At 54.2% G+C, this 45007-nt stretch carries 42 protein-coding genes, 1 tRNA gene and 1 pseudogene; 14 read left to right on the top strand and 30 right to left on the bottom strand.

Annotation, left to right across the window (positions count from 1 at the left end):
- The 4 genes and pseudogenes from GS12_RS12250 to cmoB all read left to right on the top strand — a co-directional run.
- Positions 1 to 203 (top strand): annotated as a pseudogene (locus GS12_RS12250) (DUF72 domain-containing protein); the annotation flags it as partial.
- A gap of 103 nt (positions 204 to 306) precedes the next feature.
- Positions 307 to 702, top strand: a complete 396-nt coding sequence (locus GS12_RS12245; RefSeq protein ID WP_034915440.1) for an MAPEG family protein — start codon at positions 307 to 309, stop codon at positions 700 to 702.
- An 83-nt stretch (positions 703 to 785) separates the two neighbouring features.
- Positions 786 to 1526, top strand: coding sequence for a carboxy-S-adenosyl-L-methionine synthase CmoA (cmoA, locus tag GS12_RS12240; RefSeq protein ID WP_034947339.1), 741 nt, complete (start codon positions 786 to 788; stop codon positions 1524 to 1526).
- Complete coding sequence (gene cmoB / locus GS12_RS12235; protein WP_200884520.1) at positions 1526 to 2491, top strand: tRNA 5-methoxyuridine(34)/uridine 5-oxyacetic acid(34) synthase CmoB; 966 nt, start codon at positions 1526 to 1528, stop codon at positions 2489 to 2491. The genes cmoA and cmoB overlap by 1 nt, the downstream gene beginning before the upstream one ends.
- 44 nt (positions 2492 to 2535) lie before the next feature.
- On the opposite strand, the gene GS12_RS12230 is transcribed toward cmoB, so the two are convergent.
- A complete protein-coding gene (locus GS12_RS12230; RefSeq protein WP_034947334.1) occupies positions 2536 to 3390 on the bottom strand; it encodes a hypothetical protein in 855 nt (284 codons plus the stop codon).
- 168 nt (positions 3391 to 3558) lie between these two features.
- On the opposite strand from GS12_RS12230, the gene GS12_RS24770 reads away from it, so the two are divergent.
- Positions 3559 to 3729: a hypothetical protein gene (locus tag GS12_RS24770; protein WP_034915449.1), complete on the top strand. Its 171-nt coding sequence runs from the start codon at positions 3559 to 3561 to the stop codon at positions 3727 to 3729.
- Between the two features lie 125 nt (positions 3730 to 3854).
- On the opposite strand, the gene cutC is transcribed toward GS12_RS24770, so the two are convergent.
- Positions 3855 to 4607 (bottom strand): copper homeostasis protein CutC, encoded by a 753-nt coding sequence (gene cutC, locus GS12_RS12220; protein ID WP_034947331.1) that lies wholly within the window; start codon positions 4605 to 4607, stop codon positions 3855 to 3857.
- 100 nt (positions 4608 to 4707) lie between these two features.
- On the opposite strand from cutC, the gene GS12_RS12215 reads away from it, so the two are divergent.
- Entirely contained in the window at positions 4708 to 5859 is a 1152-nt protein-coding gene (locus GS12_RS12215) for a MalY/PatB family protein (protein WP_034947328.1), read from the top strand.
- Here the strand turns inward: GS12_RS12215 and GS12_RS12210 are convergent.
- Positions 5856 to 6419 (bottom strand): VOC family protein, encoded by a 564-nt coding sequence (locus tag GS12_RS12210; protein WP_034947325.1) that lies wholly within the window; start codon positions 6417 to 6419, stop codon positions 5856 to 5858. The two genes, GS12_RS12215 and GS12_RS12210, sit on opposite strands and share 4 nt — an antisense overlap.
- 308 nt (positions 6420 to 6727) lie before the next feature.
- On the opposite strand from GS12_RS12210, the gene GS12_RS25145 reads away from it, so the two are divergent.
- The 3 genes from GS12_RS25145 (at position 6728) to GS12_RS12200 (ending at position 9285) form a co-directional block, all read left to right on the top strand.
- On the top strand, positions 6728 to 6853 hold the full coding sequence (locus tag GS12_RS25145) for a hypothetical protein (RefSeq protein ID WP_255350082.1): 126 nt from the start codon (positions 6728 to 6730) through the stop codon (positions 6851 to 6853).
- Between the two features lie 199 nt (positions 6854 to 7052).
- Positions 7053 to 8783 (top strand): arginine--tRNA ligase, encoded by a 1731-nt coding sequence (argS, locus tag GS12_RS12205; RefSeq protein WP_034947321.1) that lies wholly within the window; start codon positions 7053 to 7055, stop codon positions 8781 to 8783.
- A gap of 103 nt (positions 8784 to 8886) precedes the next feature.
- Positions 8887 to 9285, top strand: coding sequence for an ester cyclase (locus GS12_RS12200; RefSeq protein WP_034947318.1), 399 nt, complete (start codon positions 8887 to 8889; stop codon positions 9283 to 9285).
- A 30-nt stretch (positions 9286 to 9315) separates the two neighbouring features.
- On the opposite strand, the gene flhE is transcribed toward GS12_RS12200, so the two are convergent.
- The 20 genes from flhE to GS12_RS12100 all read right to left on the bottom strand — a co-directional run bounded on the left by flhE (position 9316) and on the right by GS12_RS12100 (position 31489).
- Positions 9316 to 9702, bottom strand: coding sequence for a flagellar protein FlhE (gene flhE / locus GS12_RS12195; protein ID WP_034915461.1), 387 nt, complete (start codon positions 9700 to 9702; stop codon positions 9316 to 9318).
- Positions 9702 to 11780, bottom strand: a complete 2079-nt coding sequence (gene flhA, locus GS12_RS12190; RefSeq protein WP_034947315.1) for a flagellar biosynthesis protein FlhA — start codon at positions 11778 to 11780, stop codon at positions 9702 to 9704. The genes flhE and flhA overlap by 1 nt, the downstream gene beginning before the upstream one ends.
- On the bottom strand, positions 11780 to 12925 hold the full coding sequence (gene flhB / locus GS12_RS12185) for a flagellar biosynthesis protein FlhB (protein ID WP_034947313.1): 1146 nt from the start codon (positions 12923 to 12925) through the stop codon (positions 11780 to 11782). Before flhB ends, flhA begins: the two co-directional genes overlap by 1 nt.
- 187 nt (positions 12926 to 13112) lie before the next feature.
- Positions 13113 to 13760 (bottom strand): protein phosphatase CheZ, encoded by a 648-nt coding sequence (gene cheZ / locus GS12_RS12180; protein WP_034915467.1) that lies wholly within the window; start codon positions 13758 to 13760, stop codon positions 13113 to 13115.
- A 9-nt stretch (positions 13761 to 13769) separates the two neighbouring features.
- Complete coding sequence (cheY, locus tag GS12_RS12175; RefSeq protein ID WP_034947310.1) at positions 13770 to 14159, bottom strand: chemotaxis response regulator CheY; 390 nt, start codon at positions 14157 to 14159, stop codon at positions 13770 to 13772.
- A gap of 41 nt (positions 14160 to 14200) precedes the next feature.
- Complete coding sequence (locus GS12_RS12170) at positions 14201 to 15250, bottom strand: protein-glutamate methylesterase/protein-glutamine glutaminase (protein ID WP_034947307.1); 1050 nt, start codon at positions 15248 to 15250, stop codon at positions 14201 to 14203.
- Positions 15250 to 16122 (bottom strand): protein-glutamate O-methyltransferase CheR, encoded by an 873-nt coding sequence (gene cheR, locus GS12_RS12165; protein WP_034915472.1) that lies wholly within the window; start codon positions 16120 to 16122, stop codon positions 15250 to 15252. The genes GS12_RS12170 and cheR overlap by 1 nt, the downstream gene beginning before the upstream one ends.
- 25 nt (positions 16123 to 16147) lie before the next feature.
- On the bottom strand, positions 16148 to 17749 hold the full coding sequence (locus tag GS12_RS12160; protein WP_034947304.1) for a methyl-accepting chemotaxis protein: 1602 nt from the start codon (positions 17747 to 17749) through the stop codon (positions 16148 to 16150).
- A gap of 45 nt (positions 17750 to 17794) precedes the next feature.
- A complete protein-coding gene (locus tag GS12_RS12155; protein WP_034947301.1) occupies positions 17795 to 19462 on the bottom strand; it encodes a methyl-accepting chemotaxis protein in 1668 nt (555 codons plus the stop codon).
- 104 nt (positions 19463 to 19566) lie between these two features.
- The gene (locus GS12_RS12150) at positions 19567 to 21228 is read right to left on the bottom strand and encodes a methyl-accepting chemotaxis protein (RefSeq protein ID WP_034947298.1); all 1662 of its coding nucleotides are present in this window, start codon (positions 21226 to 21228) and stop codon (positions 19567 to 19569) included.
- Positions 21229 to 21411: 183 nt separating this feature from the next.
- Positions 21412 to 21909: a chemotaxis protein CheW gene (gene cheW / locus GS12_RS12145; RefSeq protein WP_034915483.1), complete on the bottom strand. Its 498-nt coding sequence runs from the start codon at positions 21907 to 21909 to the stop codon at positions 21412 to 21414.
- A gap of 24 nt (positions 21910 to 21933) precedes the next feature.
- Positions 21934 to 23913: a chemotaxis protein CheA gene (cheA, locus tag GS12_RS12140; protein WP_200884521.1), complete on the bottom strand. Its 1980-nt coding sequence runs from the start codon at positions 23911 to 23913 to the stop codon at positions 21934 to 21936.
- Positions 23914 to 23923: 10 nt separating this feature from the next.
- Positions 23924 to 24964, bottom strand: a complete 1041-nt coding sequence (gene motB / locus GS12_RS12135) for a flagellar motor protein MotB (RefSeq protein WP_034915487.1) — start codon at positions 24962 to 24964, stop codon at positions 23924 to 23926.
- Complete coding sequence (gene motA / locus GS12_RS12130; RefSeq protein ID WP_034915488.1) at positions 24961 to 25848, bottom strand: flagellar motor stator protein MotA; 888 nt, start codon at positions 25846 to 25848, stop codon at positions 24961 to 24963. Before motA ends, motB begins: the two co-directional genes overlap by 4 nt.
- A 131-nt stretch (positions 25849 to 25979) precedes the next feature.
- Positions 25980 to 26558: a flagellar transcriptional regulator FlhC gene (flhC, locus tag GS12_RS12125; protein ID WP_034915491.1), complete on the bottom strand. Its 579-nt coding sequence runs from the start codon at positions 26556 to 26558 to the stop codon at positions 25980 to 25982.
- Positions 26558 to 26911 carry a flagellar transcriptional regulator FlhD gene (gene flhD / locus GS12_RS12120; RefSeq protein WP_034915493.1) on the bottom strand — a complete coding sequence of 118 codons (354 nt, stop codon included), beginning with the start codon at positions 26909 to 26911 and terminating at the stop codon, positions 26558 to 26560. Before flhD ends, flhC begins: the two co-directional genes overlap by 1 nt.
- A 937-nt stretch (positions 26912 to 27848) precedes the next feature.
- Entirely contained in the window at positions 27849 to 29261 is a 1413-nt protein-coding gene (gene otsA / locus GS12_RS12115; protein WP_034947292.1) for an alpha,alpha-trehalose-phosphate synthase, read from the bottom strand.
- The gene (gene otsB, locus GS12_RS12110; RefSeq protein ID WP_034947344.1) at positions 29236 to 30039 is read right to left on the bottom strand and encodes a trehalose-phosphatase; all 804 of its coding nucleotides are present in this window, start codon (positions 30037 to 30039) and stop codon (positions 29236 to 29238) included. Before otsB ends, otsA begins: the two co-directional genes overlap by 26 nt.
- 436 nt (positions 30040 to 30475) lie before the next feature.
- Entirely contained in the window at positions 30476 to 30778 is a 303-nt protein-coding gene (locus GS12_RS12105) for a hypothetical protein (RefSeq protein ID WP_034947289.1), read from the bottom strand.
- A 318-nt stretch (positions 30779 to 31096) separates the two neighbouring features.
- Entirely contained in the window at positions 31097 to 31489 is a 393-nt protein-coding gene (locus tag GS12_RS12100) for a hypothetical protein (RefSeq protein ID WP_034947287.1), read from the bottom strand.
- Positions 31490 to 32544: 1055 nt separating this feature from the next.
- Here GS12_RS12100 and umuD point away from each other — a divergent pair.
- Both umuD and umuC read left to right on the top strand, forming a co-directional pair.
- Positions 32545 to 32964, top strand: coding sequence for a translesion error-prone DNA polymerase V autoproteolytic subunit (gene umuD / locus GS12_RS12095; protein WP_034947284.1), 420 nt, complete (start codon positions 32545 to 32547; stop codon positions 32962 to 32964).
- Between the two features lie 2 nt (positions 32965 to 32966).
- On the top strand, positions 32967 to 34232 hold the full coding sequence (gene umuC / locus GS12_RS12090) for a translesion error-prone DNA polymerase V subunit UmuC (protein ID WP_034947281.1): 1266 nt from the start codon (positions 32967 to 32969) through the stop codon (positions 34230 to 34232).
- A 15-nt stretch (positions 34233 to 34247) separates the two neighbouring features.
- On the opposite strand, the gene hemB is transcribed toward umuC, so the two are convergent.
- On the bottom strand, positions 34248 to 35225 hold the full coding sequence (hemB, locus tag GS12_RS12085; RefSeq protein WP_034947278.1) for a porphobilinogen synthase: 978 nt from the start codon (positions 35223 to 35225) through the stop codon (positions 34248 to 34250).
- A 200-nt stretch (positions 35226 to 35425) separates the two neighbouring features.
- On the opposite strand from hemB, the gene GS12_RS12080 reads away from it, so the two are divergent.
- A complete protein-coding gene (locus GS12_RS12080; RefSeq protein WP_034947275.1) occupies positions 35426 to 36775 on the top strand; it encodes a cation:proton antiporter in 1350 nt (449 codons plus the stop codon).
- Positions 36776 to 36796: 21 nt separating this feature from the next.
- Here GS12_RS12080 and GS12_RS12075 read toward each other — a convergent pair whose 3' ends face one another.
- Entirely contained in the window at positions 36797 to 38086 is a 1290-nt protein-coding gene (locus GS12_RS12075; protein ID WP_034915544.1) for a flippase, read from the bottom strand.
- Entirely contained in the window at positions 38086 to 39078 is a 993-nt protein-coding gene (locus GS12_RS12070) for a glycosyltransferase (RefSeq protein WP_034947272.1), read from the bottom strand. The genes GS12_RS12075 and GS12_RS12070 overlap by 1 nt, the downstream gene beginning before the upstream one ends.
- 823 nt (positions 39079 to 39901) lie before the next feature.
- On the opposite strand from GS12_RS12070, the gene GS12_RS12065 reads away from it, so the two are divergent.
- Entirely contained in the window at positions 39902 to 40789 is an 888-nt protein-coding gene (locus GS12_RS12065) for a DMT family transporter (RefSeq protein WP_034915549.1), read from the top strand.
- 16 nt (positions 40790 to 40805) lie between these two features.
- On the opposite strand, the gene GS12_RS12060 is transcribed toward GS12_RS12065, so the two are convergent.
- The 3 genes from GS12_RS12060 to ghrA are packed head-to-tail and all read right to left on the bottom strand — an operon-like array spanning position 40806 to position 43113.
- Entirely contained in the window at positions 40806 to 41357 is a 552-nt protein-coding gene (locus GS12_RS12060; RefSeq protein WP_034915551.1) for a TorD/DmsD family molecular chaperone, read from the bottom strand.
- 33 nt (positions 41358 to 41390) lie between these two features.
- Positions 41391 to 42128 carry a phosphatase gene (locus GS12_RS12055; protein WP_034915553.1) on the bottom strand — a complete coding sequence of 246 codons (738 nt, stop codon included), beginning with the start codon at positions 42126 to 42128 and terminating at the stop codon, positions 41391 to 41393.
- A 43-nt stretch (positions 42129 to 42171) separates the two neighbouring features.
- On the bottom strand, positions 42172 to 43113 hold the full coding sequence (ghrA, locus tag GS12_RS12050) for a glyoxylate/hydroxypyruvate reductase GhrA (RefSeq protein WP_034947269.1): 942 nt from the start codon (positions 43111 to 43113) through the stop codon (positions 42172 to 42174).
- A 197-nt stretch (positions 43114 to 43310) separates the two neighbouring features.
- On the opposite strand from ghrA, the gene GS12_RS12045 reads away from it, so the two are divergent.
- A tRNA-Ser gene (locus GS12_RS12045) sits at positions 43311 to 43398 on the top strand.
- A 601-nt stretch (positions 43399 to 43999) separates the two neighbouring features.
- Here GS12_RS12045 and phoA read toward each other — a convergent pair.
- A partial coding sequence (gene phoA, locus GS12_RS12040; RefSeq protein WP_034947266.1) for an alkaline phosphatase occupies positions 44000 to 45007 on the bottom strand: 1008 nt, incomplete at its 5' end.

Raw genomic sequence — 45007 nt, 5'->3', positions numbered from 1 at the left:
TCGCAGCCAACCTCGCGTGGTTTCAGGCATGGCTGCAAAAGCTGCCGCAGTGGACAACAGCGGGCCAGCCGTGGCTGTTTATCCATACGCCTGACGTCGCGTTCGCGCCCGACCTGGTACAGTATCTCTGGCCTTCCCTTCAGCAGATTTTACCTGAGCTGGGCGACGCGCCGCGCTGGCCGCAGCAGGATCGCCTCTTTTAACCACAATTGTTAACGATTATCGTTAATTGCCCGACGCGGCACTGACAGGCTCCCCGTTCATCGCTATGATGGCCTTTAAAATTTCAGAAAGGATAAAAGTGGGATGGTCAGCGCCCTCTATGTTGTCGTTGGAGCTCTTTTCCTGATTAAACTGTCGCTGGACGTGGTGCGTTTGCGACGTCAATATCGTGTTGCCTATGGCGACGGCGGTTTTTTTGAATTGCAGACGGCGATCCGCACGCACGGCAACGCGGCGGAATACATTCCGCTTGCCCTGCTGCTGCTGGTTATTATGGAGATGAACGGCGCAGACATCTGGATGCTGCACCTGTGCGGCCTGCTGCTGTTTCTGGGCCGTGCGCTACACGCTTATGGCCTGCGCAGCAGCACACTGCTCTGGCGTAAAAACGGCATGATGCTGACGCTGCTCTCTCTGCTGATCATGGTCATCCTCAATCTGGTCTACCTTCCCTGGGATCTGGTGCTGACGCTGCACTGATTGTTCATGCCCGCGCGCGCAGAAAGGATGCAGCCCGCGCCGCTTTCTGACAAAATACGGGTTTTTCTCCCGGACTTACCACTATGTCTAACCGCGATATGCTGTTCTCCGCGCCAATTTCTCAACTGGGCGACTGGACGTTTGACGAGCGCGTGGCTGAAGTTTTCCCCGATATGATCCAGCGCTCGGTGCCTGGCTACTCCAATATTATCTCCATGATCGGCATGCTCGCCGGGCGCTTCGTGCAGCCGCATACGCAGGTTTACGATCTCGGCTGCTCGCTGGGTGCGGCAACCCTTTCTGTTCGCCGCAACATTCAGGCTGAAGGCTGTAAGATCGTCGCCGTTGATAATTCACCGGCGATGATTGAACGCTGTCGCCGACACATTGACGCCTTTCGCGCCGAAACGCCGGTTGAGGTGATCGAAGCGGATATTCGCGATGTCGTCATCGAAAACGCATCGATGGTGGTGCTGAATTTTACGCTGCAATTCCTGGCGCCGGATGAGCGCCAGCAGTTGCTGAAAAAAGTGTGCGAAGGGATGCGTCCCGGCGGCGCGCTGGTGCTTTCCGAGAAGTTCAGCTTTGCCGATAAAGACGTTGGCGAACTGTTGTTTAATATGCATCACGACTTCAAGCGGGCGAACGGTTACAGCGAGCTTGAGATCAGCCAGAAACGCAGCATGCTGGAAAACGTGATGCTGACCGACAGCGTGGAAACCCATAAGGCGCGGCTGAATAATGCGGGCTTTGCGCATGCTGAACTGTGGTTTCAGTGTTTTAACTTCGGATCGCTGGTGGCGTTGAAAGCAGGTAATGCCTGATGGATTTCGGTAATTTTTATCAGCTTATTGCAAAAAGCCCGCTTTCTCACTGGCTGGAAACGCTGCCCGCGCATATTGCCGCCTGGCAGCGCGAACAGTTACACGGTCACTTCAAAAACTGGGATCGCTCGGTTGAGCATCTGCCCATCATCGAGCCCGACACGCTGGATCTGCTGCACAGCGTCAGCGCCGACAGCAGCCATCTCAGCGACCGTCAGCGCTCAGGACTGGAAAACCTGCTGCGTAACCTGATGCCGTGGCGCAAAGGGCCCTACTCGCTTTATGGCGTGAATATCGATACGGAATGGCGCTCGGACTGGAAATGGACGCGCGTGGCGCCGCATATTTCACCGCTGGCGGGCCGGCTGGTGCTGGATGTGGGCTGCGGTAGCGGCTATCACATGTGGCGAATGATCGGCGCGGGCGCCAGCCTGGTGGTTGGCATTGATCCGATGCAGCTTTTTTTATGTCAGTTTGAGGCGGTCCGTAAGCTGTTGGGTAACGATCAGCGCGCGCATCTGCTGCCGCTGGGGATTGAACAACTGCCGGAACTGAAAGCTTTCGACACGGTCTTTTCCATGGGCGTGCTCTACCATCGCCGTTCGCCGCTCGATCACCTGTTCCAGCTTAAAAACCAGTTAGTCAGCGGTGGCGAACTGGTTCTGGAAACGCTGGTGGTTGAAGGGGGCGAGCATGAAGTACTGGTGCCGGGCGAGCGTTATGCGCAGATGCGCAACGTCTTTTTCATTCCCTCCACCGGTGCCCTGAAGAGCTGGCTGGAAAAGTGCGGTTTTGTGGACGTGCGCGTCGTTGACTACTCACGCACCAGCACGGACGAGCAGCGCCGCACCGACTGGATGACCAGCGAATCACTGGCCGAGTTTCTCGATCCCGACGATGCCAGCCTGACGGTGGAAGGCTATCCCGCCCCGCTGCGTGCGGTGCTGGTCGCGCGCAAACCCTGACAGCCTGTGCCGCCGGCAGAGATCCGGCGGCAGGAAAACCGCTCTTATTCGTCTGCATCCTGCGGCGCTTTGCCGTTTTTATCCCAATATTCAAACCGGTAGGCAGCGCTGATATTGCGGCGGATTTCGCCCTGCGGCAGCACTTCCGTTTCGCGCGAATAGCTCAACGTACAGTTGCCGTAGCTGTCCCAGAGCTGGCAGTCGTCAATCGTGGTCAGCTCACTGGTGGGCGAATGCGTCAGTGTCAGTAAACGCTGTTCGCGCGCGTCACTGTCGTAGCTCCAGGTCGATTTGCTGTTTTCTGACGATGAGTTAATCAGCTGATTTTTAGCATTCCAGCGGTAGCGACTTTCTCCATTGACTCGTACGTCTGTTCCACGCGCGACGCTTTTCGTCAGGCGCCGGCGGCCATCAAAACTGTTCGTCGTTTCCGTAAAACCTTTTTGACCATCAAGCAGAAAAGCATCGCTTGCACTGATAATCGTGCCCTTGCTCCCGACGCGATAACTGATGTTTCCCTGCTTGTTGCTGACCTGCTGCGGCTGTCCGTCCTTAACGGCAAAAACCGCAATCTCATAGACCGCCTGCCAGCCCGACGCCACACGGGTGATGCTTTGTACGATCTTCAGCGCCATATTCCCTTCATTTTTATCCACGCTGATATCAGCACGGAGCAGCGCGCCGCACTCATCAAACTGTCCAAGAATTCGCTTCTGTTGGTTAACGTCTTTACCAAACTCGCCGACGACAACCTGTTTAATCGGCCCTTTTGCCGTGCCGCCAAGCAGGAGAATGCTGTTGCTGTCATTTATCTGCTGACTGTGAGGCGGGCAATCTGGCGCAGCGTATATTACGCCCGGCACGAAAAGGCAGACGGCGCTCAGCATGATGATTTTCATCAGAAATCTCGTCGGTAATAATGGAAAGTTAAGTGTAAGAGGAAATTTGTCGTCGTGCTGCACAGCGGATGAAAAAACCCATCGACTTTTCTGGCATCATTCAGCCACCAGGCTAAGGTTGTTATTCATCGTTTGATGATAATTCACCATTAACTCAGGGAAATAGCCATGAAAAAATCATTAATTGGCGCGGTATTTATGTTCGCATTAGCAACGTTGGCAGGTTGCCAGCACGACAGCAGCGCCGTCGGCAGCGATGGTCGTCCACATGCACCAAGTGGTCAGCAGGCGCCAGGCGGTACCCTGGGAAGCGGCCCGGACGGCGGCCCGCAGTCCTGATGACGTTTGCAGCGGTCGGCGTTTTTACCTGCCGCTGAAAGAAAAAAAGCCCCATCAAAACGATGGGGCCTGGTACTTGCAAAACATCACGTCGCTATACTGGCGTGCTGTGCGGCAAAATCGGGTCATGCGACTCTGACCGGTGAACTGAGCATGACGGCCTTCATAGCCTCAACCATATCAGTATCAACACACGGGCGGCTGAATTCGTCGGTTTCAGCGACGGAATTCATCGAAACCCCCGCTTTGCGGTAACGCATGAGGGAAGGAATTCGCTGGCTGGCCGAACTGTGCACTTCAGGCAGTCCGGCATCAATAAACTTTTGCAGGTTGCTCAGACGCACGCCCGCGCCAGCCATAATGATTGGACCACGGGTGTGGCGATTAAGTTCCCTTAATAAGGGTAATCCGCTTTCCGCGCTCTGCTGTTGGCCGGAAGTCAGTATGCGCGCCACCCCCAAATCCGTTAGCTGAGACAGCGCCGTCAGCGGACTGTGACAGAGATCAAACGCGCGATGAAACGTTACCGCCATCCCTTCGCACAGCGCCATAATCTGCTTCATGCGCGGCATATCGATATGACCATCAATGTCCAGTACGCCGACCACAAGGCCAGGGAAACCCAGCTCGCGAATAAACGCGATATCCGATTTTATCTCGTTAAACTCGCCATCGGTAAAGCAAAAATCACCGCAGCGCGGCCTGACAATAGGATGAATCGGGATACTGAGCCGCTCTAGCGCCTGAATAAGGCTTCCTGCCGAAGGGGTCAACCCACCTTCTGCGGGCGCAGCGCAAAGTTCAATGCGATCGGCCCCGGCATTTTCCGCTGCCAGAGCACAATCAACGCCGTAGCAGCATACTTCCAGTTTTAGCATTTCATCCTCCTGTTAATGACTGCTGTGTGGGAGTTGTTTTTTTTCCGGATGTCTGCTTTGCTTCCAGACATTAAGAATAATATTAACGGGAACGGGCAACATGGCACCCAATTTTAATGAACGGATAGATCGCCGTCACAGCGATAGTTTAAAATGGAAAAAATATGGCGATCGCGACGTTCTTCCATTATGGGTGGCGGACAGCGATTTTCGTTCGCCAGATTGCATTATTGACGCGCTTAAACGTCGCGTTGAGCATGGCGTGTTCGGCTATGGCGATACGCCTGCCGAGCTGATCGACATTGTTATCCAACGTATGGCCGATCGCTACCAGTGGCATATTGAGCCAGACTGGCTGGTTTTTCTGCCGGGGGTGGTCAGCGGTCTTAACCTGAGCGTCCGCGCTTTTACCGATGCACATCAGGGGACTATTGCGCCCACGCCGATTTACCCGCCGTTCCGCTCTGCCGCAAAACTGGCAGACCGCACGCAGCTTAATGCGCAGCTCCGGCTTGAAAATCAGCGCTGGGTGATGGATCTCGCCGCGCTGGAAATGCAGATGAGCGGTAACGAGAAACTCTTGATGCTGTGCAATCCGCAGAATCCCGGCGGTACGGTGTACCGACGCGAGGAGCTGGAAGCCCAACTGCATTTCGCCCGGCGACATGACCTGATCGTCTGTTCTGATGAGATCCACAGCGATTTGATCCTGGAGCCCGGCCTGACGCATATTCCGTTTGCCAGCCTGAGTGAAGACGCTTCGCAGCGTTCCATTACCCTTATTTCGCCTTCGAAAACCTTTAATATCGCCGGACTTGGCGCCTCGCTGGCGATCATTCCCAATAAATCACTGCGCGAGCGCTTTAAAAAGCAGCGTCAGGGCATCGTGCCCGGCGTTGATATTCTTGCTTATGTGGCCGCCACGGCCGCCTGGCGCGACGGGCAGGCGTGGCTGGATGAGCAACTGGACTATCTGCGCGGAACCCGCGACTTTCTCACACAGCGTATTAATGCAATCAATGGCCTGTCAATGGTCGCGCCAGAAGCCACTTACCTGGGCTGGATCGATGCCAGCCGGCTTGACGTCGCCAGCCCGGCGCTGTTCTTTGAACGTCACGGCCTGGGATTTTCTCCCGGCCGCGATTTTGGCGATGATGGTTTTGTCCGCTTTAATTTTGCCTGCCCGCGCGATTTAATCGAGGAGGCATTACGCCGCATGACGATAGCTGTCCGCAGCGGCCATATACGTTAGTTTTTTTCGCTGGCGACGATCTCCTGTAAACGCCACGGATGGAATTTTATCGTGACGCTGCCGTCGGTAACCGCCAGCGTCGGGTTTGGCAGTCGCTCGCCTGCCCCCTGCGGCGCGCTGCTTTTTACCGAAATCCCGGGCTGACAAAGCCCGTCATCCGCCAGCAGGGCCAACGCACGCGCGGCAAGTTCTGAGGGGTCGCCCCGCAGCACAATTTCGATATGTTCCCAGCCTTCATGGCGGTAGAGACGTTGACCGGGCCAGGGGAGTTCGACCACGTCGATGCGGCATGGGCCAACCGTCAGCGGCTCATGTAATTCAAACAGCGCCACGGGACGACCGTTTATCTCTTTTTCTGAAAAGAGCGTTCCCAGCTGCAATAATCCCTGCTTCCATCGCTCTGCGGTGGTATTTTGATGGCAGCGTAGCGCAATGTGATCAATCTCCAGTTCTTCAAGGGAAAGTTTGAGCCGGGCTGCAAAATTGAGCAGAGCCTGCTCGAAACGCGGTAAATCATTAGCTAAATCACTTAATTCTCTTGAATTCCCCAGTAAAAACATGTTTATTACCTTTGATAATGAAATTTTACTAATCATTTAGTTTGATGCTGGTGTTTTTTCAGGGCCACACGATCGCTTTTTTTTCTAACGACCATTAATAATTATTATAATAAACCGTCGCTTTGCCGCAAAATCACTACTTTACGCTGGTTCAGTACCAGAATATTATTTAGATAGACTAACTTAACCTTTTGTTTTAATTTACTTAAATTAAAACAATGCGAGTTTTCTTAAATCCTCTGCGGGGTGTTGTAGAGTATTCTTAATCTTTAACAGTTCCACTTGACCCAAATACAAGGAAAAGCCAAATGCTTATGTTACTACTTGTCGCCGTTCTTATCGCGATGACGGGGTTTGCGCTGGTACGCCACTGGAAGGTACGTAATACGAAAACCACCATGGAGAGCCCGCACAGACCATCGCGTCGTCGTTAACGTCTCTCACTCAGATGCGGCGGGCAGCTTCCCGCCGCTTTCTTCAGTCTCTCGCCCGCAGGTTCCTGGATTACTTCCCGCAAAATACAGTATACTTTTCCCCTTCATTTTTTAGCGATATCCTTCGTCATCCGGCGATGGAGCGCATACGGACAGACGGCCTGCGCGCAGGCTTTATCAGCACAATTAAGGTAACCCGGTGAATATTCAGGCTCTTCTTTCAGAAAAAGTCAGTCAGGCGATGATCGCAGCAGGCGCTCCGGCGGATTGCGAACCGCAGGTGCGTCAGTCAGCAAAACCGCAGTTCGGCGATTATCAGGCTAATGGCATTATGGCCGTCGCTAAAAAACTGGGCAAAGCGCCCCGACAACTGGCCGAAGAAGTGCTGCAACACCTCGATCTGCGCGGCATTGCCGCTAAAGTCGAGATCGCCGGGCCGGGCTTTATCAATCTTTTTCTCGCGCCGGAATGGCTCGCCGCGCAGGTTGACAGCGTGATTGATGCGCCGCGACTGGGCATTGCGCCCGTTGAACCTCAGACAATCGTGGTGGACTACTCCGCGCCCAACGTGGCAAAAGAGATGCATGTCGGTCACGTCCGTTCAACCATCATCGGCGACGCAGCGGTACGTACCCTTTCCTACCTCGGGCACAATGTCATCCGCGCCAATCACGTTGGCGACTGGGGCACGCAGTTCGGCATGCTGATTGCCTTTCTGGAGAAGCAGCAGAGCGAACACCATGAAGAGATCGCGCTGGCCGACCTGGAAGGTTTTTACCGGGAAGCAAAGCGTACCTATGATGAAGATCCGGCCTTTGCCGAGCGCGCGCGCGGCTATGTGGTGAAGCTTCAGGGCGGCGATGAATACTGTCGTAAAATGTGGAAGAAGCTGGTCGACATCACCATGGCGCAAAATCAGCAGATTTACGACCGCATGAAGGTGACACTGAGCCGAAATGACGTGATGGGGGAAAGCCTCTATAACGATATGCTGCCGGGTATCGTTGCCGACCTGAAGGCAAAAGGCCTGGCGGTGGAGAGCGAAGGCGCGACCGTGGTTTTCCTCGATGAATACCAGAACAAAGATGGCGACCCGATGGGCGTCATTATTCAGAAAAAGGATGGCGGCTACCTCTATACCACCACCGATATTGCCTGTGCGAAATACCGCTATGAAACGCTTAAGGCCGATCGCGTGCTTTACTACATTGATTCACGTCAGCACCAGCATCTGATGCAGGCGTGGACAATCGTTCGCAAGGCGGGCTATGTGCCGGCATCCGTCCCGCTGGAACATCACGCGTTTGGCATGATGCTCGGCAAAGACGGCAAGCCGTTTAAAACGCGCGCGGGCGGCACCATTAAGCTTTCCGGCCTGCTGGATGAGGCGGTTGAGCGCGCGACAAAGCTGGTCAGTGAAAAGAACCCGGAGATGCCGCAGGACGAACTGAACGCGCTGGCGACCAGCGTGGGTATCGGCGCGGTGAAATACGCCGACCTGTCAAAGAGCCGTACGACCGATTACGTTTTTGACTGGGACAACATGCTGGCCTTTGAAGGCAATACGGCACCTTACATGCAGTACGCCTACACGCGCGTCCTGTCGGTGTTCCGCAAGGCAGGCATTGATGAGTCCGCCATTACTGGCACAACGGTCATCAGTGAGGATCGCGAGGCGGCGCTGGCGGTTCGCCTGTTGCAGTTTGAAGAGACGATTATGCAGGTAGCGCGCGACGGTACGCCGCATGTGATGTGTGCTTATCTGTACGATCTGGCCGGTCTGTTCTCCGGTTTTTATGAACACTGTCCGATCCTCAACGCAGCGGACGATACCACCCGCCAGAGCCGCCTGAAGCTGGCGCTGCTGACGGCCAAAACCCTGAAGCAGGGTCTGGATACGCTCGGCATCGACACTGTCGAAAAAATGTAGTACCCCGGAGGTAAAACGGGCAGCCCGTTTTACCTCAGCACGCTATCTCTGTTTATAATTCAGCTCTGTTGCCCAGCCACGTAAATCTTCCCGGGAGTAACATTTGTCAGATAATCCTGTTGCAGCCCTCTACCGTCACTACGTCAGCTGTCTCAATCGTCGCGAGTGGGAAAACCTGGCCACTTACGTCGCCGATGATGTTAAACATAACGGACGTCCGCTGGGCCTGTCGGGCTATCGTGCAATGCTGGAAAAAGACTGCCATGACATCCCCGACCTGGCGTTCACGGTCGACATGCTGGTGGTGGAACCGCCTCATCTCGCCTGTCGCCTGGCCTTCGACTGCACGCCCTCAGGTCGGTTTCTTGATATTCCCGTCAATGGACGACGCGTACAATTTTATGAAAACGCCTTTTATCGTTTTGATAAGAACAGGATTGTTGAAGTCTGGTCAATCGTTGATAAAGCCGTTATTGAAAAGCAGCTGGCAGATCGTCCGTAAGCTCCCCCTCATGACCGCTACGACGGAGCATTAACGGTAGTTCACCATCACTTCATTACTTAACACCCGCAGCGTTTTATTCAGCCTGCCGGTTCCCATCACGCCGTAAATAAAATGCAGGCTTTCTGACGCGCTGATGTTAGTCAGGCCTTTTGTGGTGCCGCTCGCGCCTTCAAGCTCTACGCAGCGGCTGGTGGCACACAGCCAGACGCGCAGATCGGCGGGCGGCGGTCCGTTCAGCGTATAGCGCCAGGCGATCTGCGTCATGGTGCCGCTGACCGCCTCCGGCGAAACCAGCACAGGCGAGGCCGCCTGCATACCACGGTTAACAATACCCGGCCCGGTGGCGCTGGCCTGCCAGCCGCCGTCGGCCATCGCCATGCACGGAAGAAGCAGCAGCGGCAGCAGGCGTTTCATCAATGGCCTCCGATGGAGGAAGTCATGCGGATCTGACGGTTGTCGGTCAACTCCAGATTTGAAATCACCATCAGCTGCGGCAGGTTGCGGCGCAGGAAACGGGCCAGCAGCGCACGCAGCGGATGATTCACCAGCAGAACCGGCGGCGCGCCAACGGATTCCTGATGAGCCATCGCCTCCTGCGCCTGCGCCAGTAAACGATCGGCCAGACCCGGCTCCAGGCCACCACCGCCCTGAAGCGCCTGAAGCAGCAGGCGCTCCAGCGTGCTGTCCAGCCCGATAACCTGCACTTCGCCGTTACCCGGGAACCACTGCTGGGTGATGGCGCGCCCCAGCGCGACGCGAACCACGGAGGTCAGTTCGTGCGGGTCGGTCTGTACCGGAGCGTGCTCCGCCAGCGTTTCAATAATGGTGCGCATGTCGCGAATGGACACGCGCTCTGCCAGCAGATTCTGCAACACTTTATGCAGCGTGGTCAGGGAGATAACCCCAGGGATCAGATCTTCAGTGAGCTTCGGCATATCCTGCGTTACGCGATCCAGCAGCTGCTGCGCTTCCTGACGACCAAACAACTCGCTGGCATACTGGCCGATGAGGTGATTAAGATGCGTCGCCACGACGGTACTGGCTTCCACCACCGTAAAGCCCTGAATTTGCGCCTGCTCTTTCAATGCGCTGTCAATCCACACCGCCGCCAGACCAAAGGCCGGATCGATGGTCGCTTCACCCGGCAGCGTGCCCGCAGCGGTGCCCGGATTTATCGCCATCCAGCGGCCCGGATAGGCATCGCCGCTGCCAATTTCCACGCCCTTCATCAGAATACGGTAGCGCGCGGGCGGCAGATCCATGTTGTCACGAATGTGCACCACCGGCGGCAGAAAGCCCATCTCCTGCGCGAATTTCTTACGAATACTGCGAATACGGCCCAGCAGCTCGCCATCCTGCGTGTGATCGACCATCGGGATCAGCCGGTAACCCACTTCCATTCCCAGGCTGTCCTCAAGCTGCACATCGGTCCACGAGGCTTCAACGGTCGACGCCGTTTCAACAGGACGCGTCAGGGTCTGCGGTGCCATCTTCGGCTGTGATTCTTTGCCGCGCAGATACCAGGCGAGGCCCAGCAGCGCAGCAGTAAACAGCAGGAAAACGAGGTTTGGCATGCCGGGCACCAGGCCCAGCAGGCCCAGTACGCCGGCGCTCAGCATCATCACTCGGGGGTTTTTGAACAGCTGGCTCACCATCTGCTCGCCAACATCCTGATCGGTGCTGACGCGCGTAACGATAACGCCCGCGGCGGTAGAGATAACCAGCGCCGGGATCTGCGCGACCAGACCGTCACCGATAGTCAGCAGCGTATAGGTTTCCGCGGCGTGTCCCACGTCGAGACCGTGCTGCATCACCCCAACCAGCAGTCCGCCGATAACGTTAATCACCATGATCATGATGCCCGCGACGGCGTCACCGCGAACGAATTTACTTGCACCGTCCATCGAACCGTAGAAGTCCGCTTCCTGCGTCACCTCGGAGCGACGTTTTTTCGCTTCGTCTTCACCGATCAATCCGGCATTGAGATCGGCGTCAATCGCCATCTGCTTGCCTGGCATGCCGTCCAGCACGAAACGGGCGCCCACTTCCGCAATACGTCCCGCGCCCTTGGTGATAACCATAAAGTTGATGATCACCAGAATGATAAATACCACGATACCGATAGCGAAGTTGCCGCCCACGAGGAAGTGGCCGAACGCTTCCACCACGCGTCCCGCTGCCGCCCCGCCGGTATGGCCTTCCATCAGGATGATACGGGTGGACGCCACGTTGAGCGCCAGGCGCAGCAGCGTTGAGAAGAGCAGGATGGTCGGGAAAGCAGCGAACTCCAGCGTGCGCTGGGTGAACATCGCCACCAGCAGCACCATAATCGACAGCGCAATGTTAAAGGTAAACAGCAGATCGAGGATGAAAGGCGGCAGCGGCAGCACCATCATCGACAGGATCATCAGAATCAATACCGGCCCGGCCATCACCTGCCATTGGGTATCTTTCATATTGGGTAACCGTAATAACGCGGTCAGATTTGCCATCAGTCTTCTTCTCTTGAGCCAAAGTCCAGCGCTGCCGGCACCGGGAGATTATCAGGTTTTTTCGGGGCCAGGCCGCCTTCAAGCTTCCAGCGACGGAGCTGCCAGACCCAGGCGAGTACTTCTGCCACGGCCGCATATAACGTTCCCGGTATATGCTGACCAATTTCACTGTGCCGGTAGAGCGCACGCGCCAGCGGCGGTGCTTCCAGTACGGGAATACGGTGTTCTTTACCCAGTTCGCGGATGCGAAGCGCGATCTCGCCTGCACCTTTCGCCACGACCTTTGGCGCGCTCATTTTGAGCTCGTCATACTGCAACGCCACCGAGTAGTGCGTTGGGTTGGTGACAATGACATCCGCTTTGGGCACGTCGGCCATCATTCGCCGCCGCGCGGCGGCGCGCATCTGCTGCCGGATGCGTCCTTTCACGTGCGGATCGCCCTCCTGCTGCTTGTATTCGTCGCGGATGTCCTGGCGGGTCATGCGCAGCCCTTTAAAATAACTGTAGAGCTGCCAGAAAACGTCAAAACCGACCATCGGCGTCAGGCCAAGCACCACCAGCAGGCTGCACATCGCAATCATATTCAGCGCGCTGGCCAGCGCAATAAAAGGCGATTCGCTGATTAAACGCAGCATATCCGGCCAGTGGCTGCGCAGGTAAAGCCAGGTCACGCACCCAACCAGCACGGCCTTCAGAATGGCTTTCACCAGCTCCGCCGCCGTCTGGCCGGAAATCAGCTTTGCCAGCCCTTTAATCGGGTTCATTTTGCCGAGGTCAAACTTAATGGCTTTGCCGCTGAGCAAAACGCCGCCTAACAGCATCGGCGCGGCAATCGCTACCAGCACTAAACCGGCCATCATCGGCAACAGCGCAAACACCGCCTGGGTAATTAAATTCGCGATCTGGTGTAGCATCTGGCTGGTGTCGCTCACCACCGAGTGATTGAAGTTAAGGCCGTCAGCCAGCACCGCGCCCAGCTTGCGCGCCATGCTTTCGCCGCCAATCCACAGAATGCTCAGACCCGCGACCAGCATCAACACGGAGGTGAGTTCACGCGAACGCGGGATCTGCCCCTCTTCGCGCGCCTTTTCAAGTCGGTGCGCGGTGGGGGATTCGGTCTTCTCTTCTTCGCTGTCTCCAGCCACGGCAGCTCACCCCTGACAGAAATTTCAGGGTTCATCATGCCAGAGCGGCGCAGGGATAATGGCGCGAGTAAACGCGTAAAAAGGAGGTTATTTCGCGGATGGTCGGCGGGTGTGGAAGAAAAGCAGGCGTCGCTCGCCGTGTCGATAACGGGCATCAACACGGTGAGCGAATCGCTTCAGGACGAACTCAGAAGCCGAGGCTGTCCAGCAGATCGTCAACCTGATCCTGGTTAGCCACTACGCCAGGCGCCGCGCCGTTGATCTGCGGGCCGTTCAGCAGGCTGTCCGCATCTTTCTTCGCACGCGCAGAAGACGGTTCTGGCATGTTTTCCAGCAGCACCATCAGCAGTTGACGCTCAATTTCCTGAATCACGTCCATCATGCGCTTGATCACCTGCCCGGTGAGATCCTGGAAATCCTGCGCCATCATGATTTCCATTAACTGGGCGTTAGTGAACGAGGTATGTCCCGGCACCGCGTCGAGGAAGCCGCGGGTGTCGGTTACCAGCGAACGGGCATCCGCCAGCTCGACAGGATGCTCAAACCATTCGTCCCAGCGCCCTTTCAGCGATTTCGCTTCATTCTCCATCTGCGTCTGACGCGGCTGTGACGCCTCAACGCAGTTCAGGGCACGCTCGGCCGCCTGCGCGGTCATTTGCACCACATAATCCAGACGATCGCGCGCGTCGGGAATGGCCTCAGCCGCTTCGGCGATGGCCTGGTCCAGCCCAAGTTCCCGCAGGCTGTCGCGCAGCATACGCGTCAGCGAGCCAATACGGGTTACGATGTCCTGCGCAGAGGCCGCATCCGTGCTCGGTTTGATAAGTTCGCTCATGTCGGCTCCTTACATACCCAGCTTTTCGAAGATCTTACCTAACTTCTCTTCAAGGGTAGCTGCCGTAAAAGGTTTAACGACGTAGCCGCTGGCACCAGCCTGAGCAGCCGCAATGATGTTCTCTTTCTTCGCTTCCGCCGTGACCATCAGCACGGGCAGTTTGCCGAGCGTGGCGTCTGCGCGAATGGTTTGCAACAGTTGCAGGCCATCCATATTGGGCATATTCCAGTCGGAGACCACAAAGTCAAATCCGCCAGCGCGCAGTTTGGTCAGGGCGTCAACGCCATCTTCTGCTTCGTCAACGTTATTGAAGCCCAGCTCTTTTAACAGGTTACGGACGATACGACGCATGGTATTGAAATCGTCGACCACCAGAAACCGCATATTTTTATCAACCATACTTACTCCTGTTTTGCGTAGCCCCGCGGGACGGGCGCTGCTTATATACGTAATGCCTGTCCGGCGCTAATTTTTGCCAACATGTGCTGGCTGATTTGGTGCAGATCCACCACCTCGCTTGCTCCCCCCATGGCTATTGCTTCACGGGGCATACCAAAGACAACGCAGCTTGCTTCGTTCTGCGCGATGGTCCAGGCGCCGGCTTTATTCATCGCCAGCAGACCCGCCGCACCGTCATTGCCCATGCCGGTCAGGATCACGCCAACGGCATTTCTTCCGGCATACTGCGCCACAGAATTAAACAGCACGTCCACTGACGGCTTGTGTCGATTTACCGGCGGCCCTTCATTCAGCTTCACCTGATAGTTAGCGCCGCTGCGCGACAGCTCCAGGTGCATAGCGCCAGGAGCGATATAGGCGTGACCGGGCAAAATACGCTCGCCATCCTCCGCCTCTTTCACCGTTATCTGGCAAAGTTTGTTCAGTCGCTCCGCAAATGAGCGGGTAAAACCGGCGGGCATATGCTGAGTGATCAGCAGCGCCGGACTGGTGGCCGGAAGCGGCTGAAGCACGTGCCTGATGGCTTCCGTACCGCCGGTCGAGGCGCCGATAGCGATCAGCTTTTCACTGCTCAGCAGCGGCCCGGCCTTCAGTACCTGCGGCGCCGTTTGCGGGCCGCGCATCTGCAATCTGGCACGCGATGCGGCTCGCACTTTATCGGCGATCATCTGGCTGTAGGCCAGCATTCCTTCGCGAATGCCCAGCGACGGTTTGGTGACAAAATCCACCGCCCCCAGTTCCAGCGCGCGGAGCGTGATTTCCGACCCTTTGCCGGTCAACGACGAAACCATGACCACCGGCATCGGCCGCAGCCGCATCAGTTTTTCCAGAAAATCCAGCCCATCCATGCGCGGCATTTCCACATCCAGCGTCAGCACGTCCGGGTTAAATTGTTTGATCAAATCCCGTGCAACCAGTGGGTCCGGCGCAGAAGCCACCATCTCCATATCCGAATGACTGTTAATGATTTCCGTCATCAACTGCCGCATCAGGGCTGAGTCGTCGACGCATAATACTTTGATTTTTCCCATCATCTTTCCTTAGTCAGTCCGTAGACCGTCTGGCCGCGCAGATAAAATTCTTTACTGATCTGGCTGAAGTTCTCTGAGTGGCCGGCAAACAAGATACCGCCCGGCTTCAGCATGGTGACAAAACGCCGCAGAATTTTCTCCTGGGTTTCCTTATCAAAGTAAATCATCACGTTACGACAAAAAATCGCGTCAAACGGGCCGGGAACCGCCCACTCGTTAGCCAGCAAATTAAGTTGGGCAAAACTAATCATATTCGCCAGTTCCGGACGAACTCTCACCATCCCTGCGTGCGGTCCGGTACCGCGAAAAAAGAATTTTTGTAGCTGCTGGGACGAAAGCGTACGCAGCTCTTCCTGGCGATACACGCCCGCCAACGCCTTTTCCAGCACCTGCGTATCGATATCCGTTGCGTGCACCTGGAACTTGCCCGGCCCGCTGCCGAGCGTTTCCGCCAGCGTCAGCGCGATTGAGTAAGGCTCCTCGCCCGTGGACGCCGCCGCGCACCAGACGTTAAAGCTACCGCTGCGCTTTTTAGCGTGTTCAGCCAGAATCGGAAAATGGTGCGCTTCACGAAAAAAGGCCGTCAGGTTTGTGGTCAGCGCATTAATAAATGCCTGCCACTCCGGGCTATTGGAATCGTTCTCCAGCAGCGCAAGGTAGCGTCCAAAGTCGTCAAGGCCCAGCGTTCTCAGCCTGCGCACAAGGCGGTTGTAAACCATTTCCCGCTTGTGATCGGCAAGAACAATACCGGCTCGCTGATAAATCAGCTGGCTTATCCGCTTAAAGTGCGTATCGGATAACGGCAGACGCTGAACCATCTGTGCCAACAGCGTTGTGGTATCCGCCGGTGCTAACGTTGTCGATTTTTTCATAAAATGCCACCCTGCAAATTGCAGATTAAGGGGTCAAAACAGTGCTATTTTCCCTGTAAGCCTGCATGGCAACCTGATCCGTATCACTGAGTGAGAATCTGCTCACCGCGCCCGTCAGATGTTCTGCCTGTGCTTCAAGAGCTTCAGTGGCTGCTGCCGCTTCCTCAACCAGCGCGGCGTTCTGTTGTGTCACCTGATCCATCTGGCTGACCGCCAGTGCGACCTGTTCAATACCGCGACGCTGCTCGTCAGACGCCGAGGCGATTTCGCCCATGATGTCGTTAACGCGCGTGACGCTCTGTACAATCTCATCCATGGTTTCGCCCGCCGACGCCACCAGTACCGAGCCCTGATCGACGCGGCTCACCGACTCTTCAATCAGACTTTTAATCTCTTTCGCCGCCTGCGCGCTGCGCTGCGCCAGACTGCGCACTTCGCCGGCGACCACCGCGAACCCCCGGCCCTGCTCGCCTGCCCGCGCCGCTTCTACCGCCGCGTTGAGCGCCAGAATATTGGTCTGGAAAGCGATGCCGTCGATCACGCTGGTGATATCGCCAATCTTCTTCGAGCTGCGGGCTATTTCGCTCATGGTGGTTACCACGTTGCCGGTCAGCGCGCCGCCTTTATGGGCGGTAGTCGATGCTTCTTTTGCCAACTGCGAGGCCTGACGCGCATTTTCTGCGTTGCCGGTCACCGTCGCGGTAAGTTGTTCCATACTCGCTGCCGTTTCCGCCAGCGAAGAAGCCTGCTGCTCGGTACGGGCGGAGAGATCGTTATTGCCTGCGGCGATTTCGCGGATGCCGGTCTGCATCGACTGGCTGCCGTCGCGCACGCGACTCACCGTTGCCGCCAGTTCGTCCTGCATCGCTCTCAGGCTGGTAAAAAGCTGTGTTAACTCGTTGCGCCCTGCAATCACGATGGTGCCGCCCAGGTTGCCGGAGGCGATGCGTTCAAAATGGCCGCGCATCAGCGCCAGCGGCGCAATCACTGCTTTTCTTACCCAGATGAAGCCAATAAACGTAACCAACAGCGAGAGCACCACCGCAGCGCAAAATATCACCATCGACTGCGAGTAGAATCCTTTACTCTCCTCGCTGGCATGCTGGCGCAGCAGGTCGATATGCGTTATCCAGCGGTTATACTGCACCTTAAATTTGTCCTGTACGCCCTGCGTCGGCGAATCCAGGAAATCCTGTAGCTGATAGTTCTGTAAGTAGACGATCAGCTGGCCCAGCTCATGCGAATAGTCGTTATAGACCACGCCCATCGCTTTTTTCAGTTCGCTGCCTTCCGGCGTCAGCACCGGTATCGCGTCGAACCGCTTATATGCTTTATCGGCAGCATCCAGCTCTTCCTGAGCCTTTGTCATTAAACTTGTGACCTGATCGCGCGGCGCGCTCAGCGCAGCACGCGTTCCGGCGCGGCTGAGCGTGACGCGAGCGCTTAACAGCGCCGCCCAGGTTTCGCTCAGCGTCTCGCGCTGAGTGCCGCTAACTTCCACCTGATGCATATTCCTGGCATCCTGACGAAAGGAGTTAAACGACAGACCGTTACTGGCGATCTGCATGAGGCAGAACACCCCCAGCAGAAAGATTATCGACGTTGAAATACGAAGCTGATTAAACATCAGTGACTCCTGGTGTAGTTGCCCAACATGGGCCTTTAAACGGGATTAAAACGTTTCCCAATTATCTTTTATCGCCAGTGCAACAGGCGCGGCAAGAGCGACAGCGGGCGGGTTATTTTGTGCCCTGCTTACATTAACGGCCTGGATAACATTTTCTTTACGTATTTGAAATACCGCCACTGCCTGCGTCAGCTGGCTGGCCTGCACTTCCAGCGCGGCGGCGGCCGAAGCGGACTCTTCCACCAGCGAGGCGTTCTGCTGCGTTACGCGATCCATCTCGTTAACGGCGACGCCCACCTGGTCGATTCCCCGGCTCTGCTCGTCGGAGGCGGAAGAAATTTCGCCCATAATGTCGGTGACGCGGGTGACGGCGCTGACGATGTCCGCCATGGTTTCGCCTGCGCTTTCCACCAGCACCGAACCGGTATCAACACGCGCAACCGAGTCTTCGATAAGTCCTTTGATCTCTTTCGCCGCCTGCGCGCTGCGCTGCGCCAGATTGCGTACTTCACCGGCCACCACGGCAAAACCGCGCCCCTGCTCTCCCGCGCGCGCCGCTTCTACCGCCGCGTTCAGGGCCAGGATGTTGGTCTGGAAGGCAATACCGTCAATTACACCGGTAATATCGGCAATTTTCTTTGAACTTCCGGCAATGTCGCTCATGGTTTTCACCACGCCGTCAATCACTTTGCCGCCCTGCTGCGCGGTGCCGGAGGCGCTCAGCGCCAGTTGTGAAGCCTGTCGCGCATTTTCGGCATTCTGTTTCACCGTGGCGGTGAGTTGCTCCATGCTGGCGGCGGTTTCCTGTAGCGATGCCGCCTGCTGTTCTGTGCGGCTGGAGAGGTCGTTATTGCCCGTGGCGATTTCGCTGGCGCCGGTGAAAATGGCCTCTGCGCCGTCACGCACGTTGCTGACGGTGCGGATCAGCGCCTGCTGCATCTCATGCAGGCTGTCCGCCAGCTGCGACATTTCGTTGCGGCCGGTCGCGTCAATAGGCTGAGTAAGATCGCCGCGCGCAATGTGTTTAATATGTTCAATATTGCTTTTCAGCGGACGCAGCAGAATATTCACGATGCCGCTCCACGCCAGCACGCACGCGGCCAGCATGACCAGCAGTCCTGTCGCCAGCGTCCACACCGTTTGTTGATAAGCACTCTGGTTAAGCTCAGTGGCGGTAGCGGAAAGCTGGTTGTTGGTTTCCAGCCAGGCGTCGTACTTTGCCTGGAAGGCATCCTGATAGCTCTGCGTCGGCTGGGCGATAAAGTCGCCGAGTCGGCCCGTTTGCATCATGGTAATCAGATCGTTCAGCGCGTCGTGGAGCTGTTGATAGCTGGCCTGCAACGCCTTAACGTTTTCAGCCGTTTTACCCTGCTCAGACAGGTTGGCGTTGAACACCGCCAGTCCGCGATCGGCCGCCTCCAGTTCCTGACGCGCCAGCGTCATCAGTTCGCCAACGGTGGCGCCCGATCCGGTCTGGCTGGCATCCTGAAGCGTACGAATAGCGGCCCGGTTCAGCGTGTTGCGGGTTTTAACCAGCGAAACCCATGAGGTGCCCATCGCCTGCTGAAGCACGCGCAGGCGCTGGTTAAAAGCAAAGTTTTCTTTATCGTTGGTAATATTGTTGAAAAAAATCCCACCGGTGCCCAACTGAAGAACGGCGAACACTATCAGCACGCTAATCAGACCGGTAACCACTTTGACACGCTTGAACATAACCACCTCTGAACAGGGAGAAGAGGCTCTGTTATCGGCAGAAATAATGAGATCTTTATCACGAAATAACGTCGCGGAGGCGCCTGCCTCCGCGAATGAAGAGATCAGAACGTTTCCCAGTTGCCTTCGGCGACCGCCGGTGCGGCGACTCTGCCAGGGCTGAGCAACGCTTTCGCCGGGACCGGTCGCGCGGCGCTCAGGCTCTGCGCTTTACGCAGGCGGAATACCGCAACCGCCTGGGTCAGACGGCTGGCCTGATCCTCCAGCGCCGCCGCCGCCGTGGCGGACTCTTCCACCAGCGAGGCGTTCTGCTGCGTCACGCGATCCATCTCGGTTACGGCCGTGCCAACCTGGTCGATACCGCGGCTCTGCTCATCGGAGGCAGAGGCAATTTCACCCATAATATCGGTCACGCGGGTCACGGCGTTGACGATATCATGCATGGTGTCGCCTGCCGTCCCGACCAATACGGTGCCGCTGTCAACGCGATTAACCGAGTCTTCAATCAGGCTCTTAATCTCTTTCGCCGCCTGCGCGCTGCGCTGGGCAAGATTACGTACTTCGCCGGCAACCACGGCAAAGCCGCGTCCCTGTTCACCGGCACGTGCGGCTTCCACCGCCGCATTGAGCGCCAGAATATTTGTCTGAAAGGCAATGCCGTCAATAACGCTGATAATGTCGGCGATTTTCTTCGAACTACCGGCAATATCGCTCATGGTTTTCACCACGTTGTCGACCACTTTACCCCCTTTGACGGCGGTTTCCGATGCGCTCAGCGCCAGTTGAGAAGCCTGACGGGCGTTTTCGGCGTTCTGTTTCACGGTCGCGGTAAGCTGCTCCATGCTGGCAGCCGTTTCCTCCAGCGAGGCGGCCTGCTCTTCAGTGCGTGCGGAAAGATCGTTGTTGCCCGCGGCAATTTCGCTCGCGCCGGTATAGATGGCGTCGGAACCATCGCGCACGTCGCTGACGGTGCGGATCAGCGCCTGCTGCATCTCTTTCAGGCTTGAGGCCAGGCTCGCCATTTCGTTACGCCCGACAACCTGAATCGTGTGGGTTAAATCCCCCGCCGCAATCTGGCTGATGTGCGCAATGTTCTGCTGGAGGGGCTTAATCAGTATTGAGCGCAGACCTGTCCAGCACAGGCCGATCAGCGCAATGACCAGCACCATTACCGCTGAAATCACCCACAGCATTTTGGTATAGGCGCGCTGGTTATCGGAGACGCCCTGCACGGTCAGCACATTTTGCGCGTTGCGCCAGTTGGTGTAGGCCGTCTGCATCTCACTCTGTTTCTGATCGATGTTCAGCTTAAACATCTCATCAAGCTGATTATTGTCCATCAGGGTCAGCATGGTGCCGAGCGCTTTGGCATAGACAGCGTAACTCTGTTCCAGACTGTCGACGGTGACGCCAGACAGCCCCGGCGTATCGGGCAGCTTTTGGTAAATGTCATACGATTTTTGCGCGCTGGCCAGCAGGTCACGGGTTTGCTGGCTGATGACGGTGAGCGAAGCGCTGCTGCCGTTATTCAACGCCGTATTCTGCATACGCAGCATGCCGCGGTTCAGCGCGATACGCGCCTGGTTAAGCGCGATCCAACTGTCGGTAAGGGAAGAGATGTTTTCATTGGAGGTCTGCGCAACGGAAAAGCTGTTTTTATCGTTGTTCAGCGCATGGATGAACAGACCGCCGGCGATGAGCTGTAGCGCACCGAAGACCAGCAGAACCAGCAGCAGGCTGGTGACGACTTTTATATTTTTAAACATAGAACACCCTGGAGTTTAACGTTAAAGTAACATCAGGATTATCGGCGCAGTAAAACCAAACTTTATGCTGCCACACTGGCAATAAATGGTGCAAAAAGTTTCTTAATTAAATAAATTGCGGGGTTTTATTTCAAGCTGTAACAGGCCGACCTTTATCGGCCTGTTACTGTGTTGCGGGGTAAATCAGGCGCTGCGCAGGGTGTCCATCAGGGCCATCTCTTCGCTGCTCAGCAGCTTCTCAATATCCACCAGGATCAACATCCGCTCGCCGAGCGCGCCGAGGCCGGTCAGGTATTCGGTGGACATGGTTACCGCAAATTCAGGCGAAGGACGGATCTGATCCTGCGTCAGCGACAGCACGTCAGACACGCCGTCCACTACGATGCCCACCACGCGGTGCTCAAGATTCAGCACGATCACCACGGTGTTTTCGTTGTAGTCCACATCCGGCTGCGCGAACTTGAGGCGCAGATCGATAATCGGCACGATCACGCCGCGCAGGTTAGTCACCCCTTTAATAAAATGCGGCGTGTTGGCGATACGCGTGACCTGATCGTAACCGCGGATCTCCTGTACTTTCAGAATATCAATACCGTACTCTTCGTCACCCAGCGTAAATACCAGGAACTCCTGACCGACGGTTTCGCCAGCGAGTTTAGTGACAGTTGCCATTCCAGTCATAGTTTTATCCTTAATCGGTTAAGGTCAGGCTGCGGCTCCCGCCACACGCTTTTCACGGTTGAGGGATTGCAGGGCCGATACATCAACAATCAGCGCCACGCTGCCATCGCCAAGGATGGTGGCCGCAGAAATGCCCGGCACTTTGCGATAATTACTTTCAAGGTTTTTGACCACCACCTGGTGCTGGCCGATCAGCTGGTCTACCAGCAAGGCGTAGCGCTTGCCTGCGCTTTGCAGGATCACCACGATGCCCTGCGTCGCTTCTGTTTTCGCATCCTGTACATCGAAGATGTTCCACAGTTCAACCAGCGGCAGATATTCGCCACGCACTTCCAGCACGCGTTCGCCCCCCGCCAGCGGATGCAAATCGTTCGCCAGCGGCTGCAATGATTCCATCACCGCGTTGAGCGGCAGAATAAAGACTTCGTCTGCCACGCGTACAGACATGCCGTCGAGGATCGCCAGCGTCAGCGGCAGCAGGATGCGGATTGTGGTGCCCCGGCCCTGTTTCGACGCGATTTCAACGTGGCCGCCCATCTCCTGGATGTTACGTTTCACCACGTCCATGCCCACGCCGCGCCCGGAGACATCGGTCACCTGCTCGGCGGTGGAGAAGCCCGGCGCGAAAATCAGCATGCCGACCTCTTCGTCGCTCATTGATTCGCTGACCGGCAGCCCGGAAGAGAGCGCCTTAGCCAGAATGCGTTCACGATTCAGGCCTGCGCCGTCGTCGCGGACTTCAATACAGATGCTGCCGCCCTGATGTTCCGCCGAAAGCGTCAGGTTGCCGACAGGATTTTTACCCACTTCAGCGCGCTTATCCGGCGTTTCAATACCATGGTCGAGGCTGTTGCGCACCAGGTGCGTTAACGGATCGATAATACGTTCAATCAGGCTCTTATCGAGTTCTGTTGAGCTGCCTTCCAGCGTCAGTTCCACTTCCTTGCCGAGCTTGCTGGCCAGATCGCGCACCAGGCGCGGGAAGCGGCTGAAGACATACTCCATCGGCATCATGCGGATGGACATCACCGATTCCTGAAGATCGCGCGCGTTTCGCTCAAGTATGCCCATACTGTTCAGCAGGTCGCCGTGCGCGACAGGGTCGAGTTCGCCCGAACGCTGCGCCAGCATCGACTGCGTGATCACCAACTCGCCCACCAGGTTGATCAGCTGATCGACCTTCTCTACCGCAACACGAATACTGGTAGATTCGCTGACTTTTGGCGCCGCAGGCTTCTTCGCGCTTTCACGCTTCGCTGCCGGCGTGATATCGGTCACCGTCGCCAGCGCAGGCGCTTCCTCTGTGACTTCCGCCACCTCAGCGACCTCTTCTGGCGCTGCCGGTGCGGCGGCGCTGATGAATTTAATCTGTGACTCTTCGATGACAAAACAGAGTACGGCGACAATATCATCCTGCCCGACCGAAGAGTCGAGCGTGACCTCCACGCTGCTTTCGCCTTTGACCACGTCGGAAAGCGTGCCAAGGTTGCCCAACTCTTCCAGCATCAGCGGAATTTCGCCGGGTTTTAAATCAACCAGTGCAAGACGCAGTCCGCTTGCAGCGGGGGCCGCCGTCGGTGCGGTTTCAGCGACGTTTGGCGCGTTGACCACTTCGCCTTTGGCCTCCAGCGCCAGCTGACGCAGTGCCTGGCAGATGTAAGCGAACGTCTCGGCGTTCGGTTCCGTGGCGGTTTTATACGCATCCAGCTGTTCTTGCATAATATCTTTGGTTTCCAAAAACAGGTTGATGATATCGGTGCTGAGCTGCATTTCGCCGCGCCGTGCACCATCGAGTATGTTTTCCAGAATGTGCGTGGTTTCCTGCAATACGGTAAACCCGAAGGTTCCCGCCCCCCCTTTGATCGAGTGGGCCGCACGGAAAATGGCATTAAGCTGCTCCGAATCCGGATCCTGTGGGTCTAACCCCAACAGGTGTTGTTCCATATCGGCCAACAGCTCATCAGCCTCATCGAAAAACGTCTGGTAAAAATCGCTGATATCCATGCTCACGGTATCACCTCTGCTGTGAGTCGCGATCGGTCTGGGCCGCTGGCGCCGGCGCTGCCGGGGCCGAAGCCGCCGGAGTTGCGCCGTTTGCCGCAGGCTCAGCCTGTGGGGGTTGAGGGTTTGGATTGGCCGCTGACGGCATCGCCGGCGCAGCTATCTGTTTTAAATTCATGGTGCTGCTGTCACTAATTTGTACGGCATCGCTTTCAGAGTTCTCCTTCTCAATCTGCATTTCCGTATCATGGTTCAGTACCAGCAGACTGATTCTGCGGTTTACGGCATCATCCGCACCGCGGTTTTTTAATCTCATGGTGTCGGCCATGCCCACCACGCGCAGCATTTTGCCTGCGGCCAGGCCGCCGGCGATCAGCTCGCGGCGCGAGGCGTTAGCCCTGTCTGCTGACAGTTCCCAGTTGCTGTAGCCGCGATCGCCCGACGCGTACTGAAAATCATCGGTATGGCCCGCAAGGCTCATTTTATTGGGAATATCGTTAAGGATCGGCGCAATAGCCCGCAAAATATCGCGCATATAAGGTTCTACCTCCGCACTGCCGGTTTTAAACATCGGCCGGTTTTCGCTGTCGATAATCTGAATACGCAGCCCCTCTTCCACCATATTGATAATCAGGTGGGGACGTAGCGCCTTCAGTCGCGGGTCCGCTTCAATCAGTTGATCAAGCTTTTCGCGCAGGCGGTTGAGGCGAATCTCCTCCAGCTTGCGCTTCTGTGCATCCAGATCGATATCAGGTTGCTTCATTACTTCCCCCGTCTTTTTCGTCGGGTCATCGCCGCCGCCAGGGATAGGGCTGTCGCTGTCGCTGCTGCGGGCGCCGCCGGTCAGCGCGACCTTGAGCGGTGTTTTAAAGTAATCGGCAATTTGTACCAATTGCTGAGGGTTCGAGATCGAAATGAGCCACATCACCATAAAAAAGGCCATCATGGCGGTCATAAAGTCAGCGTAAGCAATCTTCCATGAGCCGTGTCCGCCCTCATGTCTTTTATGCTTTTTGCGCTTAACCAGCACAATGGGGTGATTGTTATGCTTCATGCGTCCTGGTCCGATGTCTGTTTCGCTGGTGATTTCGCGTTACGTACGTGCTCCTCCAGCTCGGTGAACGACGGCCTGTCGGTGGAATAGAGCGTCTTGCGACCAAACTCCACCGCGATCTGCGGCGCGTAGCCATTCAGGCTGGAAAGCAGCGTCACTTTGATGCACTGCATCATTTTGGTGGACTCTGCGCATTTCTGTCGCAGCACGCCTGCCAGCGGTGAAACAAAACCGTAGGCCAGCAGGATGCCTAAAAATGTTCCGACCATCGCATGAGCGATCAGCGCACCCAGCTCGGCTGCCGGCCTGTCTGCCGACGCCAGCGTGTGCACCACGCCCATTACCGCAGCAACAATACCGAATGCGGGCAGCGAATCGCCGACGGTTTGAAACGCCGTGGCAGGCACTTCGCATTCGTGCTCATAGGTTTCAATTTCTTCGTCCATCAGCGCTTCTATTTCAAAAGCGTTCATATTGCCGCTGACCATCAGACGCAAATAGTCGGTAATGAAGTCCACTAATCTTTTATCGGCAAGGATGCGTGGGTAATTAGAAAAAATTTCGCTCTCCTGCGGATTATCAATATCTCTTTCCAGCGACAGCATGCCCTGCTGGCGCGACTTTGCCATCAGGCGATAAAGCAGCGCCATCAAATCCATATAGACGGCTTTATTATATTTTGAGCCGCGCATTAAAAGCGGTAGCGCTTTCATTGTGGCTTTAATCGCTTTCCCGTTATTTCCTACAATAAATGCGCCAATACCGGCCCCGCCGATAATTAATAATTCAGACGGTTGATAAAGTGCGCCAAGGTGGCCGCCTACCATCGCAAAGCCGCCTAACACTGACCCAAGTACCAGGATGTAGCCCAAAATAATTAACACAATCAATCCTTACGTCTGGTGACGTGTGGGTGAAAGATAAACCTGCGTTTTACATTTTCTTTATTCGCTACGGGCAAAAAAAAAGCAGCGGTATTAACCGCTGCTGGATTCATTCCACGTGGCGAACTTGATTAAACGGCTTGTTTAATAGGTTCATCCAGCAGTTGTGAAATGTTATCGGCAGATTCCACCGAAAGTTTACGTCTTTTTACCGCTCTTGATGGCGGCTGGCACAAGCTACACGCAAAGCTGCCAACCGGCTGATGTGCATGGTTGATAAAGCTTCCGCCGCAGCATTTGCAGTCGGACAGCTCCAGCATTCCGCTCTCAACGAACCGGACCAGGGTCCAGGCGCGGGTCAGCGCCAACAGCGGGCCCTCGTCCTGTTGCGGACACTGTTCCAGATAAAGACGATAGGCCTTAATGACAGCATCCACGCCTTTACTCAGGCCGCTTTTCAGCAAAAACTGCCAGGCGTTACAGAACATAGAGGCATGAATGTTCTGTTCCCATGTCATGAACCAGTCGGTTGAAAAAGGCAGCATACCTTTTGGCGGCGGGCTGCCGCGCAGTTCTTTATAAAGCTTAATTAAGCGCCCGCGGCTCAGTTGAGTTTCGCTTTCTAACATTTGCAGACGCGCGCCAAGCGTAATTAATTCCATCGCCAGCTGAATATCGCGCGCTTCCTGGACAATACTTTTTTCGCTCATCAGCTCGCTCTCTTTTTAGCTATTTCGTCAACCTTGCCGGATGCATTACGTAATAAGCGGCTTGATAACAGAATGCCGGTGTGGATTTGTTGTAAATCCTCAACGCGAGATTCCTGTGTTAAGCGAGTAATGGTTTTATGATCGTTAAAACGGAACTGGCAAACCAGCTGATTTGTTTCCGCCAGCTTAACCATTTCAGGCAGCGTCAACTGCGATAAGGCGTCAGCCATGGGCTCATCTATGCCAAGGCGAAACATTGCTGATGCTTTTTCCTGGTTAATAAGACGCTGAGCAAGCAGTAAATATGACAGGTTAATATCATAAATGTGTTTGAGTAATTCTGATGTACCCATTTTTTATCCATCCCGACTAACACGACTTAAACGTTTGCGGATTGCGCCGCTACCTTGGTTGCTGCTCTGTAAATCTGAAGATGGCAAAAAATTTAGTGGCTAACGCCAAACGTTCACGAAGCTATCAACACCCCAGAGGTGCATCCAGAAAGTAGTCATTACTCATTTTGCCAGGTGCTGCTCCTGAAAACCGTGTTTCTTCCGTGACGTTTTCCGAATCGCTTTAAGAAAGTTTTAGGACAATTCCGAAAACAAGGCAACTCTAATCGCTCTTATTTCGACATACAACGAGAGCCAAGCGCAATTTTAGATAAAGTGTGATCTACATCACACTTTTTTGGCATTTTCTTTAAAAAAACCCTTCAGACACGCTGTTGGTTAGTTCACTAACTAATCAATCAGGCCCTTTTTTTGTTAAAATTTTACATTCATGACGCTTTACCCTCTAAAAAAGGTCTCTTATCGGGCGATTGATAGATAAAAAAACAAAAAAAAGATAAAAATTAGCATATTTACCTGAAAATATATCAAAAATTCAGCATAAACTATCATTGAATACCCTGAAGGCAAGATGTTATGAACGTTACCATCTGTAATGGTATTGCAAGGTAACGATGATAAAAATGTGACATAACGCAGATTTTTTTCATGAAGTGAAAAGCTTTTGTAAGGACAGGCGGGGGAGTGTTTCGTTAAGAACAAAATTGCAACATGTATCCACATTAAAGATGTGAATGTTTTTATTGGTTTTTTGAATTTGACCGGTAATTATCGGCCTGGCCGCGATTTTCTTCAGTCAAAAATGGTTTTTTGTGGTTTTTTTATTTTTTTTGGCCCTTTTTGATGGATTTATCCTCATAAAGAGCCAATGAAATGATAAAAAAAAGGGCGATCCACGATCGCCCTTTGTCAAAGTTGGCCTGAATTTTGCTAAAAGTTATCGTGTCGCCATCTCACCGTTTTTCGGTTCAGCCCGCGGCGTGACGGCCAGCAGATCTTTCAGATAGCTCTCCCGCCAGTGCGTGATGTCGTTTTTACGCAGCACCGCCATTAAATCGTTGTAGCGAGACACGCGTTCGCTGTGCGGCATGGTCAGCGCTTTATCCAGCGCAGCAGCCACATCATCGCGATCGTAAGGATTAACGATAAGCGCCGCAGTCATTTCGTTAGCGGCCCCGGCGAAGCGGGACAGGATCAGCACGCCGGGATCGTCAGGATTTTGCGCCGCGATATACTCTTTCGCTACCAGATTCATGCCATCCCGCAGTGGCGTTACCAGCCCGATATCAGTCAGGCGGAAAATTTTCATCAGCAGCCGCCGGTCGAAATGCTGGTTAAGGTAGTAGAGCGGCGTCCAGCCAAGCGTGCCGTATTTGCCATTGATGCGCCCTGCTTCCGTCTCAAGCTGGTGACGAATGTCCTGGTAAGCCTGCACGTCACCGCGTGAGGTCGGCGCAATCTGTGAGTAACGGATTTTCCCGCGATGCTGCGGATAGTTTTCCAGTAGCGCTTCATAGGCAAGAAAGCGTTCCGGCAGCCCTTTGGAATAGTCCAGTCGTTCGCAGGCGATAATGTTCTTCGCATCGCCCAGATCTTTCTTCATGGCCGCCATTTTGGGCGGTAGCGGGCCTTCAGCCATCTCTTTGATGCTGTCTGGCTCAATCCCGATGGGATAGACTTCAGTGGTGAAATGATGACCAAACGCGTAGTGTTTTTTGTCGTCGCTTTCCACTTCCGTTAACAATGACAGACACTCAATAAAGGCGACGCGATCGCTTTCGGTCTGAAAGCCCAACAGATCGTAGTCGCACAGCATCTCCAGCAGCTCATTATGCGGCGGCAGCGCATTGAATATTTCCGGCGTGGGGAAAGGAATATGCAGGAAGAAACCGATGCGGTTCTGTACACCCAACTTGCGTAGCGCTGCGGCAAACGGCAGCAGGTGATAGTCGTGGATCCACAGAACGTCGTCAGGCTTCAGCAGCGGTACAAGACGCTTTGCCAGTAGGGTGTTGACGTGGCAATAACCGTCCCAGGCTTCCCGCTGGAAGTTAACCAAATCCAGTCGGTAGTGAAACGCTGGCCAGATAACGGCATTAGAGAATTGCAGATAATAGAGATCATAATCATTCTGGTTCAGGCCAAAAGAGGCGTAGGTCACGTTGTCCTGTTCGAACAGGTTCATTTCCTCGTCATCTTCGCCTATTTCGTTGATTTCGCCGTTCCAGCCAAACCATAGCCCTCCCGTGGTCTTCAGCGCGTCCATAATGCCGACGGTGAGCCCGCCCGCGCTGGTTTTTGAACCATCCGGGACAGCGATGCGGTTAGATACGACTACTAAACGACTCATAACCTTGACTCCTTACCGACGATGTTTTGTCTTTATTTAGTTGTAATAGTATTTGTTCAAGCCAGTGATACACGGCGTTGACATCTGCCAGGCGCAGGCCCGCCAGCGTTTCGCCCTCACCCACTTTTACTGAGATACCCTCCATGGCATTGACCGCTTTAAATCCTGCTTCATCGGTCAAATCATCACCAATAAATACCGGAGTGCGTCCGGCAAACGGCGGCAGTTGCATAAATGCCGCAATCGCCGCACCTTTATTAACGCCCTTTGGTTTCAGCTCCACCACGCATTTACCGGGTTGGAGCGTCAGTACAGGGAAGCGTTTTACCATCTCTTCGGCCAGCGCCAGCACCGCCTGCTGGTAGTGTTCAGCCTGACGGTAATGCAGCGCAAATGCCATACCTTTGCTCTCAAGGTGGGTACCCGGCATTGCGGCAACCCCTTGTTCTAACAATACAATAAGTTCACGGGTAACCGTTTCGGGCAGGGCGATTTTTTCTGTTTTACCTGCCGGATCGCGGCGCTCGGCACCATGCACGCCCGCCAGCGGAACACGAAGCGGCGCGGCCAGCGCATCCAGCTCGTCCATCGGGCGCCCGGAAACCAGCGCCAGCGCGCCCTCGCTGATTGCAGCAAGGCGTTGCAGATTTGTCACCACGTCCTCAGGGATAAACACCTCTTCCGGTCGTGGCTGGATGGCGGCAAGGGTGCCGTCAACGTCAAAAAAGAAAGCGTAACGGCCATCCTGCGCAAGCGGGAATGCGGCATTTTTTTGCATATTCACACTGTTCCTCCTGAATGTCGGGGCCGTGAAGACGCGTTAAACGCGGCGGCAACGTGAAGATGAGCGACGTTCATCGCGTGCAGGGGATGATTCAGGCTACCGCAACGGGATCGCGTAGAAGTGTTACCGCAGTTAAAGAGAAAGGATGATATGGGAAGAAAGCGCGTATCAGATTTCATTGTCTTGCGGATCGTTTCCTTCTCTCGTTTGGGCCTACGGTTTGTTTACGCTTCAGGCCCGTGCTGTTGCCACCCGCGTCAACGCATCAGCTCCAAGTATAGTCTGAAAACCCCTTTTTGCCAGGCGAGGCGGCATTCCCGCGCCTGCCGTGAGGGAGGACAAGCATTGCCCGCACCTGGTGATAAAAACATAAGAAAAGGATGAAACAGGCGGAATTCATTCAGAAAAATCTGTAACAATGAGCCTCTGATTACTTATTCGCCGGTTCAAACAGAGGGCGCTTTGCCGGTGTTATCCTGGCTTTCTGACGTTCAGCGAGTTTCTTTTCCTTTTCATCAAGGTAAGCATTAAGGCGGGTAAGCGGCGCGCGCTGCGAACAGGCTACACGCGCGGCAGATGATGGCAGCGTGCCTGCCGGTCTGGCAATAACCGCCGGAGCTGTCGGGTGCCGGACAGGCGCAGTCCTGCCCGGACAGTCCGTATGATGAGTGGCGCTGGCTGAGAATGCCAGGCAAACAGAGGCGGCGACAAGTAGCACAATTCCTTTATGCATTTTTTTCCCTGAAGTAAACAGTGCGGATAACATCTTTACCGTAGCGGGGTTCTGTGACCCGTCACGCCGGATTAAATATTAATATCCATATTTTTGCTACGAGGTTTTTTTGGGTCAGGATTAAACAGGTAATAACGCTCAAAAAAAGTAAAAAGTTATACATTTGTCTCCCCTGTTTCCAGTGAATAGTGATGATAAATGACGCTAAATCTTTCTTTTCATATTCACAGCCATTTTTTCGGCAGCGCGTAAAAACCGATAAAAGAGGCAGAAAAAAAACAGGCTCTGATTTGGTTGCACTCTACCTGATTGTGCGATCTAACTGTTTTTGTTTACGGTGAAATAGTACGGTCTGATCATGTCCGGTTTCAAAATATGCCCTTTCATTTCGAACGTTTCGATTCGCATAATAAAATCGTGATCGACGCCAAGGGAAGCCAGGCGGAATTTTAATGCCTGCATAACCTGCCATAGTCGTTGGCTGGAGGATTTTAAACCATGAAGATCCCATACATTATACAGTAACTCTTCACTGGTAATGATTTTCCCATTGGCATTCTGTAGCAGATAAAGGAACAGCCTTAACATGGTTTCACGGAGAACATAGTAGCGCACCGCTCTTTTTTTTGCGTCAAAGCTAATCAGTTTCTTACATGAAATGTCCAACTGAACATTATTTCCTATATAATATCCAATGAGCACTTTTTCCATACACTTCCTCGTTAACCGGATAAATATGAACTCTCTCTCAATCGCTGATTTCGGCGAGCTGCTATAATATCTTCTGTTGCGAAAAAATGAATGAAATAAGCGCAGCGGTAAATCATCAAAAGAATATTCGCCTCAGTACTTAAAAAACAACCTATCTGACTGTCTTTCCTGCTAACTTCTTGCTTGCGATAACACTTCAGCAACAACCCTTTCTTTTGAAAGAGAGAAACACATACATAATGTCATAAAGATTTTATTCTTTATTTTAATTTCACACAAAACTTTCATCTGAAAGCCAGCGCGAATTCAGCCAGCTTACACTGGCGCTCCTCGTTTATAACGTCGCCACTGGCATTAAAACAACCTTAATCGTTTTATTAAAACATCATCGTGATAAATATCTTACGTTAAGCCATTAATCCGTTAAACAGCGGTCGGTCTGGCCGATCAGGATGGGATGTTCTGTGTAAGCTATATACGATGCAAAGCGGACAGGAGGAGTGCATTTATGCTGTTCGTTGTCAAAATAGTTGACGTATTATTGCGCTTGTATTTCTGGTTGGTATTCTATTTTGATTAGAAAACTTAGCGGAATTGTGAATAATAATGGAGAAAGGTATAGTGAAATTGGATTTATCGCCAGCAAGCGAGCATCGGCGCCGCGCGCAGATCATCCACGTTTTAAGTAGCTCTCTGCGTGGAGATAAATGCCATTATTATTTTATTAATAAACGAATTAATTTTGCGTCTTCCGACGATGCGACAGCCCCATAGCCGGGCCGGGTTTGCTCTGCTGATCGCTGCGTGTGTAGTGAAAAGCCTGTTTCCGCAGTGTCATTCTCTGGCATGTGTAAAATAGCGGCTGTCATGCGTTATGCAGGATAAGGGCATTGAGCAGGCAACCCGGCGCGTTTATAAGATAAGGCCGCACGCCGCTTTTTAAATTTCCTTTTGTCTCAGGCAGTTTCAAGAAATTTCCACGAGATGGCTTGATCGTTCACGCAACTTGCGGATACTGTATATACATACAGCAACTTTTTCAGGAATCCTCAACCATGAACCTCTCCCGTCCGGCAGTGATATACGAAGCGTTATCGTTGCCCCTTTTCGTCGAGCGCGTTGCCTGTGGCTTTCCCAGTCCGGCTCAGGATTACGTTGAGGAGAGGCTGGATCTCAATAAACTGGTCATTAAACATCCCAGCGCAACCTATTTCGTTAAGGTCAGCGGCGACTCAATGAGCGGCGCTGGCATCGGCGATGGCGACCTGCTGGTGGTGGATCGTTCGCTTTCCGCCACGCATGGCGATATCGTCGTGGCGGCGGTAGCAGGAGAGTTTACCGTTAAAGAGCTGCGCACCCGCCCTTTTCTGCAACTGATACCGCATAACGTTAATTATCAGCCGATTTCATTTCACAACGAGGAAGAGCTGGTTATTTTTGGCGTGGTCACCTTTACGTTAAAATCGAACAGATAATTATGTTTGCGCTGATTGACGTAAACAGTTTTTATACCTCCTGCGAAACGGTTTTCCGCCCTGATTTATGGGGAAAACCCATTGTTGTCGTTTCCAACAACGACGGTTGCATTATTTCGCGCTCCGCAGAGGCCAAAGCGCTGGGCATTCCTATGGCCGCGCCCTATTTTAAAATTAAAGAGCAGCTACGGCGCCAGCAGGTTCAGGTTTTTAGCTCCAATTACACGCTTTACGCCGACATGAGCCATCGCGTCATGACTATTCTGGATGAGATGACCACGCGACTGGAAATATATTCCATTGATGAAGCCTTCATAGACCTCTCCGGTATTCGGGGAGATGCCGCGCTTGAAGAATATGGTCGTGAAATTCGTCAGAAAATTCTCCAGTACACCGGATTGACGGTGGGCGTCGGTATCGCGCCAACCAAAACGCTCGCCAAACTCGCCAATCATGCCGCAAAGAAATGGTCGCAAACGCAGGGCGTGGTCGTGCTGTCCCGGCCGGAACGTCAGCGCAAGCTTCTGGCGCTGACGCCCGTGGAAGAAATCTGGGGCGTCGGGCGTCGCATCAGCAAGAGGCTGAATCTGCTGGGCATCGAAACTGCACTCCACCTGGCCGACTGTTCGAGCTGGGTTATCCGTAAACATTTTAACGTTGTGCTGGAAAGAACCGCCCGCGAGTTAGGCGGCGAGACATGCCTTGAAATGGAAGAGTATCCCCCCACCAAACAGCAGATCGTCTGTAGCCGATCTTTTGGTCATCGCATTACGCAGTATGGCGATATGCACCAGGCGGTCTGCGCCTACGCCGAGCGCGCGGCGGAGAAGCTGCGTCTTGAGCACCAGTTTTGCCGCTTCGTCAGCGTATTTATCCGTACCAGCCCGCACGGCAACGAAAGCGAAGCCTTCTATAACAATCAGGCCGGCGGTCGGCTGATGATGCCTTCTAACGATACGCGCGACATTCTTCGCCTCGCCATCGAGGCGCTGGATCGTATCTGGGTGGAAGGTCATCGCTATATGAAAGCCGGCGTGATGTTGGGCGATTTTTACAGTCAGGGCGTGGTGCAGCTTAATCTGTTTGATGAACACCAGCCGCGCGCCAACAGCGCGGCGCTGATGGCGGTGGTTGATGGTCTGAACAAGTCCGGCAATGCAAAAATCTGGTTTGCCGGACAGGGCATTCAAAAAAGCTGGGCGATGAAGCGGGAGATGCTCTCGCCCGCGTGGACGACTCGCTATGAAGATTTACCCAGGGTGACATAGCGAAAGGCTGAACATCTACAGCAGATTTTTTTCGGCCAGATCCAGCGCGAAGTAGCTGAAAATCAGATCGGCACCGGCCCGTTTGATCGCCCCCAGGCTCTCCAGAACGACGTCACGCTCGCTGACGGCGCCGGCCTGCGCAGCAAATTTAATCATCGCGTACTCGCCGCTCACCTGATAGGCCGCCAGCGGCAGTTCGGTACGCTCGCGCACGTCACGAATGATATCCAGATAGGCACCTGCCGGTTTAACCATCAGCGCATCCGCGCCCTCCCCCTGATCGATCAGCGATTCACGGATCGCCTCGCGACGGTTCATCGGGTTCATCTGGTACGTTTTGCGATCGCCTTTCAGCGAAGTGCCCGCCGCCTCGCGGAACGGCCCATAGAAAGAAGAAGCAAACTTGGTGGAGTAAGACATGATCGCCGTATCGGTAAAACCCGCCTCGTCCAGCGCCCGGCGAATGGCCGCCACCTGACCGTCCATAGCGGCGGAAGGCGCGATAAAGTCGGCGCCCGCCCGCGCGGCGGCGACGGCCTGACGGCCAAGGTTAGCCAGCGTGGCGTCATTATCCACCACGTCGCCATGCAGTACGCCGCAGTGACCGTGCGAGGTATATTCACAGAAACAGGTATCGGACATCACGATCATTTCCGGCACCGTATCCTTACAAATACGCGACATACGGGAAACCAGCCCGTTATCCTGCCAGGTGTCGCTGCCGTCCGCGTCGGTATGGTGAGAGATACCGAAAGTCATGACCGAACGGATACCCGCCCTGGCGATACGCTCAATTTCAAACGCCAGGCGTTTTTCTGGAATGCGCATCACACCGGGCATCGCCTGAATCGCTTTGTAATCATCAAGGTCTTCCTCAACGAAAATGGGCAGCGCCAGATCGTTGATACTGAGGGACGTTTCCTGAAAAAGAGAGCGGAGTGAAGGCGACTGGCGTAAACGCCTTGGGCGTTGAATAAGCGAATAGCTGGACAAAACAACCTCGAATTAACGGTTATTACCGCTGATGCGGCAGGAAAAACGGAATGGTTAACACTATACCTCTGTGCCTCTTGTGACAATCGTTGCCGACATGGGACGCACAGAATGGTCAATATAATTGACCAGACAGATATTCGGTGGCCTTACCCATTACCGTCCATACTTAATGTACTGATTATTACAGAGGAGTCGCAATGGGTTTTCTTGGCTGGACGGCCGCAACGGGCGGGCTGTTATTACTTATGTCTCTGGCATCGGGCTGGATCAATCGTGGCCCGATAACCACCTTCGCTCTTTATCTGTTGGCCGGTATTATTTGTGGCCCGTGGATTCTGGATCTGCTGCGTATTGATATCGCCGCCCATGCCGAACTGTCAAAAAATCTGACCGAAATTGCCATGGCCGCCTCGCTGTTTATTACCGGCCTCAAACTACGACTACCGCTGCGAAGCCGGGGCTGGCGGATCGGCGTACGGCTCGCCTTTCCGGGCATGCTGCTGACGGTGGGCGGCGTGACGCTGGCCGCGCACTATCTCATCCACTTCTCCTGGCCAATATCGCTGGCCTTTGGCGCCATTGTGGCGCCGACCGATCCGGTGCTGGCGAGCCTGATCTCCGTTAACGACGCGCGCGACGACGACGATCTGCGCGTATCGCTCTCCAGCGAAGCAGGCATGAATGACGGCAGCGCGTTGCCGCTGCTGATGCTGGCGGCGCTCTGGCTGTCGGCAGGCAGCGATCTGTCGCTGCCTGCGCTGGGCCACTGGGCGTTAGTCGATGTGCTGTGGGCGATTGCCGGCGGAACGGGCATTGGTTTTTTACTGGGACGCTTCGTCGGCCAGTTTGCCACGCATTTACGCCACACTCATCAGGACGTGGCGCCCAATGACTTTCTGGCGCTGGCGCTGATCGCCCTGAGCTACGCGCTGGCGCAGTCGCTGGACGCCTCTGGTTTTCTGGCCGCCTTCGCCGCGGGCGTAGGGCTGCGCCGCGCGGAGATGCGGGTGACTAATCGCCAGCCGGCAGATGATTTCACCGACAGCAACAATCGCCCCCCGGCCGAAGTCATGGTTAATCCGCATATTCGTCACGGTGAGGGCGAAGCGAATCCGGCCAGCGTGGTCGGGCTGGTGGTCGGCGATGCCCTCTCCTTTGGCGATACGGTTGAGCGCATTTTTGCTGCGGCGATTATTATTGTGCTGGGCGTGACGCTGGCCCACCACTGGGACCCGGCGGGCCTGCTGATGGCGGCGCTGCTGTTTGTCGTTATTCGCCCGCTGTCGGTGTGGATCGCTACCGCTGGCGCTGGCGCGCCGCATAAGCAGCGTCTGATTCTGGGCTGGTTGGGCATTCGCGGCATCGGCAGCATCAACTATATTGCCTGGGCCTATACGAACGGCATGGTGGGTGATGAAATGACGCGCATGGCTAACGTTGCGTTTACGCTGATCGTCGCCAGCGTTATCGTGCACGGCATTTCGGTAACGCCCCTGCTCAGCTGGCGGCAAAGAAAACTGGAGGCGCGACAGCGCAACGCGCGCTGACCGTTCCTCCATGGCTTTCGCTTACGATAGCTTCGCGGCGTCAATATCTTGCTTAAGCAGATAGGGTTTTAACAGATCGTTTTTGACCATGACGCGCAGTATGCCTAAAAACACCAGAAACTCCGAAAACACCAGTGAGCCTGCGGCGCCAATGGCGCCCAGCTTCCACGCCATCAGGCAGCAAACAGGCACGTTAATCATGCCGACAATAAACATGACGTGCATACGCTGGCGGGCCAGCCCGTGCGGAATAAGGATCTGCAACCCTGCCGGATAGCTGACGTTGCCAAAAATAAATCCGCACACCACCACTCTGAGCACATTCGCCGACTGATGATAGTCCGCACCAAGCAAAATTCGCACAATATAGTCGGCAAACAACAGCGTGAAAATGACAATAAACAGGCTCATCAAAAAGGAAAAGGTGATGCTTTTCCGTGTCGCATTGATGGCTGCGGTGGGATCTTTATGTAGCAGATAACTTACGCGTGGGAAAAACGCATTTCCAACCTGTTCAGGCAGCGAATTAGCCGCTTTTTTCAGGCGATCGGCGCCGTTATAGAGCCCGACCATATAGGTGGAAGTCACGCTGGCCAGGATCAGCACGTTAACGTTGTTAAAGAGATTTGCCCCGGCGATCGCCAGGAACACGTCGAAACTGTCTCTGATGCGCTGCACGATCTCTTTCGGATCAAAACGATATGCGCCGATAATACGCATATTAATGACGAACCACAGCGTGATCGCGGCGGAAATGAACGCCACAACGCCAGGAATAAGCGCAGCAAGCCAGGTATCGTCCGGCGATTTTACCAGCAAGAACGTTAGCGGAATGGAGCAAAACTGGCCGATCGTCGAGATGACCGCCGTTTTCCCGAGCTTTTCAAACCCCTGCATCAGCCAGCCAAATGAAAGTAGCTGACCAAAGAGCACGGTTGAGTTCGCCAGCACAATGTAGAACAGGCTGTGCCAGCGCGGATTAAACCACGTGGCCAGCAGCAGGATCGTTAAGGAGAAAGCGCCAAGCAGAAGCTTGGCATTAAACGTCGACCAGAAAAGCTGCGTCACTTTTTCCCGATTTTCACGGTGCTGCGCAATGTCTTTGGTGGTATAGACGTTAAAGCCCCAGTCTGAAATGGTGCTACAGTACATCACGCAGGCCAGCCCCAGCGCCAGCAGCCCCATGTGCTCTACCCCTAAAATACGCGCAAGGTAGGGCAGCGTAATCAGCGGAAAAAGGAAAGTCGTTCCACGGTAGGCCAGCAGCGAAAGTACATTTATCAGCAAACTTCTATCAACGACTTTAGCCATCAGACTTCAACCTTAACCTTGTCATTATTCGTCAGATTGCGCAGACGCAGCCTGATCATCAGCAGATTAGAATATAATTCCGGCTCTCTTAACAGCAGCCATCTGGTTGGTGTGCCGGGTTTCAGATTTTTCCCGAAATATTTAATGGCTGATATCATATAAATCGGCACGTTACGGTTATCAGCAATGCATAAGTTTATCATCAGCCTGAACGAATGAATCAGATAAAGTCGTCTCAGCTCACAGTGGGACGGTGTATTCTCCGTCAACGCGCGCAATTTCTCATAAGATGTAATAAAAGCGTTATAGCGTTCGCGAAAGAAATTTTCGCTTTTTACACTATTTGTCAGCGAGCCATTTCTGATCCGCTGTTTATAATAGAGGCGTGAGGAGACATACGCACTACGGGCCCGCATAAACGCTTCGAGCGTAAAAACATGATCTTCATGCAGTCGGTTAATATATTTCATTTGATACTGCTCAATGACGTGCTTTTTCAATACGTAATTCCATGTTGCAGACGTATAAGAGCCAGAGCGCAAAAGCGAAGCAAAGACCTTTTGTGGATGAAGAACACCTGTATCAATATGTCGAACCTTGGGATACGTTTTATCAGGATTAGTATCCTCGAACATTAATGAGTTAAAGCAAAACATCTCCATATCCGGATAACGGGCAGCGGCCTCACTCAGCTCAACAAAAAGTCCGTCACACACAATATCATCAGGATCACAACAGAAGATAAAATCGCCCTGCGCCATGCTGATGCCCGTATCACGCGCATTCCCCAGCCCGCCATTAGGGATGGTGACGATATTAACGTTATCCAGGTGTGCGTACTTATTTTCTACCAGCGCCAGCGTATTGTCCGTTGAACCATCGTTAATAACGATCAGTTCATTCGGAGACGGTATTTGTTGTAACAAAGAGTCAATACATTCAACAATATAATTCCCGACATTATAGGCAGGCACGATCACGGAAAGAAGCATAATTTTTTTCGCAAGGAGATATCGTGAAAGCAAATTATCAGGACGCCTGCATTAATGAAATTAAATTATTTCGTAAAAAATAAAACTAACACAGACAGCCCGCCAATAATGGTAATTAACAGATCCTTTTTTAATTTAACCTCTCCCCCATCATCATCAATTAGCTTTTAAGTAACATAACGGTTTCGAAACAACGCGAAATATCAATATATCAACTCCGCTTCTGGACGCCTGAACGCGGCAGGTTTACGAACAGATCCGACCCATTTTGATGAAGTTTCAGTAGCTGGAAATGAGTATAATGCGATTAGTCCTAATGGCGAAAGGCGTCATCAAAGGTGCATCATGAGGTTTATCTTATTTCACGCAGCGCATGAAAAATATTTCAAAAAGGAATGGATTGTTTTGTAATGCATTACTCTTTTTTTTAACAAACGCGTTTATTGCGGCAAGAGCATACTTTTTTCAATGTTGATGCTTTTACTCTACCGGGAATGAATTTCTTTTCGTAAATAAACCTGCTTCAGACAGGTTTTTTTCAGTCATTGGGCGAGCCTGGTTTTTCACCCTTTATGATAAAGCAGCGGAAAACACATTGAAGATGGTTAACTATTGCTCAGGGCGCGCAAGGCTGGCCGGGAAAACACCTTAAGAGATCGACGTCTCATAAAATGAGTCTTCCGGCCTCAGATGAACGCAAAAACGCGTGCATAAAATCAGACTTTACGGATTGGAGGGAAGAAAAAAATTACCCGCGCCCGTCAAATTGAGGCGAATTCATGCCATCATTATCGGGTGATTTACGTATTTGAAGGACTGCTTTGTGGCACTGCGTCATTTTTTTCTGATTTTACTGGTGGTGACGGTATGGGCATTCAACAACGTCGCCGTCAAATGGGGGCTGCTCGATCTTCCTCCGCTGTTCCTTACGCTGATGCGCTTTATCGTCGTTGCGCTGATCCTCGTTCCTTTTACCCGCGTAACCCGAGCGCAGCTTCGCTATCTGGTGCCGCTGGCTTTTACCTTTGGCTTTATGCACTTTTCCCTGCTTTTTGTCGGTATGAAATACACTGATGCCGGCACCGGCGCCATTGTTGTGCAGTTGGGAACGCCGTTTGCCATGCTGCTGGCAAGCGTGGTGCTGAAAGAGAAGCTGACGCTAATACAGATGACAGGGATTTCGATTTCGCTGACTGGCGTGGTGGTGCTGGCGGGAAGCCCCACCATTCCCGCCTGGTGGGTGCTCTGTCTGCTGCTGTGCAGCGCAGCGGGATGGGCGATCAGCAATCTGATTGTGAAGAAGTCGCCGGATATTAAGCCACTGGCAATGACCGGCTGGCTCTCCTTCCTGGCCATCCCGATAGTGGGTCTGGCTTCAGCCATGCTGGAAACCAACCAGATAGAGAGCCTGATCCATGCAACATGGCGAGGCTGGTTCGGCATTCTTTACAGCGCCATCTGCTCTTCTATCGTCGCCTATTCGCTGTGGTATGCGCTGCTGCGCAGCTATAACGTCAACCTGATTATGCCCTACTCGCTGCTGACGCCGGTGCTGGCGGTGATCATGGGCGTTACGGTGCTTGGCGACAGCATGAACACCTTTAAAATTGTCGGTTCGCTACTGGTCGTGGCAGGCACGGCCATTGCGGTTATCAATCTGCGAAATCTGCGCGCGCATGCGCGCCTGCCTAAATTCCGCCGTTTACGCTAATGACCGTGGTGGCAGATTAAGGCTGCTCTTCTTCCAGTTCGTCACGCATTGCCTGAAGCGCTTCGCGGCTCAGCGCTGCCAGCGTACGGTAAAAGTCACTGGTGGCATGAGCTTCAACCTTGCCGAGAAACTGACCGCACCACGGCATAAGATAGCGGTCAAACAGCGTAATCTGCGCGTCAGACTCATCGGCTTCAGACTGATCTTCCAGCCATGATGAAGCAAGAAGCAGCACGCCGAAGTGATCCGCTGGCGCATCGCTAAGCGGCATACCGCGACTTTGCAGAAAGTTGCGCACGTCACTCTCCTGCGGGCCATTTTCCCACTGAGAGCCATATGGCGGTACTTTGCACTCCGGGCCGACAAACAGCGCGTTGTAGTCGGCAGCGAGCGCGAGCGGATCGCTGTTCTGTTGCAAACGCGTCAGCAGCTCTTCCTGTTCCAGCGGCCACTGCTGCTGGAGTTTACCTTCGCGCAGTACGGCGAAAAGCGGCATAAGTAGGGGATCCTGCGGCTGGCGGTTGTACAAAGAACCCAGGATACGGCAGATGATCGAAAATTCATTCATGAGGTCATTCCAGTCAGGACATAAGTGACAACGTCACATGTCAGCAAATTCAGCAATCGTCTTGCCGGTGCGTAATGCTAAAAAATCCAGCAGACGGCGCGGCGTGACATTTAATATGCGATCTTCCGGGAAATCCACCTCTTTTGCGATTCGAAGGCAATGTTCGAAGTTTCCGAGCGTAAATGCAGTATGCGAATCCGACCCGAAAGCGATACGTCCGCCCGCGTCGCGAACCGCTTTCGCAATGGCGCGGCAGTTTGGTTCACTTCCCGGACGTGAGTGAGTAAATGAGGAGTTGTTCAGCTCCAGTGCCACATCGTATCTGGCCGCCGCTTCAGCAATCGCGAGAATATCAACCGGGAATTTCGGGTTGCCGGGATGGCTGATAATGTGCACGTTGCCGCTGGCCATTGCGGCGATCATCGCTTCTGTATGAGTGGCTTTATCACGCGGCGGAAAAACCGGCTCATGAAACCCGGCAACGACGATATCTACCGCATCCATCATCGGCCCGGTACAGTCAATTTCGCCGTCGATATTTTTGATATTGGCTTCAATACCGCGCAGGACGCCGATGCCATCTACCACCCGCGGCCAGACGCGCATGTTTACAAAATGCCAGTAGTGCGGCGCATCGGCCATATCAGGGCCGTGGTCGGTAATCGCCAGCAGTCGGATGCCGCAGGTCTGTGCCTGAAGCACATAGTCGCGCAGCGTGCTGTAGGCATGAGTGCTGGCGACGGTGTGCATATGAAGGTCAACGGGGTACATATTTTTCTCCTTAATTCGCTCAGGCATGAACCACCCTGAACCGTTAATAACCGCGAGTGAGATCCACCCGACCGGTTGGCATTTCACCCACCTCGCGCAGCCGGATGGCGTTGGCAATATAATCCATAGCATCGTCGGGCAAGGTGACAGCCGCATTATGCGGCGTGATGGCGATGGCCGGATGTTGCCAGAATGGATGATTTGCATTCAGCGGTTCTTCAATGAAGACATCCAGCGCTGCGGCCTTCACCTCGCCTGCGGCGATAGCGGCCAGCAGATCGTCTTCCCGCAGATGCGCTCCGCGCGCAATGTTAAGAATATACGCGCCGCGCTTTAGCTGGCACATCATCTGGCGGTTAATGATACCAATGGTTTGCGGCGTGTTGGGCAGCAGGTTAATCAAAACCTGCGTTCCTGCAAGAAACTCACTCAGTTGCGCCTCACCGTGAAAGCTGGTGATGGCTGGCAACTGTTTAGGTGTCCGGCTCCAGCAGCGCACCGGGAATCCCCACGCAGTCAGGCAATCGGCCACGCTCCGCCCCAGCACGCCGGCACCCAGGATGCCAACGGTGAAATCCTCGCGTGGCGTATCAGGCAGCGGGTGCCACAGCGCCCGGTCTTTTTGCTGTTGATAGTCGCCAAAACGGCGGTACCAACCAAGTACATGATAGAGCGCATATTCCTGCATCTGGCGCGCCATACCGGTATCTTCCAGCCTGAAGAGCGGCACATCCGGCGCCAGCATGGCGGGATAGCGACGCAGTTGTTCAAGAATATCGTCCACGCCCGCCGCCAGCGAGAAAACGCCCTTCAGCGCCGTACGTCCGGCAAGCATTTCTGTCGGCGGCTGGCGGATCAGGGCGTAGTCCGCGTGGCGGTTATCGCCAGGCGTCCATATACGAATGCGCGCATCGGGTAGCCGCCGTTGCAGACCGGTGGTCCATCTGTCGGGTTCAGCGGACGGATGATAAAAAATGATATCCACATTTCTCTCCTGTTTTGTTTAAGGCTCACGGAAATCTCTGCCGCTGGCAAGCAAAAAGCACGGAAAGACGAGGTGATGTTTTTTGCGACACTTTGCTGAAAAACTGACTAAGTGCGTGAACAAAGCGAGAAAGAGTATTGACCGCAGGGCGCCTTTTACCTACATTAGCGGCCGACGTCATAGTAGTGATGTCATACGGTGAGGTGTCCGAGTGGCTGAAGGAGCACGCCTGGAAAGTGTGTATACGGCAACGTATCGGGGGTTCGAATCCCCCTCTCACCGCCATATTTACAGAGAAAGCCTGAATTAACGTTCAGGCTTTTTTGTTGCATACTCCGCCATGAGAGGGGTGATGAGAACCCCCGCCGGGGTTCGACAGCCGGCGACAGCCGGATGGACAGACCGCAAGCGCAGCGCGCGGGCTGCCTTTAGTGTGAGCGAAGCGAATCAATCCCCCTCTCACCGCCATATTTACAGAGAAAGCCTGAATTAACGTTCAGGCTTTTTTGTTGCATATTCCTCAGTGAGAGGGGTGATGAGAACCCCCGCCGGGGTTTGACAGCCGGCGACAACCGGATGGACAGACTGCAAGCGCAGCGCGCGGGCTGCCTTTAGTGTGAGCGAAGCGAATCAATCCCCCTCTCACCGCCATATTTAATGAGAAAGCCTGAATTAACGTTCAGGCTTTTTTGTTGCATATCCCCCCATGAGAGGGGTGATGAGAACCCCCGCCGGGGTTTGACAGCCGGCGACAGCCGGATGGACAGACCGCAAGCGCAGCGCGCGGGCTGCCTTTAGTGTGAGCGAAGCGAATCAATCCCCCTCTCACCGCCATATTTACAGAGAAAGCCTGAATTAACGTTCAGGCTTTTTTATTGCTAACCTTCTACTGATTAATGTCCATTGCCGCGCGCATGGTATAGAACAGGTCGGTTTGGTCGGTCAGCCCAACCACATTCGCTGCGTGTGGGCCATAGGCAGCGATACGTAGCTGGGTGCCGGTATGCCCCTGAGAATCCTCTTCAGAATTGCCGTAGCTGATGGTCATCAGGCCGCCCTCTTTGGTATTGAGCGTCTGCGTCAGGCCTGGCGCTTTGCTGTCGTTGGCCACGATTTGGCTGGAGTGCGCATGATCGGCGGTAACAATTACCAGGGTGTTGCCCTCTCTCCGGGCGAATTCCAGCGCTTTTTGCACGGCCTCGTCCAGGTCAACGGTTTCACCAATCTGCCCGCAGGGATTAGCGGCATGATCCTGCTTATCAATGGACGCGCCTTCTACCTGAAGGAAAAAGCCGTTGGCATTTTTGCTCAGAAGCTGAATTGCTTTATCGGTCATCTGCGCCAGGGTCGGCGTGGAAGCCGGTCGTTCAGCGTTAACTTCACAGCTTACGGGTTTGCCCTCAAGATTACCGTGATAGCTCGCCTTTGGCCCTTTCCAGCGCACCGGCATGTTGCCATCCGCAAAGAGGCCGAGCACAGGTTTGTCCTGATTGGCGACGGTGATCCCATTCAGACCGTCAAGATCGCTGATAAGCTGATAACCGCGCGCTTTGGCCTGCTCCTCCAGCGTCCTGCCCTGCCATTCACCCGCTTTCGCTTTTTCGCTGAAGGTTTTACCCCCGCCGCCTAAAGTTACATCGGCGCGAGCATTCAGAAGCTGTTCAGCGATCGATCCTTTGCCGTTCTTCTCCAGGGCATTTGTTGCACAGACGTCACTGGTTTTTTCCGGGCCGTAGCATTTCCGCGACGTCACATGAGCGATCTGCGCAGCGGGCGTGGCGTCTTCCAGTTCGGCGGTAGAAACGTTACCGGTCGCTTTACCCGCCGCTTTCGCCATCTCAAGGATCGTCTGATGATCTTTACCGTTCACATCAACGCCGATGGCACCGTTATA

Origin of the sequence: Erwinia oleae, assembly GCF_000770305.1 — a bacterium.
GTDB lineage: Bacteria > Pseudomonadota > Gammaproteobacteria > Enterobacterales > Enterobacteriaceae > Erwinia > Erwinia oleae.
Note: the sequence above shows the minus strand (reverse complement) of the source record. Positions and strands in the feature narration are given on the sequence as shown.

What these genes read in the sequence shown, in the direction of transcription:
- GS12_RS12170 (WP_034947307.1), bottom strand. Translation starts at nt 15,250, where the DNA reads ATGGGAAAAATCAAAGTATTATGCGTCGACGACTCAGCCCTGATGCGG.
- GS12_RS12215 (WP_034947328.1), top strand. Translation starts at nt 4,708, where the DNA reads ATGGCACCCAATTTTAATGAACGGATAGATCGCCGTCACAGCGATAGT.
- otsA (WP_034947292.1), bottom strand. Translation starts at nt 29,261, where the DNA reads ATGAGTCGTTTAGTAGTCGTATCTAACCGCATCGCTGTCCCGGATGGT.
- cheY (WP_034947310.1), bottom strand. Translation starts at nt 14,159, where the DNA reads ATGGTTGATAAAAATATGCGGTTTCTGGTGGTCGACGATTTCAATACC.
- flhE (WP_034915461.1), bottom strand. Translation starts at nt 9,702, where the DNA reads ATGAAACGCCTGCTGCCGCTGCTGCTTCTTCCGTGCATGGCGATGGCC.
- motB (WP_034915487.1), bottom strand. Translation starts at nt 24,964, where the DNA reads ATGAAGCATAACAATCACCCCATTGTGCTGGTTAAGCGCAAAAAGCAT.
- GS12_RS12060 (WP_034915551.1), bottom strand. Translation starts at nt 41,357, where the DNA reads ATGAATGAATTTTCGATCATCTGCCGTATCCTGGGTTCTTTGTACAAC.
- GS12_RS12150 (WP_034947298.1), bottom strand. Translation starts at nt 21,228, where the DNA reads ATGTTTAAAAATATAAAAGTCGTCACCAGCCTGCTGCTGGTTCTGCTG.
- cmoB (WP_200884520.1), top strand. Translation starts at nt 1,526, where the DNA reads ATGGATTTCGGTAATTTTTATCAGCTTATTGCAAAAAGCCCGCTTTCT.
- GS12_RS12210 (WP_034947325.1), bottom strand. Translation starts at nt 6,419, where the DNA reads ATGTTTTTACTGGGGAATTCAAGAGAATTAAGTGATTTAGCTAATGAT.
- GS12_RS12245 (WP_034915440.1), top strand. Translation starts at nt 307, where the DNA reads ATGGTCAGCGCCCTCTATGTTGTCGTTGGAGCTCTTTTCCTGATTAAA.
- flhA (WP_034947315.1), bottom strand. Translation starts at nt 11,780, where the DNA reads ATGGCAAATCTGACCGCGTTATTACGGTTACCCAATATGAAAGATACC.
- GS12_RS12155 (WP_034947301.1), bottom strand. Translation starts at nt 19,462, where the DNA reads ATGTTCAAGCGTGTCAAAGTGGTTACCGGTCTGATTAGCGTGCTGATA.
- umuD (WP_034947284.1), top strand. Translation starts at nt 32,545, where the DNA reads ATGAACCTCTCCCGTCCGGCAGTGATATACGAAGCGTTATCGTTGCCC.
- otsB (WP_034947344.1), bottom strand. Translation starts at nt 30,039, where the DNA reads ATGCAAAAAAATGCCGCATTCCCGCTTGCGCAGGATGGCCGTTACGCT.
- GS12_RS12230 (WP_034947334.1), bottom strand. Translation starts at nt 3,390, where the DNA reads ATGAAAATCATCATGCTGAGCGCCGTCTGCCTTTTCGTGCCGGGCGTA.
- cutC (WP_034947331.1), bottom strand. Translation starts at nt 4,607, where the DNA reads ATGCTAAAACTGGAAGTATGCTGCTACGGCGTTGATTGTGCTCTGGCA.
- GS12_RS12055 (WP_034915553.1), bottom strand. Translation starts at nt 42,128, where the DNA reads ATGTACCCCGTTGACCTTCATATGCACACCGTCGCCAGCACTCATGCC.
- GS12_RS25145 (WP_255350082.1), top strand. Translation starts at nt 6,728, where the DNA reads ATGCTTATGTTACTACTTGTCGCCGTTCTTATCGCGATGACGGGGTTT.
- cheW (WP_034915483.1), bottom strand. Translation starts at nt 21,909, where the DNA reads ATGACTGGAATGGCAACTGTCACTAAACTCGCTGGCGAAACCGTCGGT.
- cheZ (WP_034915467.1), bottom strand. Translation starts at nt 13,760, where the DNA reads ATGAGCGAACTTATCAAACCGAGCACGGATGCGGCCTCTGCGCAGGAC.
- GS12_RS12105 (WP_034947289.1), bottom strand. Translation starts at nt 30,778, where the DNA reads ATGCATAAAGGAATTGTGCTACTTGTCGCCGCCTCTGTTTGCCTGGCA.
- GS12_RS12160 (WP_034947304.1), bottom strand. Translation starts at nt 17,749, where the DNA reads ATGTTTAATCAGCTTCGTATTTCAACGTCGATAATCTTTCTGCTGGGG.
- GS12_RS12080 (WP_034947275.1), top strand. Translation starts at nt 35,426, where the DNA reads ATGGGTTTTCTTGGCTGGACGGCCGCAACGGGCGGGCTGTTATTACTT.
- cheA (WP_200884521.1), bottom strand. Translation starts at nt 23,913, where the DNA reads ATGGATATCAGCGATTTTTACCAGACGTTTTTCGATGAGGCTGATGAG.
- flhD (WP_034915493.1), bottom strand. Translation starts at nt 26,911, where the DNA reads ATGGGTACATCAGAATTACTCAAACACATTTATGATATTAACCTGTCA.
- flhC (WP_034915491.1), bottom strand. Translation starts at nt 26,558, where the DNA reads ATGAGCGAAAAAAGTATTGTCCAGGAAGCGCGCGATATTCAGCTGGCG.
- cmoA (WP_034947339.1), top strand. Translation starts at nt 786, where the DNA reads ATGTCTAACCGCGATATGCTGTTCTCCGCGCCAATTTCTCAACTGGGC.
- GS12_RS12075 (WP_034915544.1), bottom strand. Translation starts at nt 38,086, where the DNA reads ATGGCTAAAGTCGTTGATAGAAGTTTGCTGATAAATGTACTTTCGCTG.
- cheR (WP_034915472.1), bottom strand. Translation starts at nt 16,122, where the DNA reads ATGAAAAAATCGACAACGTTAGCACCGGCGGATACCACAACGCTGTTG.
- GS12_RS12070 (WP_034947272.1), bottom strand. Translation starts at nt 39,078, where the DNA reads ATGCTTCTTTCCGTGATCGTGCCTGCCTATAATGTCGGGAATTATATT.
- umuC (WP_034947281.1), top strand. Translation starts at nt 32,967, where the DNA reads ATGTTTGCGCTGATTGACGTAAACAGTTTTTATACCTCCTGCGAAACG.
- GS12_RS12100 (WP_034947287.1), bottom strand. Translation starts at nt 31,489, where the DNA reads ATGGAAAAAGTGCTCATTGGATATTATATAGGAAATAATGTTCAGTTG.
- GS12_RS24770 (WP_034915449.1), top strand. Translation starts at nt 3,559, where the DNA reads ATGAAAAAATCATTAATTGGCGCGGTATTTATGTTCGCATTAGCAACG.